Below are 56,599 nucleotides of genomic sequence, written 5' to 3'. Positions count from 1 at the left end.
TTTACCGGGCATGATCCATTTAGCGATGATACCAGCGATTAAACCAAAAATGATCCATGACAGAATTCCCATCTGTAACTCCTTCTTATTTACGGCTAATTAACATACCAACGATAATCCCCACTACGGCACCGGCACCGACGCCCGCCCATGGGTTACTTCTTACATACGTACACGCCTGATGCGTAACGTTGTTCATGCCGCGACACAGTTCACTGCCTGCTTCGCATGTCCGTTCCTGCGCATAGTCCAGGTTGTCGCGCGTTTCTTTTTTCGAAAACATTACCAGTCCTCCTGAAATCGGTTAGCGGCTGACCTGCTCATCACACTTCTGGCAACAAGTATAGGACATGATTCTAACTATGTGATTTAAGAGATAACTTTTTGCAGTTTTTTTATGCGAAAAGTTAACAACGCTATAAATTTCTGCGCGCAAGTGCCGATAAACAGCGGATAACAACGACAGTCATTTTTTTCAAACAGAGTGGAGCGGGAAGTGAAAGAGCCAGACAACGAGCAATATTACAAACGTGGCACGCTGGCAGTGTTAGGCGTACTGCGCGACATTGAGCGTGACGGCACGCCCATCATGATCTCGCATGCGCGCGGCCAGTTTATTAGCCGTATCCTCTCCGTTGATAAAGAATTGCTGGTGATCGATTACGGCAGTAATGATTACGATAATCAGGTCACGCTGACCATGCGCAGCCTGAAGATCAGCGCTGAAATGAAAGGCGCGAAAGTAGAATTCAACCTTGAGCAGCTGCACGAATCGCACTTTGGCGGCCTGCCCGCCTTCAGCGCGCCGCTGCCGGCAGAGCTGTTACAGATCCAGCGTCGCGAATACTTTCGTATCAGCGCCCCGCTGGATCCGATATTTTACTGCCACGCCAGCTGGCCCGACGGCGGCAAGGCGCGTCTTCGCTTGCAGGATCTTTCACTGGGCGGCATTGGCGTACTGGTGGAAGGCGAGATGCCGGAAAACCTCGCCAGCGGTGATACCTGGCGCGGTATGCGTCTGGATATGGGCGAATATGGCGAATTACACATTGATGCGCAGCTGCTGCATATTGGCGCACGCACCACCGTCAGCAGCAAAAACGAGACGGTTTCAACGCCGCGTCTCAGCTTCCGTTTTGCCTCGCTTAGTCCGGTAATGGAACGCCAGCTGCAACAGATTATTTTTTCGCTGGAGCGCCTTGCGCGTGAGAAGGCGATGCGCTTCCGTTAAGAGATGTTCGTCTCCCCGCCTGGCAAAGGGCATGCACCTGAGCCAGGCTTAGTGTTGATTTTAAGCCGCTTAATCAACCGTAAGGAGATCCTCCCCCCATGGAAAATCTGTTTTCCGACCGGAATCTGTCGCTGCTGTTTAACCAGACGTTCTGGTTCAATACGGTTATCATCGTTGCCGGCACCCTGATTATTTACTGGGTGCTGCGCTCGCTGATTAGCTTTATCGGCGCCCGTCTTGGACGTTTTGAGAACGATCACCGCTCCCCCTTGTATAGCATCGCCACTGAGATGCTGCGTACCACCAGTCGCCTGCTGCTGTTTATCTTCTCGCTGTTGATCGCCATTAAGTTTATCGACTTGCCCGTTAGCTGGCATCGCAACATCTCGCACGGCTGGTTTATTGCGCTGATGCTCCAGTTCGCGCTGTGGCTGGACTGCGGCGTACGCCTGTGGCTGAGAAATATGCTGCGCGATCCTACCCACGTACGTAATCCGGTCACGATGGTGATCCTGGGCATCATGCTGCGGGTCTTTATCTGGGCGATTATGCTGCTGGCGATTCTGTCGAACATGGGCGTGAACATTAATGCGCTGGTAGCCAGTTTGGGCGTGGGCGGTATTGCGGTGGCGCTGGCGATCCAAACCGTGCTGAGCGATGTGTTTGCCTCACTGGCGATCGGACTGGATAAGCCATTTGAGATCGGCGACTTTATCGTGTTTGGCGATGTGGCCGGTTCTATTGAGCATATCGGCCTGAAAACCACCCGCATTCGCAGCCTGAGCGGCGAGCAGATTGTCTGCGCAAACGCCGTGCTGTTGCAGCAGACCATCCACAACTACAAGCGCATGCAACAACGCCGCATCCAGTTTCGTTTCGGTATCAGCTACAACACGCCCGCAGAGAAGGCGCGTCAGATCGGCGGCATCGTGAAAGAGATTATTCAGGGTGTGGAACAAACGCGTTTTGACCGCGCGCACTTCCTCTCTTTTGATGTTTCCCAGCTGACGTATGAAGTGATCTACTTCGTGACCGATGCCGACTACAACAAATATATGGATATTCAGCAGGAGATTAACCTGCAGCTGATGGAGCGTCTGGAAGCGCTGGATGTGCATTTCGCCTTCCCGATTCGCCACGTGCAGTTTACCGGCGGTACCTTGCCGGAACTGAACATGGCGGAAAAGGCCTCTAACGAGGAAGAAGACGACCAGCAGGACGACCGTCGGCGTCAGATGGTGCGGTAAACGGTATTCACCTTCCATAAATAACGCGGCGCCTGTGCAGCCGGATGTCTGGTCTGCACATGGCGTCGGAACTCATCCGGCGACATATCATTAATCATAGCGATGGCACGCTCGCGGTCGCGCGAAAAGGTGCGCAACAGCGCGCCTGCGCCGTTGGCGTAAGAGACGATGGTGGCATAACGCAGCGTCTCTGGATCGCGAATACCGGCCAGCATCCGCTGCTGCAGCAAACGAATATAGGCGGTGCCGATATCAATATTTTTTGCCGGATCGCGCAGCTCGCGCGTTGATGGCTGCCCGTGCCGCCCCTGCGCGCGATACACTTCGCGCCCGGCGGTTGAGGCTTTGATTTGCATCAGGCCAACGGCATTTGACCGGCTGACCACGTCCGGATCGCCGCCTGACTCGACGCTGATAATGGCGTTAATTAAACGCTCATCCACCCCATAATGGCTGGCGGCGTTTTCAGTAAACATCGACCAGGCTTGCGAAACGTGCGAAGGCGCCGCTTTGGTTAAGGGCGTTTGCCGATCCTGATCGTTATGACGGGGGGTTTTACTGGCACAGCCCGCCAGTAATAGTGCTGACAGCACCAGCATCCTGATTTTCACGCTGTGGGTTCCTCGCAGCCTTATTGCTGCGCCTCATCTTACTTAGCGGTTCGCTTTAAAAAATTGCCGCTTGTCCGAATTACAGAATAAAGTGTCACAAATGATGACTTTAACCACGCTTTTCGTCATTATCACGCCAGCTGGACCGCAGGAAAAGAAAATAGGAGTCCCGATTAATGAATCCGCAACCGCCCCGCTCCCTTCACCTGATTGCCCCTTCTGGTTACTGCCATAATCAACCGGCGGCCGCGCTGGGTATCCAGCGGCTGCAACAGGCGGGACATCAGGTCACTAATCAAACGGTTATCGGTCGTCGCTTTCAGCGTTTCGCCGGTAGCGATGCCGAACGTTTACAGGATATCAATGCGCTGGCCCGCCTCAGTCCGCTGCCCGATATTATTCTGGCGGTGCGCGGTGGTTATGGCGTGACGCGCCTGATGGATCAGATTGACTATGCAGGACTGCGCCAGCAGCTACAGGGCAAGCCGGTAGCGCTGTGCGGTCACAGCGACTTCACCGCGCTACAGCTGGCGCTGCTGGCGCGCGCTGGCCTGATCACCTTTAGCGGGCCGATGCTGTGCAGTCATTTCGGCGCGCCGCAACTTTCTGCATTTAGCTGGAACCATTTCTGGCAGGCGCTCACCTCGCCCCGTTTTACCCTGAACTGGGCCAGCAGCACGCCAGCGCTACCGACGCTCACCGGTACGCTGTGGGGCGGCAATCTGGCGATGATCATGACGCTGGTCGGCACGCCGTGGATGCCGGAAATTAATGACGGTATTTTGGTGATCGAGGATGTGAATGAGCATCCGTTCCGCATCGAACGTATGCTGTTGCAGCTCCATCAGTGCGGGATTCTGGCGCGTCAGCGCGCGATTGTTGTCGGCAGCTTTACCGGCGTTAAACCTTCCGATTACGATAATGGTTTCGGTTTTGATACTGTCTGGCAACGTATCCGCGAGCTGACCGGCCTGCCGGTGATTGACGGGCTTGATTTCGGCCATGACCCGGCGACGGTAACGCTGCCGCTGGGCGCGCAAGGCGTTTTAAGCGTGACGCGCGGCCAGGCGAGCCTGCAAATCAGCGGTCATCCGGTGTTAACGGATATTGTCAGCGATTAAGAGTCAGCGTGACCGCGATCGTCGAAACGCTCCAGCGTGACCGCTTCGACTTCGCGTTTCACGCTGCGGCTACAGGCGTGCAGCTTTTCGCTATCGTGATAGGCAAACCAGACTTCGCCGTTGCTTTTATTCACGATCAAGCGGTCGCCGTTGCGAAAACGCGTAATGGCAACTTTCTCACCATTTTCCATGGTGTGCCGCGTCTGGCCGGAAGCGACCTGAAAATGGCGCTGCGGCCACATCAGCGTGGACAGGCCATACTGCGCGCGTGACAGGGTCATCACTGCCCGTCCCGGACAGGTGATCTGAAATTCGGTTTCGCTCCAGGCAGGCGTTGTAAATAGCGTGAGTAGCCCCGCTGATAACCATAACCTCTTCATAACGCCGTTTTCCTCTGCATAGGTGGGAAATCTCGCTCTCTTCTCCATCGCCTGGCGGGTAAAAAGAGGCTTCGCTAATGTTACCAGCAACATAACGGCCGCCTCAGGCGGCGTTCAGATCCGGTTAATATTACGCCAGCGTACGGCTATTCAGCGGCAATCTCTGCTGCCACCAGCATCAGCGCCAGGCCAGCATCTTCTTCATCATAGGCGCTCAGCGTCTCTTTTATCTTACTAATACAGCCTGTTACCCGCTCTTTCTGTGGCTGTGGCAGGTCATCAATCGCGTGACGAATCAGCATCAGGCTGGCTTCTTCTTCTTTCATTCCGGGTATCCCTTTCGTTACAGGGCGCACATTTTGCCAAATTTATCGCGTCAAACCAAGTTAAGTCACTTTTTTTAACTGGCTCTGTTGCGACAACCGCACCGAATGCGCTCATTTCTGTGAGCGGATGCTATGCTGTTCAAAGCGCAGCGCGCTGCTGCGTCGGTCCTGCTTTATGCAGCAGGAAAAGCGATACGATAAAAGGCAATGAATATGCTGCGAGTAATGATGTTCACGCTTCCCTTTTGGCTGGTCGCCTGCTCTTCCGGCCCGCAGGGCGTTGAGTGTCCGGGCAACGTCGCCTCGATTTATGGTCAGGAAAACAACGTTACCCGCGGCACCGTGTTTGATCTGGTCAATTCGTTTAGCGTGGCCACGGATGATATCAAAGTAGAAAGCGGGCCGCTCCACTCGACCGATCGCACCCGCTATATTCCAGCGGCGGTCACCAAAGAGGGCTATCTCGCCCAGCGCCTGTCCGATAGGCAGTTCCGCCTGATCGATCCCCAGCAGGATCGCATGATAACCTGGACCTGTGGGCAGTAATGCGCCGCAGCCCCCCAAACGAGATGCCAGCATGGAACAGGAAACCCAGCACGACCGCTTTATTATCTTTCCCTACCCGCCTGAAAATTATAGCGACGGCAGCGTGAATTACGGCGGGATCGACTTAACGCAGGAGACGCAGCGTATCGACGAGATTGCCGAAGCGCAGCGCTCGCCTAATCTGCGTCGTCTGCTGGAAGAGGTCAATTTGCAGGAGGGGCTGTTTATGACGCTGGGCTGTGATTATTGTCAGCAGGAAAGCGGGATCGGCGGCTATGTAGACTTTACTTTTCGCCCCGGTTTGCCCGCTTCGTTAACCGTTGATGCTGAAAATCTGGATGATTATTTTTGGGCTTATCTGGCGAAGCAGGAGATAACGCATCACATCAGCGATGGCGCGATGGTGGGCTATGCGCGTTCTGCGCTGCACTGGAGCTGGTCTGAACTGGAGATCGGCGGCGTACGCGGCAAAAAAGTCACCCTCGCCTTTTGCTGTCAGCGCAGCGAGGATGCCGAATGGTGCCTTGATCACCTGCGTCACTTTCTGGTGACGGAATTTCCCGCCTTGCCGCCGCGGCAGCGTTAAACCGGATGCGCGTTAAGGCTTAAGCAGCCGGATCGCATGCTCCAGCACTTTCTGCTCGTCGCGATCGCTATCCAGACGGCGCTGACGCGTCTGCCACAGCAGATTAGCAATGGTATCACGCTCAGTGCCCAGTCCGCTTTCCGCCAGCACAATCACCGCATCGCCAATGACCCGGCAAACTTCATCATAATAATCTTCACTAAGTGCATCACGTTTCATTAATTTTTCCTCCCTTGTAAACCTGGCGCAAAAGTAAAATTAAAGCAAAGGCCGATCGCGCCGATAACCCGCTAAGTATAATCATTCCCTTTACTTTTACTTTTCCGTTCCGACGCCAGGCGGACAACTATGCTTAGCCAAATAAAACCACTAAATAGCAAGAGGCGGGCAGCGCTGGAACTGCTGAAAAAAAATGACCGCTGCCGGGATGAGATTCTTAGTCAGTTCACGTTACTCACCAGCCAACTGTTAGGCATTCCCAGCTGCTTCGTCTCTATTCTTGATGACGAGCGCCAGTACATCAAAGCCGCCCAGGAGTTCCCGCTAACCGAGACCTCTCTGCAGCAGGCTTTTTGCCGCCATACCGTGCAGTGTGAACAGCTACTGGTCTGCCAGGACACCTGGCAAGACCCTCGATTTGAACAGCATCCGCTGACGCGCGGCGCGCCTTTTATCCGCTTTTATGCCGGCGCGCCGCTGATTTCCGGTGAAGATGATGTGATCGGCACGCTGTGCGTCACCGATACGCAGCCGCACATCTTTACCGAGGAGCAAAAGATCACGCTAACCACGTTAGCGCGCCTTACCGTCGCCTTTCTCGACGCCTGGTATGCCAACGGTTATATCGATACCGTCACTGGCCTGCCTAACCTGCAACGTTTAATGCGCGATCTGGAGTTAAGCGCCGACGTCCTGCCTGACCAGCGGTGGCGTTTGTTGATGATCGACTGTATCGATCCGCAGCATATTTTTGAGGTGTCGCGTTCGCTGGGCATCGCCGCCTCAGAAGGCCTGCTGCATGAGCTGACCAAAGTGCTGCATCAGCGGCTGAACCACAACGGCAAAGAGCCGATGCTATATGTGATTAACCACGGCCGTTTTGCGCTGTTAACCCATAGCGAAGAGGGGCTGGACAGCAAACTTTGCAGCGAAAAGCTGGGCGGAATTAATGCCTGCCTCGGCGATACCATTACCATTGATTTGCAGGTACGCGTGGGGGAAGTGCTGTTTTCGCCGCGTACGCTGCCGCCGCTGGAGGCGATGCGGCGCGCGCTCAGCGCATTACATGAAGCCATCGCCCAGCAACATCATTTCCAGCAGTTCGATAGCGATAACGATCAAAAACGTAACCAAGAGTTTCAACGCTTAAACGATCTGGCGCGCGCCGTGCGCGGGCGCTACGGTCTCTACCTGGTGTATCAACCCAAAATTTGCCTGCATACCGGGAAAACCGTGGGTCTGGAAGCGCTGCTGCGCTGGAAGCATCCCGTGGATGGCGAGATCCCGCCGGGGCGCTTTATTCCGCTGGCGATCGGCACCAGCCTGATGGCGGAGCTGACCGACTGGGTGCTTGATAACGCCATCAGGCAGCTCCAGCGCTGGGCGCAAAAAGGCATTCATCTGCCGGTATCGGTTAACGTCAGCGTCTCCGATATTTGCCGTCCTGGCTTTGCCGATCGTCAGGAAGAGCGGCTGCTGCGCTGCGGCCTGACGCCGGAATATTTGGGCATTGAGTGCCTGGAAACAGAAGAGATCCACGCCAGCCCCAGCGCGCTGCACGGCTTCGATATGCTGAAGCTGCGCGGCTTTAAGATTTCTCTCGATGATTTCGGTTCCGGCTACAGCAATATCAGCTATCTGCGACGTATTCCGATTGATGTGATTAAACTGGATCGCTCGCTGATTAGCCGTCTTCAGCACGATACCGCCAGCGGCATTATTGTGCGTAACGTGATCAGCATGCTGAAAGATCTCGATTATGTGGTGCTGGCGGAGGGCGTCGAGGATAAAGAAACCTATGACCATTTGCAGTCGCTGGGCTGCGATGAGGTGCAGGGATTCTACTGTTCGAAGCCGATGAAGGCCGCGGCGCTGGAGCGTTGGCTACATCAGTAAAGCATTATTTCGCTTAATCTTTCGCAGGTGATTTCTGTGGTTTATTTCTCCTTATTTGCGCTTCTGTGCTATAGCTTTTACAACGCTATGTTCAGACGGGCAGGGAAAAAAGGAGAATAAATTGAAAATATTTTACTTTATCGCGCTGATTGCCGCCGCACTCTATTTATTTATCAATTTGCCGAAAGAGAAACATAAACGCGAACCGGTCGCCTACTGGGGCTGCTGGGCCTACCTGGTGGCTTCGGTTATCTACTGGGCCTTCTTCAGCCTGCGTCATCACTTCCATCTGTTTTAATCCCTGCCCCACGCCGCCTTGCGGCGCGCGGGCATTTTATTGGGCGACATAAAGCCGCGACTCCCTGCCAGGCTGCATCACAACCACTGTTAACAACCGGAGGTTTTGTGAGTAAGAACGTTCACGCTACGGGCACCCATAACAGTCATGAAACCCAGCTGCGACGCTGGATAACCATCGGTAAACCGGCCGATCAGCTTTACGCGCTATGGCGCGATCCCGCCACGCTGCCGCGTATCATGGCCCACTTTGCCGAAATAACGGTGATCGACGACACCGACGCCGACTGGGTAATTAAAGGCCCGCTGAAGAAAAGTTACCGCTGGCGCAGCCGTATCGTCGAGCAGCAGCAGGGCGTGGTCATCGCCTGGGAGTCGCTGGAGGGTGCCGACGTGCCCAACGAAGGGCTGTTGCAGTTTCGCCCCGCGCCTGGCGAATGGGGCACAGAACTGACGCTGACGCTCCGCTTCAATCCGCCGGGCGGCGCGTTGGGTAAAAAAGTGACCGCGCTGCTCGATCTGTTTCCCAAAGAGCAGCTCAGCAAGGCGCTGCACCGCTTTAAGAGCCTGGCGGAAACCGGCGAGATTCCCAGCCTCGACGGGCAGCCAGCCGGTCGTCATGCAGAACGAAGAGATGAGGAGGCGTAATGCGAGCTTTATGCTGGAACGGCGTGAATGATTTACGCGTGGAAAGCGTGGCGGATCCCGCTTTGCTGAATCCACATGACGCCATTATCAAAGTGCGTTTAACCACCACCTGCGGTTCCGATCTGCACGTGATCGACGGCCTGATCCCGACCATGCGCGAAGGCGATATTCTGGGCCACGAGTTTATGGGCGACGTCGTCGAGATCGGCAGCGCAGTGAAAAACATCAAGCGCGGCGATCGGGTGGTGGTGCCCTCTTTTATCTCGTGCGGCTCCTGCTGGTATTGTCAGCATCAACTGCCCTCCTGCTGCGATAATACCAATCCGCATTGGGAACAGGGCGAGCCGGTGCTGGGACACGCGACCGCCGGTATCTACGCCTACAGCCACGCCTTTGGCGGCTACGCCGGTTCGCACGCGGAATATGTGCGCGTGCCCTTTGCCGATAACGACTGTTTTGTGGTGCCGGAAGCGGTTAGCGACGAACAGGCGCTGTTTTTATCGGATGCGGCGCCGACCGGCTATATGGGCGCAGACTTTTGTAATATCCACCCCGGCGACACCGTCGCGGTTTGGGGCTGCGGCGGCGTAGGGCTGATGGCGATGCAGAGCGCGTGGCTGATGGGCGCGCATCAGGTGATCGCCATCGATCGCTTCCCGGAGCGGCTGGCGATGGCGCGCGATCACGCAGGCGCCATTGCGCTGGATTACAGCAAGGCGGACATTCATGAAGCGCTGCTGGAACTGACCGGCGGACGCGGCCCGGATAGCTGTATTGATGCGGTCGGCATGGAGGCGCGCGGCGAAGGGTTAACCCAGGTTTACGATCGCACCAAGCAGCTGCTGCATCTGGAGACGGATGTCGGCGCGGCGCTGCGTCAGGCGCTTTATTCCTGTCGTAAAGGCGGCAATATTTCGATTCTTGGCGTGTATGGCGTGATGGATAAGTTCCCGCTGGGGCTGATGATTAATAAAAGCCTGACCATCCGTACCGCCCAGCAGCACGGTCAGCGTTATATGCATCGCCTGCTGGATCACGTCGCCAAGGGCGAACTTAATCCCGCGTTTATGGCGACACACCGCTTCTCGCTGGAAGAGGCGCCGCGCGGCTACGAGATGTTTAAACACAAGGAAGATGGCTGCCTGCGCGCCGTCTTTGCGCCCTGACGGGCGAGCGACAAGGTAGGATTAAGCAAAACAGATAGCCCGCCGGCCGGCGGGCTTATTTTTATTGCAGGATACGCAGCGGCTGATCCGAATAGTGCTTATCAGGCTGCTCAGCATCCATTTTACTGCGGGATACGCAGGGTTTGTCCCGGATAGATCTTATCGGGGCTGCTCAACATCGGCTTGTTGGCTTCGAAAATTTTGTTGTACTCGTTGGGATTGCCATACACCTCTTTTGAGATAGCGCTCAGCGTATCGCCTTTCTTCACGGTATAAAAACGGCTTTCCGTCGCAGGCTGTGAAACCGCGACCTTATCATCAACGCCGCTGATACCCGCGACGTTACCGATCGCGACCAGGATTTTTTCTTTCGCTTCCTGACTCAGGCCTTCGCCCGTTACCGTTGCCTGGCCATCTTTTACTTCGACCTGCACTTTATCGGCATCCGGCACGCCGGTTTTCTGTAGGTGCTCTTTGAGCTTTGCATCCTGTTCCTGTGAGTTATGTGTTACCGCATCCCACAGTTTTTCCCCGGCATCTTTCACAAAGTTTAACAGTCCCATGCATCCTCCATTTTCACGCTAAAAAATAGTTACCTCCCTGTAAGCGTAGCAGTAAATAATTCGGGTTGCTGGCAGGCCGCTCAGCCTGCTCTGTTTTTACACGATCACATCAAGGTGCATATTAGGACGCGCAGCAATATCAATAATCATATCCGGCTGGATATCTCCCGCCAGGTTGAGCTTTAAATGCGTCAGATGCGCAGTGACATCCCAGGTCATCTGCATTTCGCCCAGCCTGCCGCTAAACGTTGAGGTAAAGTGCAGCGGATGGGCGCGGCTATCCAGCGCGGAGAGGTCGATTTTGTCGATCCCGCTGGTGAAATCACCAAGCAAATCCCGCAGTCCCGGCAGAGAATCTTTCACGCTGGTGAATATAAACAGGTCGCTGCCCGCGCCGCCGTACAGCTTATCCGCCCCGCCGCCGCCGTATAAACGATCGTTTCCGGCGCCGCCGTCCAGCCGGTCGTTGCCATTTTCGCCGTACAGCCTGTCATTGCCGTTGCCGCCATACAGCGCGTCGTTGCCTTCGCCGCCAAACAGCCGATCGTGACCGTTTTCACCATACAGCGTATCGTTGCCGTTGTTGCCATACAGCGTGTCGTCGTTTTCGCCGCCAAACAGCCGGTCGTTGCCATTTTCGCCATACAGCGTATCAATGCCGTTGCCGCCATACAGCAGGTCATCGCCTTCGCCGCCATACAGCCGATCGTTGCCGTTTTCACCGTATAGCGTATCAATGCCGCTGCCGCCATACAGCAGGTCATCGTTTTCACCGCCGTACAGCCGGTCGTTACCGTTCTCGCCATATAAGGTATCGTTGCCGCTGCCGCCGTACAGCAGATCGTTGCCGTCACTGCCATACAGTCGATCGAGCCCGCTGTCGCCATACAGCGCATCGCTATCGAGGCCGCCGTAAAGCAGATCGTTACCGTTGCCGCCGTAAAGACGATCGCTCCCGCTGTCGCCATACAATGTATCGTTGCCGTCATTACCGTACAGCGTATCGTTACCGGCATTACCGCGCAGGCTGTTGGCGACCGCGTTGCCGATCAACGTATCGTGTCCGGCACCGGCAATGGCGTTTTCAATCACCACGCCGAGCGCGATAGAAACGTTGCCTGTCAGCCCGCCAATATTAGAAAAAGTTTGCGCGTTAAGGTTAACCAGCTGATTCTGACGATAGCCGGAGACGTTCAGCGTATCGTTGCCGCCCGCATCCCAGATGGAAAAAATCAGCACATCGCTGCTTTGCAGCGCAGTGTAATAGTCGCGTCCGCTATTTGAGCCAAACCCGTAAACGGTATTGCCGGTGCGCGTGGTCATATTCGCGCCATACAGACGCTGAATAGCGGCAATATCATGCATCAGCGGCGATACGGCATAATGACCGTAAAAATTAGCGCCGGTATTGGTTTCGCTCCAGTAACTCATCAACGAATATTGTCGGGAATCCTCAATATAAGAAGCGCTGGCCTTATAGGAGATAACCCCGGTGCCGCTGTTATAGTCGCCCGGATGGCTCAGCCCCAGCGCATGACCTAATTCATGGGTCAGCGTCTGACGGCCATATTCATAATGCTCCGGCTCACGCACATTTTTTATGTTGTAGTTAAACCACATGGTGCCCGCCGCCTTGCTGCTGCCGGGCAGATAAGCATAGGCCTGATCGTTCGCCTGCTGACCATTAGCAAACTGCGTATAGTTGGCAAAAGTGAGCCGTGCTCCGCTACTGACCTGGGTGAATTTAATATTCGCCACATCGGCCCATGACTGTAGCGATTGCAGCGTTGCGGTTTGCTGCTCCTGGTTAAAGGCAACAATACCTTTATCGCCGCGCGGCGAGGCCGTGACATTATCGGGAAAGGCAAAGCTCAGCGCGACCGGCTTGTTATACACCTGATAGCCGTTCCAGCTTAACCCGCTACGAGTCAGCTGCACCGCTGCCTGGCTGGCGCTGTAATGGGCGGCAGGCGCGTAGGTGTAATAGCTGCTGCTGGTGGCGCTGGCCGCAGCCTGCACATCCGTTTCAAACCAGGATGTTCGTACGTTCTTTTTAGACAAGGGACTCTCCGACAAAAACATGTCAGAAGCCGGCATTACCCGCTCATCCTGACAGGGAGTGGCGAATCACTTCGACGTTATTGCAGGTTCTGGACTAAAACGGTCTTATTGCCGTCCTCTGGAGTATCGGAAAAAATAAACGCAACATTAGCGACTTCTTTTAACGCTTCGGCGCTAAATCAAATTATGCGTCTTTAAAGCAAATTTATTTTCTCTGTGAATATAAATGAGATTAGCCAGGCTAATGCTATTTATATTTCTATTTATGTCAAAAAAACCATAGTTATTTCGCTGACCTGAATAATTATTATTTTCAGGTTAAATTTGTTAATGCCCTGCTTAATTACACCTTGCTGTGACTGTGCCAATTTATTTTATTCGCATCAGCCCTAAATATTCTGCTCGCATTACCGATAAAGCAACGTTTTTGCCACAGCATCTTCTTACGCCCGTGTATGACGCTAAAGCAAAACTTAATCACATATAAAAAGTGTGTGATTCTATTTTTATTATTACGCCAGGTTTAGCTGCATTAATGCAGCCGTTAAAAATATACCCATTATAAATAAGGTTATTTTGTTCTTATGTCACGCTTAAACTATTTACGCCGCCTTGTCGGCCGCAGCTCTGCTGTTGCCACCGGCCTGTATGACGCACGCCAGCTGCCCGCCACTCTCTCCAGCGTTGGGCTTAGCCAACGCGATGCAGGAATATTGATGGTATTTGTGCCGCCCTATGCTGATTTTCAGCAGGTCAATCAGGCGTGGCAGCGCTTTTCCAGCCCCGATCGCACCGTACTGGTTCTCTCGTCTAACGGTGCGCTTTGCAGCGGCGGCGCGCAAACCACCTATTGCGACGGCGCAGGCCAGCAAGGTAGCTGGATGTGGCTACCGAACAGCCTGATCGCGCAGCATGAGCTGCATACCGTTGATTTACATGTGCAGGATACGCAAAGCGCGCCGCAGCGCATCGCGGCGATCCAGCGGGAACTGGAGCGGCTTCAGCTGCGTATGCCGCTCTCTTCCGATCGCACTTTCGCCATGGTTTACTGTGATGGGCTGGCCGCCTCGGAAGGTTTTTTGATGCAGGCCTGGTATAACTCCGGCCGTTTCCCCTGTCTGGTAACCGGCGGCGCAGCGGGCGGCAAGCTCGATTTTGACGGCACCTGGATCGGCACCGGCGGTAAAACGCTACAGGGCAAAGCGGTGATTATTTTTTGCCATATGGCGCCCGGTAAATCTTTCGCGCCGTTTAAAAGCCAAAACTTTACGCCGCTGGATAAAAGCTGGCTGGTTGCCGAAGCGGATCCGCTGGCGCGCAGCGTGACTTCGGTGTTTAACGCTCAGGGCGGCCAGCAAAACTTTCAGCAGGCGCTGGCGGCACATCTGCAATGTACGCCACAGCAGCTTAGCGAGCGGCTGCAGGGGTTAACCTTCGCCGTGCGGGTAAACAACGAATACTTTATTCGATCCATTGCGAAAATCACTGACGATAAAATCCACTTTTTCTGCGACCTGGAGTTTGGCGATCGCCTTTATCTGCTACAGGAAACCGATTTTAAGGCCGCCACGCGCCAGGACTGGCAGAAATTTGTCGCCGCGCGCGGCAAGCCTGCCGCTATTTTAATGAATGACTGCGTGTTGCGCCGCGTTGGCAACGCCGGAAAGCTGGATGACGCCCACTTTTTTAAAGGGCTTCCGGCGGCAGGTTTCTCCAGCTTTGGCGAAATCCTTGGCGTGCCGATTAACCAGACGCTCTCGGCGCTGGTGTTTTTCAACCATGATACGCAGGCGATGAGCCAGTTCCCGGTGGAATACGCCGCCTACGCCAGCCATTATGCGCAGCGCGGCCTGCGGCGCTGGGAAGCGTTGAATGCGATGCAGTCGAAAGTATTAAACCAGGTGGTGGATTATCAGCAGGCGCTGTCGCCGTTGATGAAGGCGCTGCCGCTGCTGGAAAGCGCCACCAGCAGTCAAAATGAAACGCTGGGACTGGCAGAGAGCAGCATTCGCTCGATTAGCGATGTTGCCACGCAAAGCCAGCAGGCGCAGCTGCGCCTGGGTCAGGGGCTGGATGAGCTGGAGCAGATCTCTTCCGGCATCACTAAAATTACCAGCGGCATTGGTGATATCGCCTTTCAGACCAATTTGCTGTCGCTGAACGCGGCGGTGGAAGCGGCGCGCGCCGGTGAAGCGGGACGCGGCTTTGCCGTGGTGGCGGGCGAGGTACGGCGGCTGGCGCAATCATCGAAAGAACAGGCGGAGGCGACGGCGAAAAACATCGGCGAAGCGGTCGAAACCATTGCGCGGATTCGCTCGGTGGCGGCAGATACGGTGGAAAAAGCCACGCATATGGCGCAACGCAGCATTGATGCTGCCGATGCCATTGCCGCGATGGGCAATAAAAATGGTCAGCAGCGGGAAAGTATTGTTGAAAACCTGAGTCGGCTGCGTACGCTAACTGCCGGAATGGATGCCATGCAAGAGGCAGTGGCGCAGCTTACCGTGCTGCAACAGCTTTCCGCGAATCAGAAATAAACCTTACCGTGCAGCAACCGCATTCAGTTAATCGGAAGTAAACCTTAGCGTGCAGCAACCGCATTCAGTTAATCGGAAGTAATCATCAGGCCGGGCAATATGACCCGGCCTGCTTTGATTGTCCGCCGCAGCGAAAACCAGCGGTTAACCGTCAGGCGGATACTTTGCTGATGTCGATAATCTCATCAAGACGATTTTTCATCTCTTCCAGATTCTGGCGCAGGTTCTCATCCGCTTCAGTGGCATTTTTCCCTTTACCCAATAGCATAAAGCGATAGCCGGGCTGGTCGCAGCTGGCGCGGTATTCATAGTTGCCGTCGGCAGTCTGATGCTTCTCGATATTGACGTCCATTTGTTCCTCCTTTGTTTTTATTAAATATAGCAAACCGCAGGCGATACGAAGTCTACGCCGGAACAGCCAAAATTTCTGTTATCCAGCCTCAGTCAGGCAACCAGCAGTAACAGTTAGAAGAATAAAACAGGAGCAAAGGAGACAATGCCTCCTCTGGCGCCCTTCTTCATCATGCACAGCAACGATCGTTCCATGAATCACGGTAGATGATATTCCCCTCCGTATACTTCCAGGTAATTGCCTCATAACGCAATTCGAGTGTTTCCAGATGAGTGCTGCTCATACCGTTAGGGGCAAGGTAAGGGGAAACCGTGGTAATTTTGACGTTTTCCAGGAGGATATTGAAATACTCAGATTCCGTGCCTGATTCCCGTATTCGGTACATTTTAATCGTTGCTTTTTTCATTGTGCGGCCTTCGCATACGGCGCGATACAGGATAGGTGTCGTTTGGTCAAATTCTTTCACTATCGTAATCGGGCTATGAACGCGCGTTCCGGTAAGTTTTCCCCAATTGGGATCGACGGGAATGGTTACACCGTGGGAGAATGATTTTAACTCGATGGACCCCAAACGCAGTGGCATTAAACAACTGCCAACAATCGGAGAACCATTTTCATCTTCAAGCCATAAATGAGCGGGAGTAGACATATAATTTCCTTGTCAGTGATTATTTAAATAACGGTGATATTCACGCTATCACCATTTACAATAACGTGTAAAAATAATAATCATAACTATGGCGAATACGCCTGTAGGCCAAACAGGACTGTCAGGAAAAAAATACCCCTGAAGCAGGGCGAAAATAATGGTGAGAATCACAGGTCCATACAGTGATGATAAAAACCTGAGTTGCCACAATAGAAATTTTTTTAGTGATTGAATCATGGTTATCTGATCATCCGGGTGATAATGTTTGCTATACCGGAATCCGACGACCATGGCGCGTCAAGTGCGCCCGCGCGCTCGAATACCGGTTCAATCAGGAAATACATCATTTCCAGTTGTTGCATATAGAGTGCAGAGTAATAGGCTGGGTATTGGACGTGTAGACGATGGGCACTATCTGCCGCTTTCTGGACCAGGCCATATGTGGCCACAATCCCAGCAGCTATGCCCGCAGCACGTCCCCTAAGGGCACTGAGTTGCACACTTAGATTTAATCCAATGCGAACGCTGGTAGCGACCGCTAAAGCGTACCCAGCACTTGTAAGGGCGCTGGCAGCGATATGGATATTCACTGCCATAAGCGCTTTTTTAATATATTCTAATTGTTCATTAGTTTTGTATTTAAATATTTCCTCAAAGTAGACTCGAAGCATTTCATAAACAACGTCATTATGCTGGATAAGGTGAATAACAGCATTCCTGAAGCGCATATCTTCCGTCTTTTGCTGCTGGCAAACATCGTTATATTCATCGGTAAAACAGGAGGTGTAATACAGCAGGCGGGTAGCGCCCTTTCCTAAAGCGTCAACTTGATTTGTAACCTGCTGACCGACGGCAGAAACTGCATGGTCGAGCTTTAGTGCGAGAATTCTATTAGCCTGCAAATAACTAATAATTTCATTATTGTTATACATAACCGCTCCATACTCATTTTCAGTAAGTCCATTGTCGGTACGACCCGCGTATCTCCCTGGCGAACAGCCGCTAAAAATTGAATTCAGACCAGGCCGTTGGCAATTTAAATCGGTCAGCCCTTATTGGTTGCTGTCAAAGAGGTTAATATCGTACTCGTGATATAAGACAACGCCAGCAGTGATTTTCTCCGGCACAAAATTTATTTTCACTGTGGTTGAACGATCCTTTTACGGAGTCGATTAATCAGGCTCGGAATAATAACGTGTGATAAAGCGATAGCCGGGCTGGTCGCAGCTGGTGCGATATTCACAATTGCCGTCGGCAGTCTGATGCTTCTCGATATTAACGTCCAGTTGTTCCCCCTTTGTTTTTTATGACATATAGCCAACCGCTGCTAATACGGGCCCGTGCGCCCGCATGGCAGGAAAAACGCAGCAAAGCGTCAGGAAAGCGAAAATCAGCGGGTCGCCTGGTTTACGACGCGTGTTTTTAACTTAGAATCGCGCGCACTTGCTGGAGGTAATCATGAAAAAACTGTTTATGTTGTTAACGGCGGTCGTGTTGACTGCATCATTAAGCGGCTGCGTCTGGTGGGGGCCTGGCTGGGGCGGACCGGGCGGCGGGCATGGCGGTGGCGGTGGCGGTGGATTCCATCATGGCGGCCCAGGCCGTTAATCACTGTTCTTTACCCGCCGGACGTACAGCGCATCAACGTTCGCGTGCTGTTATCGAACCCGCCAGCGGCGGGTTATTTAAGCCTCATCCCCTGCCCGTTTTATTTCAAATTATTTGAAAAACAAAAACAATTATCTTTGCTTTCGCATCTTGCCATCTGCGGCCACACTTAAATTCCTTTTTAGTGACTGCAGGATTGCCGTTATGTTGAGTATGAAAAAAATCGCCACGCCGCTGGTATTAAGCCTGGGCCTTTGGGCACAGTTCGGCCACGCTGAAGCGCAGACCTATCAACTAAATCCAGAGCATACCTCCGTGGTGATGAGCTGGTCCCATTTTGGTTTTTCTCATCCGACTGCGGATATTTCCGGCACCAGCGGTACACTGGTTTTTGATAGCGCTAACCCGGAAAAATCAAAAGTTGATGTGAAGCTGCCGCTAACCAACATTGATACTCACGTTGACGCGCTAACCAGCGAGTTTAAAGGCGATCAGTACTTTGATACCGCCACCTACCCGACGGCGACCTTCCGCAGCACGCGCGTGATCAGCAAAGGCAACCAGCAGTATGATGTGCAGGGCGATCTAACGCTCAAAGGCGTCACCCGTCCGGTCACGCTGCACGCCACGCTGAATAAGCAGGGTGAACATCCAATGATGAAAAAGCAGGCGATTGGCTTTGATGCCACAGCAACGATAAAACGTTCTGATTTTAACCTGAAGCAGTATATCCCTGCCGTTAGCGATGAGGTTGCGCTGACTATCTCAACCGAAGCTTACGCCGACAAATAAGCCTTTCAGCCCTGCTTCGCCGGGGCTTTATTTTCCTTCTGCGCCTGACGCCTTTCACCAAAAAAACCGCACCGACGGTTAACGCTTGTCGTACCATTCAGGTAACGCTAACGCTATCAGAGAGGTGAACGTGAATTCAGCATCATTTATCCTGCGTCTTTCCGCTGCCGTCAGCGCAGATATGCTGGAGGATCTGCGTGCCGTGATCCCCGCAGAGACCGCGCACGTTTTTATTAACGCGCTGGATGAAGAGAGCCACACCACCTTTGAATGTCTGCAAAGCGATGAAACCTGCTCGCTGGCCGCTTCCGCTATCGCGGTATGGCGTCAGCTGGGCCATATTCATCATCTTACCTGGCGGCATGGCTGGGAAACGCAGGAAGTGACGGAGGTCAGCCAGCAGCAGCTGTTTCAGATGTTAAAAACGCCTGGCGCAATTCTACAAATTATCTGAACAGTCAGAGGATTATCGCTCTAACCGGCGGCGCCCTTTTGCCTCTTAAAACAGCGGCACCCCTGTTTAACCTTTTGATTAAACAAGCGAAACGGCAGAAATCTTTACGTTATCGCGTTACTGTTTCTGACCTGGATCAAGAAATGCCGCACGAAAAAGGATAAAAAATAACCTTAAGCTAAATTTTATTAACCATTGTCTGAAGCAGGCTTAAGGAGAAAATATGAGACGCCAATATTTAACTGCGCCGGAGGTTGCCCGCTATGCGGGTATCAATGAAAACGAGCTGATTCGCGCTATCTGCAATCGCGGCGCCATTGACGGCGTATCGCTGCCCGAGGCGCTGAGTCACGCTCCGCTTTCGGTTCGTCTCTGGTTGCGTGACGATGTGATGCTGTTTACGCACGCGTTAAATCGCGCCAGGGCGGCACTTAAGTTTGCTAAGCAGAACCGGAAGCGCAGCAATCAAAGCCGCTGAGCTATCAGGCTGTTAATGGGTAAGGTACCCGCTCAGGCCGTTGCTGGCTGAAAATAACCGAGGCCCGCCATGCGCGACGAGCCTCGGTTGATAGTGCGATCGCGCTAAACAGGCTTAGCCTGGATAGATACCGCGATCTTTACGCGCCATCAGAATACGTTCGCAGGCGACAATATAGGCGGCGGTGCGCAGCGTACAGCTTTTCTCCCGCGCTTTGTCCCAGACATGTACCATGGCTTCGGTCATGATCTTATCCATACGCGCGTTGATCTCTTCTTCGCTCCAGAAGAAGCTTGCCATATCCTGCACCCACTCGAAGTAGCTGACCGTTACCCCGCCCGCGTTACAGATAACGTCCGGCACCACGGTAATGCCGCGTGCTTTCAGCGTATCGTCCGCATCAGGATAGGTCGGGCCGTTCGCCCCTTCCAGCACCAGCTTACAGCTGAGCTTTTCAGCGCGCTCACGCGTGATCTGCCCTTCCAGCGCCGCCGGGATCAGGATATCCATGTCGGTGGTCCAGAAATCTTCGCTATCGATATTCTGCGCGCCTGGGAAACCGGCAATCTGTTTATGGCTGTTTTGCCACTCGCTAAGCGCATGCAGGTCGATGCCGTCGGCGTTAAACAGCGTGGCGGTATGATCCTGGATCACCACCACGCGGGCGCCCGCTTCAGCAAACAGCCGGGCGGCTTCGCTGCCAACGTTACCGAAGCCCTGAACGGCGATTTTAGCGCCTTCGATTTCAATACCGGCGCGCCCTGCCACTTCGCGGCCCGTGACAAATACGCCGCGTCCGGTGGCTTTTTCACGGCCCAGCGAGCCGCCAAGGTGGATCGGCTTGCCGGTGACAACGCCGGTAATGGTGGTGCCGTGGTTCATGGAATAGGTGTCCATCATCCACGCCATGACTTTGCCGTTGGTGCCGACATCCGGCGCCGGGATATCACGCTGCGGCCCGATAATCAGGCCAATTTCGCTGGTATAGCGACGGGTTAAGCGTTCCAGCTCGCCCTCGGAGAGCGAGAAAGGATCGACGCGAATGCCGCCTTTCGCCCCGCCGTACGGCAGGTTTACCGCGGCGCATTTGATGGTCATCCAGGCGGAGAGGGCCATGACTTCATTCAGATCCACGTTCGGATGGTAGCGAACACCACCCTTACCCGGACCTCGGGAAAGATTGTGCTGAACACGAAAGCCTTCAAAATGGCGGATGGTTCCGTCATCCATCTGTAGGGGAATATCAACGATCAGGGCACGTTTCGGATGGCGCAGCGTATCGATCCAGCGCGATAAATCACCCAGATAGGGCGCAACGCGATCGATTTGCTGAAGGTAGGTATTCCAGGCCGATGTACCGCTTTCTGACGCGTAAGATAGCTTTTCCATAACAAACCTTTTTGAACAAAGTTATTTATATTGTTAAACCGTGGAAATGACCTGCATATCACTATGCGCTGATGAATTTACCATTAATTATCGTCGAAGGTTTTTTCAACACGATGGAAAAATTTGTTTTTGCGTAAAGCTATCGCAACAGAGATGAATAATTAGTTACTTTTATTAGTCGCGGCCACAGGGAATGCGCCAATATGCAATTCTTATGCAACATTACTGCATAAAAAACTTTTCCCCTGAATTTTCAGAAAGTTGAGAGCGATCAAAAAGTTAAATTTTCGTTATTTTACAGTGTTGACAATGTAAAATTTAGCAGCCAGCATGCCATTCACTACGGTTTTTACCGCAGCTTATTTTTAACCGCCCGGAAATCATTACTTTTTTCAAACCGTTGAGGAAGGATTGAGTTGCTGCTTAGTGCGTATAAAAAAGGCGGCGAGATTAACCCGCCGCCTGATTTACTGCTGTGCGCTGTACGGCGATTAGAAATCCGCTTTCAGCACGACACGATAGTTGGCTTTACCGGCACGTACGTGATCCAGCGCGTCGTTGATTTTTGACATCGGGAAAAATTCAACTTTCGGCGCGATATCAGTACGCGATGCCAGCTTCAGCAGGCTGCGCAGCTGGCCCGGCGAACCGGTAGAAGAACCCGTTACCGCACGGTCGCCCAGAATCAGGCTGAATGCCGGCACGTCGAACGGCTTCATCACCGCGCCAACGGTATGGAATTTACCGCGCGGAGCCAGCGCCGCAAAGTACGGCTGCCAGTCAAGATCCACCGCTACGGTGCTGATAATCAGATCAAACTGACCGGCCAGTTTTTTCAGCTCTTCCGGATCGCGGCTGTTCACCACGTGATCGGCACCCATATCAAGAATTGACTGTTTTTTGTCCGGCGTTGAGCTGAACGCCGTCACTTCCGCACCCATCGCATGCAGGATTTTAATCGCGATATGACCCAGACCGCCGATACCGATAACCCCGACACGGCTGGTGGCGGTAATGTTATGCATCAGCAACGGTTTGAAAACGGTAATGCCGCCGCACAGCAGCGGACCCGCAGAAGCAGGATCCAGTTTCTCCGGCAGTGGGATCACCCATTGCCAGTTAGCGCGCAGCTTTTCAGCAAAGCCGCCTTTGTTAACAATCGTCGGCACGCTGCCGTTCAGGCAGTTTACCTGATCGCCAGTAATACAGGCGTCGCAATGCTCGCAGCTCTTCGCCGTCCAGCCAATGCCCACGCGCTGGCCAATGGAAAGCCCTTTGTTTTTCGCCGCCTCGCCCAGCGCAGCAACACGTCCAATAACTTCATGACCGCCGATCACCGGATATTGCGAGATGCCCCATTCGTTATCGATCATCGATAAATCTGAATGACATACGCCACAATATTCCACTTCGACTTCAACATCTTCGGCGCTCAGCGATTCCGCTTCATATTCATAAAGTTCCAAAGCCTTACCGGCTTCCATCGCTGCATAGCTCTTGATTTTCACTAATTCACCTCAGATTGCATTACGGATTCAGCCAAAAGTGTAGCAAAGCCAGTCGCTAATCACTTTCCACTTTATGCCACGGTTATATTTCAATCAGTTACCATTGAAACAGGTGCTGATGGTTATGCGCTGCGCCGCCGTTCGCTGACGCGCATAAAAAACGCGCGCCGTTAGCGGGACGCCGCAATAATCGCGCTAATGTCGCTGATGGTTTCCACTAAACGCTCACCGCGACGGTACGCTTCCAGCTCTGCCGCATCGCCATGTACTACCGAGGCAGGCCGCTCAATAAAGGTGCCTAACGGCGCAGAAGCCTCATCCAGCACCACAACCATCGGGATCTTCACTTTATCCACGCCCAACAGGGCGATAAAAGGTTCCGCTTCATCGCGGGTAATAATCGCCAGGTCAATATTGGACAGACGCTGACATAACAGCACCAGCGGCGGGATATTACGATGGCAGTCCGGGCACCACATCTCTGCGGCCACCAGCAACCGGAAGCGCCCTTCCACCTTTTGTGCAGGCATCAGCGCCTTCGCTACCGCCTCGCTCTGGCTTTCCAGCATCGCCTGCCAGCGTTGTAGATCGGCAATCTGTTCCGGCGTGCCGGTGGCGATAAACTCAGCGCTATTCTTTCCCTGCTTAAACAGCGTATCAAATGTGTTCATGGCACTTTCTCCAGTAAAATCTGATAGCGGCCCATCTTAAAAGAATCTGCCGCCGCGTACACCTGCGATTGTTGCGCTGCCCGCCTGTTTTTGCCCGTTGACGCTATTTTTTTATAGCGTGCGCTACATTTTCATTACCTTGCTCATAGCGGCAAAGCACTACGTTTATTTACCCGCCGCATTGCCAGCTTTACATTATTTTTCACTAAACGCTCTTTTATCACTTGTTATTTAATTAACCGCTAAAAATTGCGGCTGCTTTCTTGCCGAAAGCTACGTTTTAAATTGCGTTGCTTAAACGACTATCCGCGTAAATTCAGCGTCGGGCGGATTTTTCCCGCGTTACGCTATACTGATTTTCATCATTAAAATATAAGGAGAAGATGAAGTGAAAATAGCAGCGTTTGATATTGGCGGTACGTCATTAAAAATGGGTGTGGTTACCGATCAGGGTAAAATCGTTGCGCAGGATAAAAAAGATATTATGAACCACTCCGGCAAAGAGATTCTGGACGGGGTGCAAAGTTGGCTGGCGCAGCATACTGATTGTGAAGGCGTTGCCGTCAGTACGCCAGGCTATGTTGATCCCGAAAGCGGCCATATCACCATGGGCGGCGCCATCCGGGATTTTGACGATTTTCACCTTGCCGAATGGCTACGTGAGAAAACAGCGTTACCGGTAAGCGTAGAAAATGATGCGAACTGCGCGCTGCTGGCCGAACGCTGGCTGGGCAAGGCGCAGGAAATGTCTGACTTTTTAATGATGACCATCGGCACCGGCGTAGGCGGCGCTATTTTCTGCAACAATGCCCTGGTGCGAGGTAAGCAGGGCCGCGCTGGTGAGTTTGGCTCGCTGCTCAGCACGCGCCCGAATAGCGCGAATGTTCGTCATTACACCATGAATACCACCTGCACCATGCGTGTACTGACCGAGAATTACAGCATGCACACCGGACAGAAGCAGGAAGAGATTACCGGCGAAGAGATATTTTCCCGCTACGATAATAACGATCCGATTTGCAGCCGATTAGTCACCAATTTTTACAAGGATCTGTGCGGCGGCATATATAACCTCGCGCACGTATTTAATCCGGAATGTATTTTCCTTGGCGGGGGAATTACCGAGCGGGAAACATTCCTCGACGAACTGCATTATCATCTGGCCTGGTTTGATCTGGACGTGCGAGTGGATACCGCCACCTACGGTAACGATTCCGGCATGCTGGGCGCGGTAAAACATTTTTTGCGCCAGCAGGAAAAAGCCTAAGCCGATCGGCGCCGGTTTTAGCGGTGCCTGACCGATATCGCGCCGGTTTCCGGTAAGCGACAGGCTGTTCGCCTGTCGCCGACGTTTACATGGTGCGGCAGGCCGGTTAAGCGCCAACCCGACTTATTGCAGTGCAGCCGCCAGCTTATGGATGTAATGATCGCTGATGCCATGGTGGCGTAATGCGTCATGTAAACGCATCACATACTCTTTGTTGCTACCCAAACTGCCGGACGCAGCAGCGATAAGCGGAGCGGCTGTGGTCACAGAGGCATCCTGCTCATAGAGAATATTGTTTATATTGGCGGTAAAGATAATCGCCCGAACCCGCTGCCCGTTCGCCAGCGTCACCGTTGTCCAGTGAGGTCGGTAAACGCCGCCAACCATTTCCCGCGTCCAAATCAGACCTAACTCTTCATCCAGCTGATCTTCTCTGAACCGCAGAGCGATACCTTCGCAGCATCCCCCTTTCTCCAGCGCTAACATGCGTCCGGGACGCTCCGGTGTGCCGCGCGCCAGCACCAGACGAATACAAAAACTACGATGCCAGCCATCCAGGCTGGCGAGAGTGCTCTCTTCAACCTGAAAAAGCGGGTTAAAAATCAGCGAGCCATAGGCGAATAGCCAGACCGGCTCGCCCCTGATGCGCTGCTGCAGGGTTTCACGCATTGATTGCGCAATATGCTCTTCCGACCACCATTCAATATCTGGCGTTTCACGAAACGATTGCAGAAATGCCCCGCTTTTCAGCGAGTCTCGATCAAGAACCACATCATTCTCCATTCATTGCCACAGCATGGGGTCTGGCTTATTCAGGGCGGTACGCAACATCGTTCTGACGTCACGGTTACATAAGGGAAACGAGCTGTTTCAGGTTATGGCCGATATCCCCTTCTATGCCGAGTGATTTATGCGCAATCGCATCGGGAATAAACAGTTCACGCCCCCTATTGAAGGTGATATAGCGGGCATTCGCTTGCTGATAAACCTGTTGCATAAAGGGCGCTTTAATCAGTTGGTTACGTGCCCCTACGCCCAGTTCCATAAAGAGAATTTTGCCATCCTGCGCCTGGGTGACAAAATCGCGATACGCCGTCTGACGCGCCTGCCACTGCGCGCCTTTTAAAAAGCGCGGGCCGGTTTCAATATGTACCTGCATCTTGCCGCCGCACGCTGGGCAAACCGGAATCAACGCCGCAGGCACTTTGCCGTTAGCCTGTTCGCGCGCCATAGTGGCCAGAAGCTCGTCTCCCGGATAGAGCTGGTCATGGCAGGCATTGGCGCATTGCAGGTTTCGGCAGTTGCCTTCAATTTCAAACACGCGCTCAGGATCAAATCCGGCGGCAGCAAAATGCGCATCAATATTGGAGGTCACGACAAAATGGTGCTTGTTCTTTACCAGCGTAAGCAAATCGGCCATCACCGGATCGGGCATTCTGTCATGCAGGAAGTAAGCAAACATTCGGCTATAAAAGGCCCATTTTTCCGCCTCTGCCGGGAAAGCGTGGAAACATCCATGAATAATGCAGCGAAAACCCTGCTGTAGAGCAAGATCGCCAAAGTTGTCTGAAAAAGCGTTATCGTCAGCAAAAAGGTGAATTCCGGCAGCAATGGAAAGCCCGTTGCTGGCGCCGATAACAACCGCATCCGCCTCTTCAATATGTTGCAAGGCATCCTTTAATAACTGATTCATACCGCGGCCCCGGTTTCTGTTGCTGTGGGACGCGCCTGAGTTTCGCCATATGCCACTAACGCCTGCAATACCTGGGCAATATCCGCATCCAGCGTAATTGATTTACTTTTCAGCAGTGGATGTGCCGCTGGCTCGCCTTTGTTGATGCGCACCAGGAAAGCGTTCGGCCAGTGATAGGTTGCGGCTGAAAAAGGATGCTTGATGATATTCGGCGTCATCTGCCCCACGCCGAGTTCAAGCAGCACAATATTTTGCTGCGCGTGCGCTTCAATAAAGTCCTGATATTTGCGCATATAGTTCTGCCAGTGGGTGCCCTCGAGGAATACCGGGGAGCGGAACCAGGGTTCCATCTCCGCACCACAGCGCGGACAGCGCGGGATCATCTCTCCAGGCACACGCGTATCGGTAATCTGTGCGGCGATCTCTCTGACCACCTCTTCCGACGGATAAACCGCGTCATGGCACGGTGCGCCGCACTGCAACCAATGTGAGGTTCCCTGCGGATAACAAAGCTTTTCATCAGGAAACAGCTTCGAGAACTGTAAGTCCTGATTGGTGGTAATGATGAAGTAATTTTTATCGCTGATAAGCTTATGCAGATCGACATAGGTTTGCCCGGCTGGCTGATCAAACATCAACCGGCCATGTTTGGCGAGATAAGCCCAACGCTCTTCGCTGCGGGGATAGCGGTAATAGAGCGCATCGCAGAGGTTGCGGATACCGTAGTTGCGCTGGAATTCACTAAAATTATCGCGGAAGTATTTACTGTAGCCGTAAAAATCGTGCTGATTAGCCGCTGACATTCCTGCGGCCCCGCCGACCAGGATCGCATCCGCCTGCTGGATTTTCTGATAAATGGTCGCAATATAATCGTGGAACTGCTGTTGCTGGTCAGACATAGCCTGTCTCTTTTTATGCGGTTATGACAATGCCTGTGCTATCACGGGAAACCACAGGCAGGTCGCGTCTGTTTTCCGCTAACAGCGGGAAACAGACGGATTTTTTAGGGTCGGATTACGCGTGGGAAGCGCTGCCAATATCGTCGGGCATGCCATACGCATCGGCGATCAGTTCGGTGGAGCGATAAATTGCCTGTTGTGAGTAGCCCAGGTTCAGGATCATCATCTCATCCGCGTTGATGCGCTGGTGCCAGCGCGCCAGTTGCCCGACAACCTGTTCACCCGTGCCGCTCATGATCTTGGCGTTCCACATCTCCATTAGCCGCAATTCACCCGTTGAGTAAGCATAATCACGGGCTTCATCTGGCCCTGGAATGACAAAAGAACGACCGGTACTCATGCGCATCATGGCATGGGAATAGGCCCAGGCCTGTCGCCGCGCTTCGTCGGCATCATCAGCAGCCATTACGCCGAAACTGGCAATCACATATGGGCGGTCCAGCAGCGCTGATGGTCGGAAACGCTCACGGTAGATCTTAATGGCCATATCGACATTCTGATCGGCGAGATGAGCGGCAAAGGCAAACGGGAATCCCATCTGGGCGGCAACGCGTGCCGAGTAGTCGGATGAACCCAACAGCCAGACCGGCGGGCGCGCAAACGAGCGCGGAATACCGTTCTCCTGGTCCTGCAACGGGCCGGGAACGGCGTAAACCCCCTCTTTCCTGTAGCGATGTCCCTCTGGGAAAGAGCCATCAAGGAAATGAAGCAGCTCATCCAGCTGCTTCGGAAACGCTTCGCTGCCGATATCACCCCGGCGTAAAGCCGCGGCCGTCGCCATATCGGTTCCCGGCGCCCGGCCGATGCCTAAATCGATGCGCCCCGGCGCAAGCGATGCCAGCAAGCCAAACTGTTCAGCAACCACCAGCGGCGGGAAATTAGGCAGCATCATGCCGCCTGCGCCCAGACGAATATGTTGGGTTTCCCCCGTTAGTCGGGCCAGCAGCAGCGGTGGCGATGAGGTGGTTACGCCGGGCATCGCGTGATGCTCAGCGATCCAGTAGCGGGTGAAGCCACGCCGGTCGGCAAGACGCGCCAGCTTGATGCTGTCCGCCAGCGCGTCCCTGGCGGCCACGCCCTTCCCGGCCATCGCAAAGTCCAGTAATGAAAGGGGAACGGGGGCAGAACCACGCCTTGTGCCAAAAATTGAATTGCTCACGGTTTATCCTCAAAAAATTTCGGCCACCCCTGCATCGGTAAACGCATGGGCCGCATCTGAGGCTAATTTTGAGCCTATTGTTCAGCCGCCACAATTGGCTTAAATGACAATATGCGTTAAAAACAGGCCATTCGTGATCGTTGGGAAAACTTCTGGCTTTCAGCATGAGGTTGAGGCGCCTCGCAACGGCAGGCGCTTTTGCTGGACGAAATCGGGTTAATCGACCTCTGAATGACGCAGGCGACAAAAGGTGCGTCGATACTCTGAGGGCGAAGTGCGCAAATAAGCGGAAAACTGCAGGCGTAGCGACAGCGGCGTGCCAAACCCGACTTCGGTGGCAATGCATTCCACCGGCAATTCGGTGGTTTCCAGCAGCTGCTGCGCCCGAAAGACGCGTTCGCCGTTAAGCCACTTGGTGACCGTCGTCCCGGTTGTATCACGAAAGCGGCGCGTGAAGGTGCGGCGGCTCATTTTTGCCACGCTGGCCAGCGTATCGACATTAATGGGTTCAGATAAATTCTCACGCGCCCAGGTCAGCACCTCAGCCATACGACCCACGCAGGGCGTCTGCGGAACCGGCCGTTCAATATATTGTGCCTGTCCGCCAGGGCGGTGCGGGGGCGTGACCAGCTGCCTTGCCATTTGATTGGCCATATCAGAACCGTGCTGTAAACGGATCATCTCCAGACAGCAATCAAAAGCCGCGACCGTACCGGCGGAAGTAATGATATTCCCATCCGCGACGTACAGCACATCAGGACAAAATTTTACCGAGGGGAACCGCTGGGCGAATGCCTCACGTGCCACCCAGTGAGTGGTGGCTTCCCGACCATCCAGTAACCCCGCCGCGCCAAGCACAAATGCCCCCAGACAAAAGCTGATAATCAGCGCTCCACGCTGGTTCGCGGTTTGCAACGCGGCAATAATATCCGCAGGCACGTCGGTTTCGGCATCGTTCCAGGCGGGAACAATAATGATATCTGAGGTTGCCATTACCTCTAATCCATCAGGCACTTCAAAAACAATGCCCTGATCGCTGGTTATGCGCCCCGGCGTACGGGCGCAAACCCGCACATCGTACAGGGGAAAATCCGCAGGTTTATTCACCACGCCAAACGCAACGGCAGGCACAGAAAGCTGAAACAGGCTCACCCCGTCAAAAGCAAGTACGGCAACACCAATAGCGGCCACGTGATCCTCCAACCTGTATGAACTGAAAAACGCCGGAACGGCCCGCTTCAGCAGACCTTTAACGGCGCTAGCATAATCAATTTCTTTGCCTGCGTGGATCTTTATTAACCTGCGCTAATACATCTTTCTCAGGCCTTGCCTCGGCGGCGCTCCAGATAGTCAAACAGGCCCATCCCCACCAGCATCGCCATAAAGAAAAGCGCGCCCTTTTTGCTTCCGCTGCTTAATAGAATCAGCGCTGGCCCCGGACAGATGCCGGATAATCCCCAACCGATACCAAATAATACCGCCCCGCCCACCAGACGTTTATTCACGTGGCGAGCAGCAGGCAAGAAAAGTTTATCGGCCAGCCAATAAAGACACCAGGTTATACATTATCTCTCCTGCATTCTGTTTGGCGCGATTAAAAGCGGCCGGACAGCCATACGGTAAACATCGCGCTTACCATAAAAATCGCCGTTGCAATCAGGGAGCGCCACGACAAGCGTGAAAGACCGCAGACGCCATGCCCGCTGGTACAACCTGAGCCGTAACGGGTGCCAAACCCAACCAGTAAACCAGCAATAATCAGGGTGCCTGAAGAGGCGTCAATGGCGCTGTGAGGTTTAGCGCTGAACAGGCTGTAAAGCAGCGTTGAAAGCAGCATGCCGATGATAAATGCCGCTCTCCAGCTTTTATCGCGCGCGCGCGGCGTAAGCAGGCCGCCCAAAATGCCGCTAATGCCTGCTATACGGCCACAAAAAAAGAACAAGATTCCAGCAGAAGCCCCGATTAGCACGCCTCCGGCTAAGCTACTCAGCGGTGTAAACGCGCCCCAGTCAATACTCATATTGCATGCGCCTCTAAAACCATCAAAAGCTGTTAAGCGGTATTTTAAGGTAACGTTTGCCGTTATTTTCCGGTTCCGGCAAATTCCCGCCGCTAATATTGATCTGCAATGCCATCAGCATCAGATCGGGCAGCGGAAGCGTGGCATCCCGCGCGGTTCTTTTCGCAATAAAGGCGGCTTTATCGTTGCCAGCCAGCCAGACATTTTCGCTACGCTGCCGGGCAACGGAGCTTTCATACTGCACCTCACGCCCGTCAGGACGATAATCATGACCGGTAAACAGGCGCGTATCGTCCGGCAGGCTCAGGATGCGTTGTAGTGTTTCCCACAGCGCTTCCGCACTGCCGCCGGGAAAGTCAGTGCGCGCCGTTCCGCTGTCCGGCATAAAAAGCGTATCGTGAATAAAAGCGCAATTGCCGATATGGTAGGTGACGGAGGCCAGCGTATGCCCCGGTGAGAAAATGACTTCGCCGCGCAGGTTGCCGATATAAAAAATATCGCCATCTTTAAACCGCGCATCCCAGATGGTTTCCGGCGCAGGCAGCGCGGGCAGATGGTAAATCGCCTTCCAGAGATCCTGTACCTGAGAAATTTTCTCTCCGATAGCGGACGGTGCGCCCGTCTGCCGGGCCAGCCAGGCCGCAGCGGAAAAATGATCGGCATGAGGATGCGTATCCAGGATCCAGCTCAGCCGCCAGTTTTGCCGGTGAATAAAGTCCAGCATCATTTGCGCCTGGCGGTGCGAGACGGCGCCTGAGTTGCGATCGAAATCCAGCACCGGATCGATAATCGCACAGCGTCTGGTTTCGGGATCGGCAATGACATACTGCAAGCTGCCGCTTTTCGGCTCATAAAAAGAGTGAACCTCTGCCACCGGCGCGATCTGCTGCTGCCTGGCATACCACGCCAGCGCCGGAGCGGCATCAACATCATATTGCCGACACGTCGCCTGGAACGCCTTTTCGTCCATCAGGCCTTCACACAGCGCATGGAGGAAAAACAGCGACACAGAACGCGCGCCGCTGCGGCAGTGCGCAATAAGTTTCTTGCCGCTTTTTACCTGACGATGAAAGGTATAAACGTCTTCGCGCGTCAGGGTGTCATAGGTAAAGGGTAAATAGAGATATTTGATGCCTTGCCGATCGGCTAACTGCTGCTCTTGCTGATGCGTCAGAAAACCGCCCTCCTCCTCATCAGGCCGATTATTAATCACCATGTGATAGCCGAGCTGGTGCAGATGGGCAAATTCATCGGCGTTCAGGGCATCAACGAAAGAGATCTGCTGATTATAATGACGAAGGTTCATGACTCGCTCCTGTTTAATTCAGAGGTTTTTGTACAGCATATAAAACGCCATCATGGCCAACATGGCGGAAAACAGGCCGTTAATCACTTTTTGGTTATTGCTCAGCCGGTTTGCTAGTTGGCTTCCCAGCCATCCTCCGATAATCCCGCCCGCAATGAGCCAGGCGGTGATAATCACAGAGAACTTTCCTGCCGTGGCATAGCTGGCGCTGGTGGATACGCCCATAGCAAACACCACCATCAGTGAGGTGGCCACGGCTTCGACCATGGAAAATCTGAAGCACCAAACCAGCAAAGGCACCACCAGAAAACCACCGCCAATGCCGAGAAAACCGGCAATGACGCCAACGGTAAAAACGGCTATCCACGCTATTACCGGGTGAAAACAGCAATGGCCTGCGCTGAACGTATCGGCATGGCGACGGCTTTTCCCTGCCATCAGCACCGCGATAATCAGCATTAACAGCGAAAAAGGCAGAAGCAGATATTTTGCGCTGACCATTTTCCCCAATTCAGCACCCAGCAAAGCGCCGGTTATGGCAACGGCCGATATTTCCAGCCCGATCTTCCATCTGACATTGCCATTAATGGCATGGGAGAAAAGCGCGAATAATGCACTTACCGCCACCGCCATTGCACTGGTGCCGATAACCAGATGCGTGTCTTCTATTTTCACCATATAAAGCAGAAGCGGCACGCATACCACCGAACCGCCTCCGCCGGTCAGCGCCAGAAGAAATCCAATAATAATCCCGGTGGCTAGCAACAGGATTATCGTCGGCGCAGACAGATGCGATAAATCCTGTATTATCATTTTCAGCTCCGATTTTTTAATTAGTACAACTGCTATAAAATATATTGTCAATTGCTTATTACTTTTAGCTATTTCTTATAACAAATTTGAATAAGCGATTTTTTTTATACTTTAATCGTCTAAGCGAATGCTTTCGGAACACCGTTTTTTCCTCTACCGTTAAATTAACGGGAGGTTGTCATGCAAAATAGTGAGACGTGTTCTTCACCGCATCTGGTGGTTATCGGCGGCGGTTCGGCTGGAATTGGCGTTATCGCGAGCATTAAAAAAAGAGTGAAAAACATTGCCATTACGCTAATTGAACCGGGCGATCAGCATTATTATCAACCAGCCTGGACGCTGGTGGGCGCGGGCCTCTATGATATTAATAAAACCAGACGTCCCATGGCAGATGTTATTCCGCCCGATGTGGCGTGGGTGAAAAGTGCAGTAATCAACATCTGTCCTGAAGATAATTTCATTGTGACGGCTGGCGGCGAAAAAATATATTACGACAGCCTGATTGTTGCCAGCGGCCTGGTATTACGCTGGGATAAAATCGCAGGGCTGGAAGAAACGCTGGGGAAAAATGGCGTTACGTCAAATTATCGTTTTGACCTCGCGCCCTATACTTACGAGCTGGTAAAAAATTTAACACACGGCAACGCTATTTTTTGCCAGCCGGGGATGCCTATCAAGTGTGCCGGCGCGCCGCAAAAAGCCCTATACCTCTCCTGTGACCACTGGCAGAAACAGGGATGCCTGAAAAATATTTCAGTGGGATTTTTCCTTGCGGGTCAAGCGGTATTTGGCGTGCCGGAATTTGTTCCGCCGCTCAGAAACTACTTACAGAAATATCAGGCCAACGTAAATTTCAGGCATAACCTTACACGAGTGAACGGTGAGAAAAAACTGGCTACTTTTACCGTAACCGCAGAATCCGGGGACGCCCACGAGGTAACCTTACCTTTCGATATGCTGCATGTGGTTCCGCCGCAAACCGCGCCCGCCTTTATTGCGCAAAGCGGCCTGGGAGACGCAAACGGCTGGTGCGAAGTGGACAAACACACCTTACAGCATGTGCGCTGGCCAAACATCTTCTCGCTGGGGGACTGCTGCTCGACGCCGAACGCAAAAACCGCGGCGGCGGCGCGCAAGCAAATTGTGGTGGTGGCCGAAAACCTGCAAAAAGTGCTCCGCAACGTCATTCCTGACTCACGTTATGATGGTTACGGATCGTGCCCGCTGACGGTGGAAAAAGGCAAAGTGGTGCTGGCTGAATTTGGTTACGACAACCAGCTGTTGCCCACTGTTCCGCTTAATCCTGCCCGCCCCAGTCGAATCGCCTGGTGGTTAAAAGCGTGGTTTTTACCGCGTTTTTACTGGGCTGGCATGCTACGCGGCGTGGAATGGTTTGCGAAGAGCAAATCCCGGTAAACGCGCAACACCATGCCACCCGATGAGTGGCATGGTTTGCTTACCCGGTCACTTGCAGGCGACCAGGTTTTTCAACATCTCTTCGTCCGGCATGCCCACGATTTGCTGTAAGCGGCGATCTTTACTGAGGTAATAGATCGCTGGCGTGCCGTTCGCCCCCAGCGTGTCCATAAGATGCTGATTGTACATAATTTGCCTGCTCGCCGCTTCCGGTGTGCGTTGCGGTAAAGTCGGGCTGATTTTGCCGTTAGACATTTCAAAATCGTGCCAGGCTTTAGCGGGATCGCTGGCAGAAAGCATAGCGGAAGCATAGCGGCCGCTTTCCGGTTTCAGGACGGCTACCAGCAGCGTTTTCAGCTCGATTTTATCCGCCTGAACGGCAGGTTGTACCGCTTTCCAGAACTGTTTGCAGTAGGGGCAAAAAGGATCGGCAAACACCACCACTTTACAGCTGGCTTTATCGCTTCCTTCAGTAATTCCCTCTGCCGCGGCGAGTTTTTCCCACATGGCTCGACCGGCAGGGATGTAAATCTCATCGTTAATGATTTTCTCACTGAGATTATTCCCTTTCTCATCATACATATAGCCGGAAATTGCATGTTTTTTATCGGGCGTCAGGTAGATGGTGACGCCCGCATCCTGATATTTCCCCAGCCAGCCGTCAACACCGGCAGGCGTTTTGAAAGGTTTGATAATTTCAATCCCCTGCTTTTCAAGCTGCTTCACCGGCTCCGGGATGGTCCCGGTATCAGCATTAACACCAAAAGCGAACACGCCTGAAGCGATAATCACTAATCGGGTATACAGGTTCACTGCTTTTTTCATTTTCTTATCCTTCAGGTTCATGGCGCAACGCAGCGCGGCGTGAGGCAATTGATTAGCGAAACGGTTACCCGGCATGGTTTACTCCAGCTGATGAGCGTTTGAGGGCATCCAGCAAGGTCTGTTTGTTCAGCAGCGGTGACAGCTTTTCACCCTGCGGTTCAGCGGCGCTGAAAATGGCGTTAAAAGGAATGCCGCCGCCTCCATGACGATATAAAAACTGTTCAATCTCTGGCGACGGGCGGCTCCAGTTACCCTGTAATGCCACCACGTCCTGTTGGTTAAGTGCCGAAACAACCTCAGGCCGATGCAGCACCATTACCTCGTTTACTTTACAGTTCAAACACCAGTCGGCGGTGATATCGACAAAAACAGATTTCCCGTCATCCAGCGCCTGCTGTAATGCCGCTTCCGACAAAGGTTGCCAGTGGATCGGCGAGGCCGTTTTGCCCGCGGGCGCAGGCGCGAGGAAGGCATACACCACCGCTGCAAACAGCACGCCGAATGCCGCGGTACGCAGGTTCTCAGCAGCAGCGAGGTATTGCCTGGCCAGCAGATAGAGCAGCAACGCAATCAGCGAGCCGCCCGCCAGCAGAACGTAGCGGAAGCCGAAAAAGGGGATCAGCAGGCTCATCAACCACACGCAGGATCCCACCATCAACATCAAGAGGATCGCCCGCATCACCTGCATCCAGCGTCCCGGTTTAGGGAATAATCGCGCCACGGCGGGGAAAAGGCTGACGGCCAGCCAGGGCAGACTCATTCCGATACCGAGGGCGATAAATATCGCCCATAGCTGAGGCAGCGGCGCTGCCAGCGCAAACCCCACGGCGGTGCCGAGAAAAGGCGCGGTACAGGGCGTAGCCAAAAGCGTGGCGAACATACCTTCGAAAAAGCTCCCTGCCATGCCGCGCCCGCCCACGGTAGCCAGTCGGGTAGAGAAAGCAGACGGCAGGCGCAGTTCAAACACTCCCGCCATATTCATACTGAACAGATACGTCACCAGCACCATAAACCCGATAAACCACGGACTCTGGAACTGGATGCCCCAGCCATACCAGGCGCCGGTTAGCCGCAGGCTGGTCATCATCATGGCTAAAAGAATAAAAGAAACCACGATGCCGCCGGTGGTGGCCAGAAAACGCGCCCGGATGTCACGCCGGTCATACTGCCTGCCGGAAACAATTGCGGAGAGTTTCAGCCCCAGCACGGGAAGCACGCAGGGCATAAGGTTAAGTATCAGCCCGCCCAGTAGCGCCGTCAGAATGATCTGCCAGAAAGCGAGGCCCGATCCCGCCTCAGAGCTTAATTCGACATTCAGCTGCTGCTTAATATCGTTATCGCTTACCACCAGCGATAGCGCGCTAAATGGCATTTTGCTAAGCGCTCCGCCCCACTCGTCGCTGACGTGAAACGTTGCCTGAAGCTGCTCGCCGCGGGTAACGATTTTCGGCTCAGAAAGCAGCGTGCCGGAAGGATTATCAGCAAAAATCGCGGGATTGCGCCATCCGGTGGGTGATTGAGCCGTAACGGTAATGGTATCCCGGTCGCGCTGCGTTGCGGTAACGGTAACCGGCCCTTGCTCGCTCGGGACGTTTCTCATTGCCCGGGCGTACTCATTTTCAAAATCATCCGCTGGGGCGTCTGAAAGCAGCAGATGAAAAGCGTAGTCCGTCAGCACACAGAGGTTGCTGCATGTGGATAGCGACAGGGTTCCCTGCAACTCACCTTGCGCAGGCGCCCCGATCACCACAGGGAAGGTCACGCTGTGCTCGTAGCCCTGCGTGGTCAAGCCTGCCACGTCGAAGCGCTGTGGAACAGGCCAGTACCAGTGCGAGGAAACCGCCGGCTGCCAGTTCAGGCGTGGCGGCGCGCCGCCATCGCCGGGCGAGCGCCAGTAGGTTTTCCAGCCGGGATCGAGGCGGACATCCAGTAGCATACGCACCTGACCGTCCTGTGGCGCGGCGCTGCGTATACGTATTTCAGTGTGCGGGTTAGATGGCTGACGTAGCCAGCCCGTATCCGCTGCCTGCGCGGCAGATACGCACCCTAGCAGAAGCAGTAAGCTCCTGAATAGAATTAGCATTTTTTTCTCCGTAAGTGATGGTCAGAACAGGGTGAGCTGTTCTGTCACAGACGGAAAACGCAATTTTTCAGGTGTATTCGCCGGGTTAAGGCGGAAGGTGGTCTGGCTCGTGGCCTGCGGCAGAGCGATACGCTGCCCGTTAGCACGATGATGGACAGAATAATATCCAGCGCAGGCAACGCGCCGTCAAACAACACCGGCTGAGCCATGAAAACCGAATGCGCTTCAAGCTGGCAAGGCGTCAGACCGATATGCAGGTCGGCGTTATCAGAATGAACGGAGGTGGTGAGACTCAGCGCGTTGCCCACCGGCGCATGCAGAACAGCAATGCGCTGGGTCAGGCAGACCAACATAATCAGGCACGCCAGCGCCAGCAAAGCCAGAGCTTTACTTCGCTGTTTGCAACCTGAGTCGTGGTGGCTGAAAGTCATCATGTCCGAAATCATAAAGGCAAAGCGGCATATAGCAAGTGATACTTGCTGCTCAAATGTTATTGAGCCTGCACCGCGCGCCCCGAAACGGAAACCTGCGCGCCGCCCGCTTTCAGCAGATTGCCGATCATGCAGGCTGCATCCGCAGCGCTAATCAGCGCCTGTGCGCTTTGCACCTGTTCCGGCGTCGCGTCTGCGGCAAGCGAGAGTTCAACCACGTGCGAAATATGCAGGTTAGTGGGTTTATCACCGCTGATTTCAGAGGTCACGCCGATCTCTTTCGCCGGGATTTTGCGCGACTGCAGCATAATCGCAAGGGTCATCACGTAGCAGGAAACCGCTGATGCCTTCAGTAAATCTTTTGGGTTTGCTCCGTTACCCTTTCCTCCGAACGCTTCCGGGATAGCAATAGCCAGGTTAAGCGAGGCGTCCTCAATGGTGCCCTGTCCCTGCGTTAAGCCTTTCCATCGGGTTGTTGTGGTGCTCATGGTGTTTATCTCCATTAGGTTATTTCAGCGTTTTTAGTGTGCCAGTTACCCATAGCCGTCAGAAGTGGCGGTAAAGACATAAAACGGGTCAATACCGACACATGGCTGATTTTAATCAGGTGGTCACGGCTAAAATGCGCTGGGCGGAACGGGAAGCCTTAACACGGCTTCCCGCTATCCGTTTTAGCGGGCCAGGCCATACCCGCGCGGGAACAGCGGCGAATCGAGATCGTCAGATTCATCAGACTTCTGCTTAAGTACCGACGCCATCGAGGCGGGCAAAGCAAAAGGCAGGCGCGCGCTATAAGGCGCATCGGAAGTGAGTCGGTTAAAAAGCACCTCATCGCTCAGGCCAAAATTAGCAATAAACGCGTGGGTTTTATCCGTGACGTTAGCTAAAACCGCAGGCCGCTCCATATACATGGTCAGAATAACCGGCACCTGCTGGCTCACTTTTTTCAGCATCTGGAAGTCTTTATTTTCAGCGTTGAATTCGAGCGATCCTTCATGATGACGGCGGCCAAAGAAGTAGTTGTAATGCGGCTGCTCGAAAGGCGCGCTGGTACGCATTAAGGCCACGTCAGCCTCTTCCGGCGTCGCAACCACGGTCAGACCCGCGCGTTCAGCTGCCGCCTTGTCAGCGCCATACAGCCAGACTTTGGTGCCGGTTTTAAGCGGAAGCACGTTTTTGTTCTGCAACAGCACAAGAGAGCGGAACTGCGCCGCATCGGCCGCTTTTTTGGTTTCCGGCGCGCCGACAATGTTGCTGGCCTGCGCGGCATCCACATAAGGCTGTTCGAACAATCCCAGTTCAAATTTTTGCTGCAGAATGCGCTTAACGGAAGCATTCAGCCGGGCCTCGGTAATCAGCCCTTTTTTCACCGCGTCAACCAATACCGCAGAGTCGGTTACGCCACCAAACTGATCGATACCGGCGTTTACCGCCTTCACAAAACGCTGCTCTTTGGTCAGCGACTCGACGCCCCACGGCATACCGCCCGCCACCGGCTTTTTACCCGGCGCGCTGCCGTTGACGCACTCATCGTCACAGTCGTTAGTAATCAGCCAGTCACTGATCACCACGCCATCAAATTTATACTGATCCCTTAACAGGTCGGTTAGCAGGTAACGATTGAAGCCCGCAGCAACCGGCTCCAGTTCTTTGCCTTGCCACTGGATGCCCTTCATCACTGAATAGGTTGGCATCACCGCCGCCGCATGCGCTTCAAACGCGCCCTGGAAAGGAATAATGTGCTTTTTCAGGCTCTCGGCCGTCAGTACGATATTTTTGCCATAAGCGTTATGACCATCCCAGCCATCCTGCGCCGCGCCATAGCCTACCCAATGTTTTACCACTGCCGCCACGCTCTGACTGTTAAGTCCGTTACCGCCCTTTTGCATGCCTGCGATGTAACCGCGCACCAGTTTTCTGGCAAGCTCGGGATCTTCGCCGAAGGTGCCGCTGATCCTTGCCCAGCGCGGCTCAGTGACGATATCCGCCTGCGGGGACAGGGCTTCGGTAATGCCAACGGCACGATATTCACGACGGATACTGTCAGCATACTCCTGCGCCAGTTTCTCGCTTCCGATGGCCCCCACGCCAATGGCTTCAGGCCACTGGGTGAATTTACCGGCAGGGTTACTGATACCTACCAGCGCCTGATAGGAATTGCGCGGGTCGGTGCTGATCGTGACCGGGATCCCCAGGCGCGTATTTTCCGCCGTCTGCTGAATGTGGTTGTTTTGCTCGGCTAACCGGGTGGGATCTTCGCCGTTAAGGCGGGTAATCAGGCTGTTAACGTCATCGTTGACCACCATTTTGCGGGTCGCGTCCATATCATAAACGCTGCCGTTGCCAAAGGTGCTGCCCTCTGCGGGCGCGGTGCCGTGCATCATCACGCCCGCTTTTTCAGCCAGGGTCATACGCTTGACGAGGTCAGCGGCCCTGACTTTTGCAGGCCGTCGCCAGTCTTCATAGGGGTTTACTTTGCCGTCACGGTTAAGATCTTTAAAGGTCAGGCCGGACAGCTTAAGAAGCGGCACCGTATGATGCCCCAGCTCCGGCTGCGCTGCGCTTTGCGCCCCCACAGAGAGTGACAGCGGTAAACATAACAATACGGCCAGATTTATCTTACTGCGCTTAACATTTTTCAGCATAATTTTCTCTTAAAGTCCGCGGTCAGTCGCCAGGCTGACTAAACGTTTTTATTACAGGTCCCAGACAACCATTTTTTATTTATTTCACAGCCTGAAACAAATGCCGTTTTAATAAAGTGTGATCTTATTCTCACTTCCGCGTTTCACACAAAAATATTGACCTGAATTCATCCGTATCTGGCCTGATACCATCGCTAACAATATCAACCGTGGATTAAAAAACGCGATATATCACCCGTAAAAGGTTACCGAAAAACAATAAATCTGTTTCGCGGCGCGAAGGGTTTGCCGCTTTATTACGCTGTATAAAAAAAACGGATCGCCCCCTTTGACGCGATCCGTTTCTTTTTACCTGACGGCATTTACCCGTGCGAAAATTATTATGACGGCAAGTCAGTTATTTTCCGGCTGTAATTTCCGTGCGCGCCGGGTATGAAAAGCCAGACCGGCAAGCGGCACGGTTAAAAATAATACCCACGGCAACAGTAACAGGTTCATTTTTTCCCAACCGAACGTATGCAGCAATGTTCCGGCAGCCAGCGAACAGATCAGCGTAAAGACAAAGACACTCATATCATTAATTGCCTGGGCAAAGCTCTTTTCGGCCGGCGTAAAAGAGCTGGCAAGCAGGCTGGTTCCGCCGATGTAGAGAAAATTCCATCCTACCCCGACCAGAAACAGCGCGCCCGCAAATTGGCTAAACTGCGTACCCGATAACGCCAGCAAAATATACAACAGCAGCGAGCCTGCACCGGCCAACATAATTTTAATTACCCCAAAACGCTCAATCAGCCGTCCGGTAAAAAAAGAGGGCAGAAACATGCCCAGCACATGTATCTGAATAACCGTCGCGCTTTCCGTTAGTGAATAGGCATGATGCTTCATGGCCAGCGGCGTCGCTGTCATCGCCAGCACCATAATACCGAACGCGGAGGCAGCGGAAAAAAGCGCCACATAATAGGCTGGCTGAGAAACCACCTGTAGCCAGTGACGCGCCACCGCCACCGCATCGCCGGTGGTTTCCGGCTCAGGCATTTGTAAGCGGCTCAGCAGCCCTAATCCCAACAGCGCCATCACACCCAGCAGCAGAAACGATCCCAGATAGGGCACCGCAAAGAGGTGACTTCCTGCGTTAGCCAACAGCGGGCCAAGCAGAGCCGCCACGATCCCACCAGCCATTACCAGGGAAATCGCACGCGTACGGTACGATTTTTTCGCCGCCTCACCCGCAGCAAAGCGGTAAAACTGCGCAAAGGCCTGATAAACGCCAATCAGAAAAGTCGCCACGCAAAGCAGAGCAAATGAATGGATGGTGAGAGCAATCACCGCCAGAACGCTGGCGACCACACCGGCGGCCGCGCCGCTACAGAATCCTGTTTTACGGCCGACCCGGCTCATCCAGATCGAGGCGGGAAACGTCGCCAGCACCGTTCCCAGACTGATGGTGGCAATCGGTAGCGTAACCAGCGCGGCAGAGGGCGCCAGTATTTCACCTGCGAGCCCGCCGATGGTCATGACCAGGATCGATACGGTCTGAAAAATTGCCTGTGAACCCGCCAGGATCCAGACCTGACGAAACATCTGCTTCATAATTCGATTCCGTTTAAACGTGCCTGTTGATGTTGACAGGCAGGATAGATAACCAGGCTCAGCGGAGGCTGAACAATATCAGGCGACAAAGCCGGTAAAACCGCGCGGCAATCGCGGCCTACAGCTGTGAATCAGGCCCACGGAAGGCGCGACGCCACTCGCTGGGGCTGACGCCAAAACGGTTTTTAAAACTTTGCCGGTAAGAAATGGGCGACTGAAACCCGGACATCGATGAGATGACTTCAATGCTGTGATCGGTAGATTCCAGTAACTCCTGGCTGCGCTGAAGACGTTCAATACTCAGCCAGTCGCCTACGCTCAGGCCGGTTGCGGCAAAGAAGTGACGGGTAAGCGTACGGCGGCTCATGTTGCAAAATGTCGCCAGCGCATCGAGATTATGCGGCCTTTTAAGGTTGCGGCGCAGATAGGTAATCAGTTCATTAACCGTGTTATCACGGGTGGTTTCCGGTACCGGGCGTTCAATGTACTGCGCCTGCCCGCCTTCCCGGTAAGGCGGCATCACCATACGTCTGGCGACCCGATTAGCAAACGCGCTGCCATAGTGCTCCCGAACAATATTCAGACAGCAATCGATTCCGGCTGCGGTTCCGGCTGAGGTGATAAGCCGTTCATCGTTGATATAAAGCGCATTGGTATCAAGCAGCACGTCGGGAAAACGCTCGGTGAAATCGCGTTCATATTCCCAGTGCGTGGCGGCGCGCCGTTTACTCAACATCCCGGCGTAAGCCAGCACGTACGTTCCCAGACACAATCCCACCACCTCCGCGCCGCGCGCCCATGCCGCTTTCAACGCGGTCAACAACGCGGCGGAAGGCCTCTCTTCCGGATGGCTCCAGAAAGGCACAATAATGATATCGGCGCTTTCCAGCAGCTCCAGCCCATGCTCAATATTAATCAGCAGGCCAATATCAGACTGAACGGCGCCGGGTGCTTCAGCGCAAATTTGCAAACGGAAGCGATCGGGTTCAGGTAATGCATGACCAAAAACAATACAGGGCACGGAAAAGTGAAATGAACTGACTCCGGCGGTAGCAATGACGGCAACGACAGGAACGGTCAAGGTATATCTCCAGTTAGGTCAGGGACAGCACTATTCAGTGGCAGCCAGGATACAAAAAACATCTGTGCCGCAGGCGAGCCAGCACAGATGCCTCTTTTTCAGCGCGCTACGTCAGATGCGCCTTAATCCGTGATGGCCTAAAAGGCCAGCGTTTCGCCATCTTCAGGAACGCGTACGCTCTGCTGAATAGCTTTCTGGCGCACAAACGCGCGGATCTCTTCACGCGTAAGGATGCAGTGGTTAATCGCTTCCAGATGTGATGCCACCACGATCGCCTCCGGCAGCACCTGATGGGTACGCAAAATATCTTCCGTGCCCATAATAATGGCTCCGTAGCCGTCAACCTGAGCGAAGCCAGCATTCACAACCACCACATCCGGTTTATGGGTTTGCAGGCTCTCCAGATAAGGTTTTACCCAGATAGTATCGCCCGCGATATAGAGCGTTTTCTCATCAACGTGACGGAACACCAGCCCGCAGGCATCTCCCAGGAAAGCGGCCATTTCAGGGTTAGCGTAGGCTTCATCGCTGCCGTGCTGACCATCCGTTTTAATGATGGTGATCCCCTGGTAGCTGTTTTCCGTGCCCATAACATGCACGTTGGTGAAGCCCTGCGCACGGATCAGCTCGGCATCCGCTTCGTGCTGAGAAAAAATGCGCTTATCTTTGGGGATCAGCTGCTGCGCCGCTTCATCCCAGTGATCAAGATGGGTATGCGTTACGATCACCGCATCGACATCCAGCAGCTCGGCAACGGAAACCGGCAGCGCGACCCGCGGGTTACGCAGATGTGAACGTGCCGTGCCGGGAAAGCCCGGCCAGGCTTCTTTATCCGCCATAATCGGGTCGATAAGAAAGCGGGTTCCGGCATATTCCAGGATCAGCGTGGCGTTACGAATTTGCGTTAGTTTCATGAGTCATTCCAGTTGTATTGAATTTGCAGCGGGCCGACGTGCCCTGCCCTAATCAGCTAAAACAGCGCCTCAAAGGTTGTTACAGGCAAGTATAGGGAGGGTGAACAGGAAGACGTGAGTAGGCAGGCGGTCAATTAACAATGGAATCGGGCCAATAAAAGCGCGTCGCTTCCGACGCGCCAGCCGCCATTAGTCTGGATGGAAGCGTCGGCGGTATTCGCCCGGCGTCAGGCCAACAATGCGCGTAAAGACTTTCCTGAATGCGCTGGTATCGCTGTAGCCGACATCCCAGGCGATGCGATCCAGCGGCACGCGCGAGGTTTGCAGCATTTCGCGCGCGCGTCCGACCCGCAGACGCTGGCAATATTCCGTGGTGGTCATACCGGTGGCTTTTTGAAAGCGGCGCAGAAAGGTTCGCTCTTCCATGCCCGCCTGCTTTGCCAGTATCGCGAGTGAGATCTCTTTCGCACCGGTTTCCTGTAGCCAGTGCTGCACGTTCAGCACGGCGGCATCGCCGTGCGCCAGACGCGGAGAAAACGCGCTGTAAAAGCGTTGCTGGCGGCCTGGCGGATCGACCAGTAGCATCTGAGCGGTTTCAATCATTACCGCCGCGCCGTAATAGCGATCCACCAGCCTTAACCCCAAATCAACCCAGGCCATCGCGCCACCGGCCGTCAGGATATCGTCATCATCAATAATTAACTGATCCACATCCAGCCTGACGCCCGTGAAGCGACGGTTGAAAGCTTCAGCATACTGCCAGTGCGTGGTGATGGTGCGCCCGGCCAGCAGGCCGGTTTCACCCAGTAAAAAAGCGCCAGCGCAAACCGATGCCAGCGTGACTTTCCGCTGATGCTGCGCGCACAGCCACGGCACATAAGGCTGCGCATGCTGAGAGGATATCGGCTCCTCAAGGCTGGGCGGCAGCACAATAACGTCCGGCGTCGAGGCTGGCGGCAACGCATCATCATCCAACCTTACGGGCGTCCCGGCATCATCAAGCAGCTGCCAACGGGTAACGCTGACCGGGCGCTCGGTAGGCTTGGCATGACGCTGCCTGACCTTTTCCGCAAACGCAAAAAGGTCGATAAAGCCTAACACCGCAGCCTGTTGCGCATGGGGATAGAGCAGAATGGCGATTTCAGTACGGCCTGCGTTTTCCATGTGTCGTTATTGCCCTTTAAAATGTCGTTTTTGCCACTTCGCACTCTATCCTGTTTATTACAAACTGTCTGCTCTGTAATGTTAATCCACCAACAGGTAACTAATATGACCCGTAAAGCCATTATCGTAATCGACCTGCAAAATGAATATCTTCCTACTGGTAAACTGCCGCTGACGGGCATCGAAGCAGCCGCAGCCAACGCGGTTAAAGTGATTGCCAATGCGCGCGCCAATGGCGTGCCGGTTTTCCATATTCAGCACATTTTTGCCAACAACGAAATGCCGGTTTTTGTTCCGGATTCCGACGGCATCAAAATCCAGTCGACGGTTTTACCGGCTGGCAATGAACCGGTTATCGTAAAAAACTATGTGAATTCATTCCTGAAAACTAACCTGCGACAGCTGCTTGAAGAACAGGGAATTGAGGATTTAGTGGTGGTTGGCGCGATGAGCCATATGTGCGTTGACGCCGCCGTACGCGCAGCGTCAGATTTCGGTTACGGTGTAACGGTGCTGCATGATGCCTGCGCCACGCTTGATCTGGAATTTAACGGCGTTAAGGTACCGGCTGAGCAGGTGCACGCCACCATGATGGCCGCGCTGGCGTTTGCCTACGCGAAGGTGCAGTCCACCAGCGACTATCTGGCCGCTTAACGCCCGGCACCGCTTGCGTTGTTTGCCGGTCAGCGAACGGAACTGACCGGCTGGCATAGATATGTGCGTCCTGCTTAATGCTCAGTAAATACAGGCAGTACACGTTTTCCTACCGCTTTTTCAATCGCCTTTGCCGCCAGCAAAACGCTCCGATCATGGCCGGGCGCGGAGTAAAGCGTGATGCCGAAAGGTAAACCATCAGCATCCTCGCCAGCGGGTATCGCAGCAACAGGAGCCCCCGCCTTACCAGTACATTTCGCGGCAGCAGCCATAGGCGACAGAAGAATATCGACACCACCAATCCGCAGCGCGGACAAGATCCCCGAATCAAGGCTAAGAACACTATCCCGCCGACGATCGCTGAGGTAGTGAGGTGAAAAGAGATCTGGCGAGGCATCCGCCGCCTCAAGAAGAGACTGCCCATAGGGGATCGCCTCCGGATGCGCTTTATTCCACGCAATAATATCACCCATCGACTTCATGCCGCACGGCTCCAGGGTTTCCAGTAGATTGTTCAGGCTTTTCCTGAATTCAGAGCGGAACACACACGAACGCACCTCACTGAGCTGTTCCGCAGCTGGCAGATCACAGGGATCAACAATAACGGCACCGGCCTGAGTCAGCGATGCCACCAGGTCGTTAAACACTTTTTTGCGACTATCGGTCAGGACACTGTCAGCAATATGACGACGAGGAATGCCGATCCGCAGCCCCTGCAACGTGCAAGCGCTGAAATTTTCCGCCGGGAGAACAGCAAGCGTTGCCGTGTCTTTCATATCTGGTCCCGCAATTGCCTCATAGACCAGCTGTGCATCATCAACGGTGCGGGTCAGTGGACCCGGTGAATCCTGGCTTGGAACAAGTGGTATCAGGCCGTGGCGGCTGACCCGGCCTACACTTGGCTTAAAACCGGTAACAGAACTGTGAACGGCCGGTGACTGAAGAGAATTTTGCGTTTCAGACCCTATCGCAAAGGCACAAAATCCTGCAGCCACCGCCGCAGCGGAGCCTACACTTGAACCCTGCCCGCGGCCATACTGCAAACCCAGCGGATGGCGCACAACGCCGCCGGCCCCGCTAAATTCAGACGGCATCGTATCCGCCACAAAGTCGGCAAATTCAGTAAGATTGGTTTTACCCAGTAGTACTGCGCCGGCATCACGCAAACGCGTCACTAATGTTGCCTCATACGGAGGAAGAAATTCCGCCAGCGCGCGGGATCCTGCGGAGGCGAAGCTGCCATCGACAGTAAAAACATTATCTTTTACCAGATAAGGAACGCCATGTAGCGGCCCTCTTGAGCGACCCGCGGCAAGTTCGGCATCTGCGCGTTTTGCTTCTTCACGCGCGAGACGCGAAACGCTTCTGACGCAATTGAGGCCCGTGTCGCCTGCATTAAATTGTGCAATGCGGTTCAGATACCATTCTGTCGCTTCAAGGGCCGTTAATTCGCCGGCCGCAATAGCCGCGCCGATCGCTCGCGCAGAGCCTGAGGTAAGGAGAGGTAAGAGATCTTTCATTGAATGCGTTCCAGAGTTGGGAAGCAGAAATGTTTAACATACAGAAAGCCCACTGCCCAGCTTAGACAGTAACGGCTGGGCGTGGGCTCGCCAGGAATAACGCTTTGGCTGTTGGGAAGCCGCTTATCAAACGCCCATGCAGGTCAGTCATTCCGTATGCACATGACTACCAACATGGCGATTATGAAAACTGGCATACGCACAGCTGCGCTCAGCTTATTCATACGTTGAGCGGCGTTATTCGCATTGAAACCAGAGATGGATTGTGGATACAGCCTTCAACACGTTCAGCACCAGCCAGTAGCGCAAGCTCAGCGCACGCAATACCTATTCCCCGATCGTTATGCGGGTGAACACTGATGCAAACCTGCTGACGGCGTGAAAAATGACGGCAAAAGTGCTCTATCTGATCGGCGTAAACATTCGGCATGCTGACCTCAACCGTTGCTGGAAGGTTGATAATCATGGGACGAGACTTGGTCGGATCCCAGCATTTCATTTTTCGGGCGCTGTCCATAGGTTCAGCGAGAGCCTGATTACCGTCACGTAAATCGGTGGAAAGCCAGCGCGGGTGCCGGGTCAATACATTATCCGGCCATTGTCTGTCCGTAAGGCTGACGGAGGGATGGACTTTATACTTCATTGAAGGGTTATTTAGCATACCGGACTCCTCTTTAACAAGGAGGCCTCAGTGTCATACTAAATGGGCCGGAACTCTGCCAGCCAAAAAACCAGCACAGCTCATGTGAAGTAAAATATTGCACTGCATTGAGAAGTTTCCGTGTTAAAACAGAGAATTAAATTACATGGAGAAGTGGTTGTTTATGGTTTTTTTTTCCGGGATTACCGGGCGGCTGTTCCTGATAAACGTAATGACCGCCATTTCATATGCCTTCATTTTGCCTGTAATGAGCCTGTTTTTGATCAACGGTTTACATGCAAGCCCGATTTTTATCACTTTTTACAGCCTGGGATTTGCCCTGTCGGGATTATTTTTTAGCCAGCTGATGGGGGCGCTTGCAGATAAGGGCTATCCGATCAGGCAACTTTTTATGATTTCTGTTATGGCGCTTTTTCTGGCGGGTTTGGCCTTCAGTTTCTGCCAACACCCCATTGAGGCTCTGCTCACTGGCATGTTCCTGATGGGGCCAGGCAATGCGACTATCCCGCTACTCCTTTCGATGATCCGCAAGCATTCACTGACGGCAGGGCTTAACGCTACGCGGCTCAATACGCAAATGCGTTCGGGCGTGTCAATCGTATGGATTGCCGGACCTGCTCTGGCATTTGTCTTTGCCGACAGATTTGGATTCACCTTTAATTTCCTGGCCTCAGCGCTGCTTTCAGCCCTGACCTTACTTGCCAGCCAGTTGCTGCTGCCAAAGGATAAAAAAACCGTCGATGCAGGAAAAACAAAAGTGATTCAAGCCGGTAAAGTCCCTGTCACGGGTATGATTTGGGCATTGGGCGCAGTAATGATGCTGGCAAATTTATCAAATAATATCTACCTGACCATTATGCCGCTGTACCTGGTACAGGAGCTTAAGTTACCTGCCTCGTTTCCGGGCTTCCTGCTGGGCGCAACCGCGATAATGGAAATTCCCGTTATGCTTGTCGCTGCACACCTGGCAGAAAAAACAGGGAAAGAACGGCTAATTATGATCGGATTTTGCTTTGCTGCCGTCTATTACTGCCTGCTTCAATTGGCCACTAACATGACCGAACTGGTTGTGTTGCAACTTTTTAACGGATTATTTTTTGGTATTTTTGTCGGTCTGGGTATCTCTGTTATTCAGGACGCGTTGCCAGAACGCAGCGGTTTTGCATCAGCATTTCACTCCAATGCCATGCGCACAGGCATGATGGCGGGTAACGGGATGGCTGGTCTGCTGGCGCAACTGGCCGGCTTTAAAATCACACTGTTTGTTCCATTGTTATCAGTGTGTTGTGCTGCTTTACTGATGCTTTGCATAAACAGAAAGCACGCTATAAAAAAGCGTTCAGTAACGGGCTGACTAAACGCATAAATCTGTGATTACATCATGATGAATCGGTTATCGTAAAAATAACGTGAACGCATTCCTGAAAATCAACCTGACACCGCTGTCTGAAGAACAGCGATTATACGTTCAGCACCGCCTGCGTTGTTTGCCGGTCAGCGAACGGACCTGACCGGCAAGGCTGATTATTTTTCCTCAGGCGCATATTGCTCGTCGCTGACCTTTTCCAGCCAGTCAACCACCTTGCCCTCCTGCGCCTCGGCAATCGCGATATGCGACATGCTGTTTTTCGGCGTTGCGCCGTGCCAGTGCTTAACGCCAGCCGGTATCCAGACAATATCTCCGGGTCGGATTTCACGCGCGGGCCCGCCCCACTCCTGCACCAGTCCCAGGCCTGCGGTGACAATCAATGTCTGACCAAGCGGATGCGTATGCCAGGCGGTTCGGGCTGCGGGCTCAAATGTCACGGTAGCGCCGCCCACGCGTGCAGGTTCACTTCCCTGAAACGGGGAATCAATACGCACCGTGCCGGTAAAATAGTCTGATGAGCCGGTGACGGACGGTTTTGCACCACTTTGCATTACGGTAATCATGGAATCGTTCTCCTTTGCGTTAACAACTGATACGGCAAGCGTCAGGGACAGAGCAGCAACGGTCATTGTCTTCATACAGGCTCCGTTTATCAGAGTAAGAAAATGCCCCCAGGTCAACAGCCCCTGGAAAATTGATAGCGGGTTTAGTTTAAGCGCCAGCAGATTAGTTGATAAGATAGACAAATCAGAATGGGTATGTGCAACAGGTGCAACAATGACGCATGAAAATTTGAATGACCTACGCGCTTTTCAGCTTGTGGCGCAGGAGAAAAATTTTACCCGCGCGGCTGCTCAGCTCGGCATGTCCCGTTCAGGATTGAGCCACGCTATCACCGCACTGGAAGCCCGGCTTGGCGTCAGGTTGTTGACGCGCACAACGCGTAGCGTTTCTCTTACAGAGGCGGGCAGGCGTCTGTATCACACCCTACAGCCGATGTTAAATGAACTGGACAGTGAACTGGCCTCCCTGCGCGCGCTGAGCGATAAACCCGCAGGCACCGTGCGTATTACCGCACACGATCATGCCATCGTCTCTGTGCTCTGGCCGCGGCTACAGGCGCTGCTAAAACAGTACCCGGAAATCCAGATCGAGCTGAGCGTTGACTATGGGCTGACAGACATCGTGGCGCAGCAGTTTGATGCCGGTGTGCGCACAGGAAATATTGTTGATAAAGACATGATTGCCGTCAGGATCGGCCCTGACTTTCACATGGCCGTGGTCGGCTCGCCGGACTATCTGCGTGAAAAAGCGCTGCCCGAAATACCTGGCGATTTAACGACGCACCAATGCATCAATCTGCGGCTGCCGACGCACGGCGGGCTTTACGCCTGGGAGTTTGAGAAAGCCGGGAAAACCTTGTCGGTACGCGTGCAGGGGCAGACCATTCTCAATAATACTTATCTGATGCTGCAGGCGGCGCTGGATGGTTTGGGGTTCGCCTATATTCCGCTCGAGCTGGCGCGCGACCACCTGGCATCGGGAGCGCTGATCCCGGTTCTGGAAGAGTGGTGGCCGCGTTTCCCGGGCTATCACCTTTACTACGCCAGCCGCCGCCAGATGGCTCCGGCTCTGGCTGAGGTTATCAATGCGCTGCGGTTTCGTGAGGATCTGCATTCTCAAGCTTAAGTTTGACTGTTTGCAATGTCCTCTTCCTAATCCAGCCACTGCCCACTCTGATCGCCAGCCAGTAGGCAGCCATCTTTATTTCTGTTGCTCTGTCAGAGCAACATATGAAGGTTTCTGTACAGAGCAGATGTTTATCAGGCGCGAGAGGCTGTACCTGATAGCGCAACAACAGCTTCGCTCTACCCGGCAGGAGCGCTGCACAGTATGAATCGAGATCCGGCACCGCCTCAAGGCCAAAGTCAGCACGCCAGAATGCGCCTCTTAGGCCGTAACAAAGTTCAGTGGCTGATTTTTTCAATAAGGTAAAACTGTGCAACCCAAACGTATTAATAATGCTTTTCGATCCAGCACGACCTAATTTTTGCGGCAGTTGCCGCACTGCCATCAGCGTTTTAATAACGCTATCCTGTTGGATATCATAATCCGCTATTATCGGTAATATTTTTTCAGGAGAAGTCGTTTTTATAACAGCGCTATGTCGCTCATAGAACTGGAAATTTTGCAGGTAACAAGGCCTGTTTTCCCAGCGAATAAGGGCTTTCTTTGTCACAAATCCAAACACCATTATGTTAATTCCCTTAAGACCGACCATTCTGCGTTACAGGCCTTAACCTATTAACAGGGCGCTGGCTGATAGCAATAGTGAAGCACGAATAAAGCTTTACCACCTTTTCCGCTCAAGCGCCAAAGGTTTATAACCATTGCCAGCCCCTTCTTTGAAGGGAGATTATTGCTCTTTGACTAACAATAACGCACAAGAAACTTGCTTTGCCCCGCCCCACAGCAAATACTGTATATAAAAACAGGCAAAAGGGACTGCTATCATGTTTCCAGGCAAGCCACATCAATGACCATGTTTGCTTTGGCTGACGTCAACAGCTTCTATACATCGTGCGAAACGGTTTTCCGGCCAGATCTACAGGGTAAAGCCGTAGTGGTGGTTTCTAACAATGACGGCTGTGTGATTTCCCGATCCGCAGAGGCCAGGGCGCTCGGCATTGCCATGGGGGAGCCGTTCTTTAAATTAAACCAGAGGACTTTCCCCGCTGAGTTACATGTATTCAGCTCGAACTATCCCCTTTATGCGGATATGAGCGCCCGCGTCATGCAAACGCTGACGGATATGGCCCCTGCCATTGAGATTTACTCAATTGATGAAGCCTTTATCGATCTGTCCGGCATCGGTCGCAGCATCTCGCTGGCTGCGTTTGGCCATGAGATGCGCAATCAGGTATGGAAAAATACCAGGCTCACCATTGGCATTGGCATTGCGCCAACCAAAACGTTAGCTAAATTAGCCAACTACGCGGCTAAAAGATGGCCGGCAACCGGCGGCGTGGTGGATTTATCTGACGTTGTTCGTCAGCGAAAACTGTTAGCGCTGGTTCCCGTAAGCGAAGTCTGGGGCATCGGCAAACGCATCAGCAAAAAGCTGAACGCAATGGGCATTAACAGCGCGCTGGAGCTGGCTGATAGCGCACCGTGGGTAATTAAAAAACATTTCAGCGTAGTCATGGAAAGGACGCTGCGCGAACTGCGCGGCGAGTCATGCCTGGGTTTTGAAGAATTTGCTCCGGTGAAACAGCAGATCGTGTGCAGCCGTTCGTTTGGACATCGTATTACCGACTATGCCGATATGCATGAAGCCGTTTGCGCTTACGCTGAGCGCGCGGCGGAAAAGCTGCGTAGTGAGCGCCAGTTTTGCGCTTTTGTCAGCGTCTTTGTGCGTACCACCCCTTATGCGAACAATGCCGTGTATTACGCCAACCAGGCCTCGATGAAACTGATGATCCCTTCCTGCGACACGCGTGACATTATTCGTGCAGCCACCGAATTACTGGATCGCATCTGGGTACCCGGCCACCGCTACATTAAAGCCGGTGTGATGCTGGCTGATTTCTTCAGCAGCAGCACAGCGCAGCTGAACCTGTTTGGTGATAATGCGCCACAGGCCAACAGCGCTGCGCTGATGGCGGCGATCGATGGCATCAACGCATCCGGGAAAGGAAAAATCTGGTTTGCCGGTCAGGGGATTCAGAAAACCTGGGCGATGAAGCGTGAAATGCTGTCACCGGCCTACACCACGCGCTACGCGGATCTGCCCGTGGTTAAATAAGTACCCGTTCACCTGCGGTAAAGATTACTGGAAAGCAAAACCTCTATCAGGCAGGTACCGCTTACGCCTGATGAGATGAGAAAGCCGTTTTAGAACAGAATGCGAAAAAAAGTTGAACAGGTGCTGAAAAAGCTGAGCATAAAGCCTGAGGAGTGATTCAAGCTGCATTGAGCCATGACCACTCATTAGAGTTTGCCAACCAATGGGGAGCAGGTCAATGCCTTGGTATAAGGCTGCGATCGATGGTCAGAATTGAATCTTTGAGGAGACCAATGTCAAGATAATCGCTGGCGATGCGTAGTAGATAGGTAGAATGAGATGAAAGGTTAACAAGTTCGCCAAAGCTCAGACGCTGCTCTGTGTAGCCTGCTGCCGGGAATTGAAATACCATGATTTATATCCTGATATGTAAGTTGCTGAGCATAAATATTTTGGCACAACTGTTTGATTTTATGTAATTCAAAATCCATTAGCAGCTATGTTCGGGATGTATTTCTCTGCATTGCCCTAGAGAATTCTGCGCGACTGACGAGCAATACGCGGCTAGTCATTTGTATGCAGCTTGCAACGTGAGGCTCCCACGGTTGTTAGATAATATTTTTCACTAATTGCATCTCTGGCACCGCCGAATTAGCTAAGCCAACCTGAATATGAGAGAATACATGGGTTTTTATTTACTGCCCTTTAGTTAATCGTCAAAGCAGAATACATGGAGCCACACAAGATATTTAATTAACTAATGATAGCTCCGCAAGTTATGAAATAGCCTGATTGAATAAGCAAAAACGCCTCTTGCAATAAAGATTGAAACTTTAGCGTTCTCATAAAAATAATTTAATATCAATAAATAAAGGTAGATAAAAAAGAACAATTAATATATCATCATAACATGAAAGGGTTTTAAAAACTTAAAGGTTAAAAGTGAACTACGAACTTTCCCGTGAAAATAATTATGAATTCTTTAAAAGCTGTGTTCACGAAGAACTGATTGGGTTGCATACAACCTTCTCCTGGAATCGTGTAATCCGTCGGCTAATTACCGTTCCGCGAAAACGCTATTTGTTTGGATGGAGATTGGCGTCATATTTTTTTACTTCCGGAGGGAAAAGGGAAATAAAATTTGCACATTGGTATAACCGCCGCATTTCAAGAAAATATAACGTTGAAATACAGTTAGGCGCAATAATCGGACCCGGAATGAAAATTTCACATCAAAATGGGATTGTAATCAGTCGCTTGTGTCGGATTGGTCGAAATTTTCACATCCATCAAAATACTACAATAGGAGCTAAAATTGATAAAACTGGCTTCATTGATATTGGTGATAACGTAACTATTGGTGCCCATTGTTGCCTGATAGGATTAAACATGACAATAGGTAATAACGTTACTATTGGCGCTGGAACCTTTTTAAATAAAGATCTTCCAGATAATAGCACATGTTACATACGTCGTGAGTATATAATAATAACTGAGCAATAATAAATGCTGTTAATTAAACTGCTTACTAGTATTAAAATATAAGGGAGCGTGCTATTGCAGTTCATTAAGCCGCTTATAGACATAACTCTGTATCGATGCGCTGCATATCTCCCAAGTTTAGCTGTTTCTCCTCATACTTCTGCGCCGGACTCTGAAATGCCATTTTTTTCCTTGTATCAGCTTATTGTTTTCAATTCTAGCCTTCCATGGCTTATGCCGCCTGCTCTTATCCCAGAATTACCGCGATTACTGCGGCCTGAATATGCAGCAGGATCGGCAGTAGCAGACCGCCACTGTACCAACGTGCGCTGCAAAAGATCATACCGACAATAAACATCTCAACCAGCGTACTAATCTGCTGGTACTGACTGTGCATCAGCATAAACAGGGTTGAAGATACAAGCGCACCCATCCAGAAAACCCTGCGACCTCTCTGCGTAAAAACGTTCAGGATCAGGCCGCGAAACATGATTTCTTCATTGATCGGCGCAATCAGAAAGATAATCAGACAGGTTGAGAAAATCCCCAGGGCCGGCTTAGCAAAAATCGTTATCATGAACGTTTCCTGTGGGACATTAGTTACTTTCTCAAATAACCATTCTGCTATGTACAAAGCCGCAATAGCCAGGGCGTGCCAGCGTGCGCCACACTGTTTAATCTTGCCCAGCGGCAATGGTCCCACAAATCGCAGATAAACAGGCATGACGATCGCCAGCAGAAACAAAATCGCACTATGTTGCAAAAACAGGCTGTGATTCCAGTATCCATTCGATATTACAAAAGATGCCATATAATGCAGCAGGTTATACGCTCCAGCTGCAATCACAATCGCTGCGACCAGCTGCTTTATCAGCGGTGGTGTTACAGGTTCGTTCACGTCCTTCTCCTTCAGAGATCATTTCGATGCAGAATGCAGAACAGCTTTAAAACTGCCTGTTTATTTAATCATTTTTCCTTTAAAGCAATGGATCCCGCGCCGGTTGACGGTTGCTCCAGCCTCGTCCGCTATGCATCTTATTGGGTTCTGGTCTGTTAGCAAAAAACCGTAACCGAATATCCAGCGCGTGTTGCCGGACGTCATAATGGATATTGCTTTTGCCACGTGCACCGCAGTGGCGAATGAGATGAACGAGCCGGGGGAGAAAGCCGTGCGGATGTGCGCACGGTATTTATTTGAATTTATGACGGCGGTTCGTGATGCCAGCGTAGTGATTTACTTTCATGCCCGTGTCTATGAACGTCCCCAGGGCGATATTCGGCGTATCCACGTAATATCAACTGCTTTGTGCAAGCTTCAGGTGTCCGGTATGCGATGCAGAGGGTTTAATTACAATCTCAATATCGCACCCTAAACGATTCAGGCATTCCATCAGCTTACGCTCAGATAAGTTCGTAAAATCCCCACGAAACAAGTTAGAAACTTTCGCCTGGCTGATACCCATGCGTTCCCCTGCAGCGGTCTGAGACAGCTCCAGCCGACGAATATTTTTGATAATCTCAATTGCCAGGCCTGATTTTACTTTTTGCTTTTCAGCGTCATGAAAGCCAAGATCTGTGTAAACGTTGCCAGATCCCATTTCGACAGTGACGCCATCAAGGATTTTGTTTACCATTCTTTATCTCCTGGGCTACAACCGCAGCCACTTTAAGCCGGTTTCTGATGATTTCCATGTCTTCTTTTGGCGTAGCAATTCCCTGCTTACTTTTTTTCTGGAAGGCATGAAGCACAAACACAGCCTCTTCAAACTTAACGGTATATACAGCACGATAGGTTCCGCCAATATCGTTCTCTACGACTTCCAGAACGCCAGCACCGCCAAAGCCTTTCAGAGCCTTAACATCGTCATGCTTTTCACCGCGCTGGGCAAAGTCCAGCGCAAAACCAAAGAAACGCTGCACTTCTTTGGGTAAAGCCGATAAATCTTTCTTACTGCTGCCAAGCCAGATTAGTGGCTTCTCACCCTGCGCGCTCATTGCTTATACCTTTTCTGGTATGGGTGCAATAACTATACTTGAAAAGGTATAAAATGCACTTCCCTGGCGTGTAAATCTAAAATCCAGCACAGCTTTTTTTAAAGAGATCGCATTTAGGTACCCGGACACCTGCGGTAAAGGTTACAGGCGCAGCCCTTGTGCCATCAGAACAAACACCTCGATCGCTTTTGGCAGCTGTTGCTCCGGCTGCTGCGCGGCGGCAACCCACAACGCAGCATTCAGCGCCGCGCCGTTAAGCAGCCGGGCCGCCGCATCGACATCAACCGGCTTTAACACGCCATGTTCAATCAGCTCCGCCACCGCGCTGCGGGTCGCCTCAAAGCAAGCATTCTGACTCGGCCAGCCTGAGGGCTCACCGAGAAAAGCGGGGCCATCCAGCAGTACGATACGCTGCACCTCAGCATCAAGCGC

General features: G+C 52.9%; 61 protein-coding genes and 1 pseudogene (2 of these 62 running past the window's edge). 21 read left to right on the top strand and 41 right to left on the bottom strand.

Annotated elements, in window-relative coordinates:
* Positions 1–72 carry the 5' end (the start) of a GlsB/YeaQ/YmgE family stress response membrane protein gene (locus J2X14_RS02445; protein WP_103057839.1) on the bottom strand. The gene continues 177 nt to the left of window position 1, outside the view, so only the first 72 of its 249 coding nucleotides appear in the window; the start codon lies at positions 70–72; its stop codon lies beyond the left edge, outside the window.
* Between the two features lie 13 nt (positions 73–85).
* Positions 86–283, bottom strand: coding sequence for a glycine zipper domain-containing protein (locus tag J2X14_RS02440; RefSeq protein ID WP_352409617.1), 198 nt, complete (start codon positions 281–283; stop codon positions 86–88).
* Between the two features lie 213 nt (positions 284–496).
* Here J2X14_RS02440 and J2X14_RS02435 point away from each other — a divergent pair, with 213 nt between their 5' ends.
* Both J2X14_RS02435 and J2X14_RS02430 read left to right on the top strand, forming a co-directional pair.
* Positions 497–1,231, top strand: coding sequence for a flagellar brake protein (locus tag J2X14_RS02435; protein WP_352409616.1), 735 nt, complete (start codon positions 497–499; stop codon positions 1,229–1,231).
* Between the two features lie 98 nt (positions 1,232–1,329).
* Positions 1,330–2,478 carry a mechanosensitive ion channel family protein gene (locus J2X14_RS02430; protein ID WP_352409615.1) on the top strand — a complete coding sequence of 383 codons (1,149 nt, stop codon included), beginning with the start codon at positions 1,330–1,332 and terminating at the stop codon, positions 2,476–2,478.
* On the opposite strand, the gene emtA is transcribed toward J2X14_RS02430, so the two are convergent.
* Positions 2,463–3,077, bottom strand: coding sequence for a membrane-bound lytic murein transglycosylase EmtA (emtA, locus tag J2X14_RS02425; protein ID WP_352410126.1), 615 nt, complete (start codon positions 3,075–3,077; stop codon positions 2,463–2,465). The genes J2X14_RS02430 and emtA overlap by 16 nt on opposite strands.
* A gap of 188 nt (positions 3,078–3,265) precedes the next feature.
* On the opposite strand from emtA, the gene ldcA reads away from it, so the two are divergent.
* Complete coding sequence (gene ldcA / locus J2X14_RS02420; protein WP_352409614.1) at positions 3,266–4,210, top strand: muramoyltetrapeptide carboxypeptidase; 945 nt, start codon at positions 3,266–3,268, stop codon at positions 4,208–4,210.
* On the opposite strand, the gene J2X14_RS02415 is transcribed toward ldcA, so the two are convergent.
* Both J2X14_RS02415 and J2X14_RS02410 read right to left on the bottom strand, forming a co-directional pair.
* Positions 4,207–4,590 (bottom strand): hypothetical protein, encoded by a 384-nt coding sequence (locus J2X14_RS02415; protein ID WP_352409613.1) that lies wholly within the window; start codon positions 4,588–4,590, stop codon positions 4,207–4,209. The two genes, ldcA and J2X14_RS02415, sit on opposite strands and share 4 nt — an antisense overlap.
* A gap of 146 nt (positions 4,591–4,736) precedes the next feature.
* Positions 4,737–4,916: a hypothetical protein gene (locus J2X14_RS02410; RefSeq protein ID WP_352409612.1), complete on the bottom strand. Its 180-nt coding sequence runs from the start codon at positions 4,914–4,916 to the stop codon at positions 4,737–4,739.
* A gap of 213 nt (positions 4,917–5,129) precedes the next feature.
* On the opposite strand from J2X14_RS02410, the gene J2X14_RS02405 reads away from it, so the two are divergent.
* Entirely contained in the window at positions 5,130–5,462 is a 333-nt protein-coding gene (locus J2X14_RS02405) for a hypothetical protein (protein WP_352409611.1), read from the top strand.
* Positions 5,463–5,493: 31 nt separating this feature from the next.
* Positions 5,494–6,048, top strand: a complete 555-nt coding sequence (locus tag J2X14_RS02400) for a hypothetical protein (protein ID WP_352409610.1) — start codon at positions 5,494–5,496, stop codon at positions 6,046–6,048.
* Between the two features lie 12 nt (positions 6,049–6,060).
* Here the strand turns inward: J2X14_RS02400 and J2X14_RS02395 are convergent, their stop codons facing one another.
* Positions 6,061–6,267 carry a DUF2767 family protein gene (locus tag J2X14_RS02395; protein ID WP_352409609.1) on the bottom strand — a complete coding sequence of 69 codons (207 nt, stop codon included), beginning with the start codon at positions 6,265–6,267 and terminating at the stop codon, positions 6,061–6,063.
* Between the two features lie 129 nt (positions 6,268–6,396).
* Between J2X14_RS02395 and J2X14_RS02390 the strand changes: the two genes are divergently transcribed.
* From J2X14_RS02390 to J2X14_RS02375, 4 genes are all read left to right on the top strand, one after another.
* Positions 6,397–8,163 carry a sensor domain-containing phosphodiesterase gene (locus tag J2X14_RS02390; RefSeq protein WP_352409608.1) on the top strand — a complete coding sequence of 589 codons (1,767 nt, stop codon included), beginning with the start codon at positions 6,397–6,399 and terminating at the stop codon, positions 8,161–8,163.
* 121 nt (positions 8,164–8,284) lie between these two features.
* A complete protein-coding gene (locus tag J2X14_RS02385; protein WP_352409607.1) occupies positions 8,285–8,461 on the top strand; it encodes a hypothetical protein in 177 nt (58 codons plus the stop codon).
* 107 nt (positions 8,462–8,568) lie between these two features.
* A complete protein-coding gene (locus J2X14_RS02380; protein ID WP_352409606.1) occupies positions 8,569–9,108 on the top strand; it encodes an SRPBCC family protein in 540 nt (179 codons plus the stop codon).
* Positions 9,108–10,274 (top strand): zinc-dependent alcohol dehydrogenase, encoded by a 1,167-nt coding sequence (locus J2X14_RS02375; protein WP_352409605.1) that lies wholly within the window; start codon positions 9,108–9,110, stop codon positions 10,272–10,274. Before J2X14_RS02380 ends, J2X14_RS02375 begins: the two co-directional genes overlap by 1 nt.
* Positions 10,275–10,396: 122 nt before the next feature.
* Here J2X14_RS02375 and lysM read toward each other — a convergent pair whose 3' ends face one another.
* Together lysM and J2X14_RS02365 are read right to left on the bottom strand one after the other, a co-directional pair.
* Complete coding sequence (gene lysM, locus J2X14_RS02370) at positions 10,397–10,837, bottom strand: peptidoglycan-binding protein LysM (protein ID WP_352409604.1); 441 nt, start codon at positions 10,835–10,837, stop codon at positions 10,397–10,399.
* Between the two features lie 96 nt (positions 10,838–10,933).
* Positions 10,934–12,898 carry a M10 family metallopeptidase C-terminal domain-containing protein gene (locus tag J2X14_RS02365; protein WP_352409603.1) on the bottom strand — a complete coding sequence of 655 codons (1,965 nt, stop codon included), beginning with the start codon at positions 12,896–12,898 and terminating at the stop codon, positions 10,934–10,936.
* Positions 12,899–13,482: 584 nt separating this feature from the next.
* Between J2X14_RS02365 and J2X14_RS02360 the strand changes: the two genes are divergently transcribed.
* Positions 13,483–15,435 carry a methyl-accepting chemotaxis protein gene (locus J2X14_RS02360; protein WP_352409602.1) on the top strand — a complete coding sequence of 651 codons (1,953 nt, stop codon included), beginning with the start codon at positions 13,483–13,485 and terminating at the stop codon, positions 15,433–15,435.
* A gap of 151 nt (positions 15,436–15,586) precedes the next feature.
* Here J2X14_RS02360 and J2X14_RS02355 read toward each other — a convergent pair whose 3' ends face one another.
* The 3 genes from J2X14_RS02355 to J2X14_RS02345 form a co-directional block, all read right to left on the bottom strand.
* The gene (locus J2X14_RS02355) at positions 15,587–15,787 is read right to left on the bottom strand and encodes a hypothetical protein (protein ID WP_352409601.1); all 201 of its coding nucleotides are present in this window, start codon (positions 15,785–15,787) and stop codon (positions 15,587–15,589) included.
* Positions 15,788–15,956: 169 nt separating this feature from the next.
* A complete protein-coding gene (locus J2X14_RS02350) occupies positions 15,957–16,436 on the bottom strand; it encodes an Hcp family type VI secretion system effector (RefSeq protein WP_352409600.1) in 480 nt (159 codons plus the stop codon).
* A gap of 239 nt (positions 16,437–16,675) precedes the next feature.
* Positions 16,676–17,368 carry a hypothetical protein gene (locus J2X14_RS02345; protein WP_352409599.1) on the bottom strand — a complete coding sequence of 231 codons (693 nt, stop codon included), beginning with the start codon at positions 17,366–17,368 and terminating at the stop codon, positions 16,676–16,678.
* Positions 17,369–17,894: 526 nt separating this feature from the next.
* On the opposite strand from J2X14_RS02345, the gene J2X14_RS02340 reads away from it, so the two are divergent.
* The 4 genes from J2X14_RS02340 (at position 17,895) to J2X14_RS02325 (ending at position 19,768) form a co-directional block, all read left to right on the top strand.
* Positions 17,895–18,044 (top strand): hypothetical protein, encoded by a 150-nt coding sequence (locus J2X14_RS02340; protein ID WP_352409598.1) that lies wholly within the window; start codon positions 17,895–17,897, stop codon positions 18,042–18,044.
* Between the two features lie 204 nt (positions 18,045–18,248).
* Entirely contained in the window at positions 18,249–18,836 is a 588-nt protein-coding gene (locus J2X14_RS02335) for a YceI family protein (RefSeq protein WP_352409597.1), read from the top strand.
* 130 nt (positions 18,837–18,966) lie between these two features.
* Complete coding sequence (locus J2X14_RS02330) at positions 18,967–19,290, top strand: hypothetical protein (protein WP_502889933.1); 324 nt, start codon at positions 18,967–18,969, stop codon at positions 19,288–19,290.
* Between the two features lie 223 nt (positions 19,291–19,513).
* A complete protein-coding gene (locus tag J2X14_RS02325) occupies positions 19,514–19,768 on the top strand; it encodes a hypothetical protein (RefSeq protein WP_352409596.1) in 255 nt (84 codons plus the stop codon).
* Between the two features lie 114 nt (positions 19,769–19,882).
* Here J2X14_RS02325 and J2X14_RS02320 read toward each other — a convergent pair whose 3' ends face one another.
* The 3 genes from J2X14_RS02320 to J2X14_RS02310 all read right to left on the bottom strand — a co-directional run bounded on the left by J2X14_RS02320 (position 19,883) and on the right by J2X14_RS02310 (position 23,336).
* Positions 19,883–21,157, bottom strand: coding sequence for a Glu/Leu/Phe/Val family dehydrogenase (locus tag J2X14_RS02320; RefSeq protein WP_352409595.1), 1,275 nt, complete (start codon positions 21,155–21,157; stop codon positions 19,883–19,885).
* 491 nt (positions 21,158–21,648) lie between these two features.
* Positions 21,649–22,665, bottom strand: a complete 1,017-nt coding sequence (ahr, locus tag J2X14_RS02315) for an NADPH-dependent aldehyde reductase Ahr (RefSeq protein WP_502889932.1) — start codon at positions 22,663–22,665, stop codon at positions 21,649–21,651.
* Positions 22,666–22,835: 170 nt separating this feature from the next.
* Positions 22,836–23,336, bottom strand: coding sequence for a thioredoxin family protein (locus J2X14_RS02310; protein ID WP_352409594.1), 501 nt, complete (start codon positions 23,334–23,336; stop codon positions 22,836–22,838).
* A gap of 388 nt (positions 23,337–23,724) precedes the next feature.
* Between J2X14_RS02310 and J2X14_RS02305 the strand changes: the two genes are divergently transcribed.
* On the top strand, positions 23,725–24,603 hold the full coding sequence (locus J2X14_RS02305; RefSeq protein ID WP_352409593.1) for an ROK family protein: 879 nt from the start codon (positions 23,725–23,727) through the stop codon (positions 24,601–24,603).
* A 123-nt stretch (positions 24,604–24,726) separates the two neighbouring features.
* Here the strand turns inward: J2X14_RS02305 and J2X14_RS02300 are convergent, their stop codons facing one another.
* From J2X14_RS02300 to J2X14_RS02260, 9 genes are all read right to left on the bottom strand, one after another.
* The gene (locus J2X14_RS02300) at positions 24,727–25,374 is read right to left on the bottom strand and encodes a gamma-glutamylcyclotransferase (RefSeq protein ID WP_352409592.1); all 648 of its coding nucleotides are present in this window, start codon (positions 25,372–25,374) and stop codon (positions 24,727–24,729) included.
* Positions 25,375–25,450: 76 nt separating this feature from the next.
* Complete coding sequence (locus J2X14_RS02295; RefSeq protein ID WP_352409591.1) at positions 25,451–26,296, bottom strand: Sir2 family NAD-dependent protein deacetylase; 846 nt, start codon at positions 26,294–26,296, stop codon at positions 25,451–25,453.
* A complete protein-coding gene (locus J2X14_RS02290) occupies positions 26,293–27,195 on the bottom strand; it encodes an SIR2 family NAD-dependent protein deacylase (RefSeq protein ID WP_352409590.1) in 903 nt (300 codons plus the stop codon). Before J2X14_RS02290 ends, J2X14_RS02295 begins: the two co-directional genes overlap by 4 nt.
* A gap of 115 nt (positions 27,196–27,310) precedes the next feature.
* Complete coding sequence (locus J2X14_RS02285; RefSeq protein WP_352409589.1) at positions 27,311–28,414, bottom strand: LLM class flavin-dependent oxidoreductase; 1,104 nt, start codon at positions 28,412–28,414, stop codon at positions 27,311–27,313.
* 216 nt (positions 28,415–28,630) lie between these two features.
* Positions 28,631–29,605 carry a GlxA family transcriptional regulator gene (locus J2X14_RS02280; protein WP_352409588.1) on the bottom strand — a complete coding sequence of 325 codons (975 nt, stop codon included), beginning with the start codon at positions 29,603–29,605 and terminating at the stop codon, positions 28,631–28,633.
* A gap of 128 nt (positions 29,606–29,733) precedes the next feature.
* A complete protein-coding gene (locus J2X14_RS02275) occupies positions 29,734–29,955 on the bottom strand; it encodes a DUF6691 family protein (protein WP_352410123.1) in 222 nt (73 codons plus the stop codon).
* Between the two features lie 53 nt (positions 29,956–30,008).
* On the bottom strand, positions 30,009–30,434 hold the full coding sequence (locus tag J2X14_RS02270; protein WP_352409587.1) for a YeeE/YedE family protein: 426 nt from the start codon (positions 30,432–30,434) through the stop codon (positions 30,009–30,011).
* A 22-nt stretch (positions 30,435–30,456) separates the two neighbouring features.
* Entirely contained in the window at positions 30,457–31,740 is a 1,284-nt protein-coding gene (blh, locus tag J2X14_RS02265) for a bifunctional sulfur transferase/dioxygenase Blh (protein ID WP_352409586.1), read from the bottom strand.
* Positions 31,741–31,758: 18 nt separating this feature from the next.
* Positions 31,759–32,553 carry a sulfite exporter TauE/SafE family protein gene (locus tag J2X14_RS02260; RefSeq protein WP_352409585.1) on the bottom strand — a complete coding sequence of 265 codons (795 nt, stop codon included), beginning with the start codon at positions 32,551–32,553 and terminating at the stop codon, positions 31,759–31,761.
* A gap of 180 nt (positions 32,554–32,733) precedes the next feature.
* On the opposite strand from J2X14_RS02260, the gene J2X14_RS02255 reads away from it, so the two are divergent.
* Positions 32,734–33,969, top strand: a complete 1,236-nt coding sequence (locus J2X14_RS02255; RefSeq protein WP_352409584.1) for an NAD(P)/FAD-dependent oxidoreductase — start codon at positions 32,734–32,736, stop codon at positions 33,967–33,969.
* Positions 33,970–34,017: 48 nt separating this feature from the next.
* On the opposite strand, the gene dsbG is transcribed toward J2X14_RS02255, so the two are convergent.
* The 9 genes from dsbG to J2X14_RS02210 form a co-directional block, all read right to left on the bottom strand.
* Positions 34,018–34,794 carry a thiol:disulfide interchange protein DsbG gene (dsbG, locus tag J2X14_RS02250; protein WP_352409583.1) on the bottom strand — a complete coding sequence of 259 codons (777 nt, stop codon included), beginning with the start codon at positions 34,792–34,794 and terminating at the stop codon, positions 34,018–34,020.
* A 64-nt stretch (positions 34,795–34,858) separates the two neighbouring features.
* Positions 34,859–36,877: a protein-disulfide reductase DsbD family protein gene (locus J2X14_RS02245; protein WP_352409582.1), complete on the bottom strand. Its 2,019-nt coding sequence runs from the start codon at positions 36,875–36,877 to the stop codon at positions 34,859–34,861.
* Positions 36,878–36,921: 44 nt separating this feature from the next.
* Positions 36,922–37,311, bottom strand: coding sequence for a copper resistance protein (locus tag J2X14_RS02240; RefSeq protein ID WP_352409581.1), 390 nt, complete (start codon positions 37,309–37,311; stop codon positions 36,922–36,924).
* A 56-nt stretch (positions 37,312–37,367) separates the two neighbouring features.
* Complete coding sequence (locus tag J2X14_RS02235) at positions 37,368–37,796, bottom strand: OsmC family protein (protein WP_352409580.1); 429 nt, start codon at positions 37,794–37,796, stop codon at positions 37,368–37,370.
* A gap of 183 nt (positions 37,797–37,979) precedes the next feature.
* The gene (locus J2X14_RS02230) at positions 37,980–39,953 is read right to left on the bottom strand and encodes a glycoside hydrolase family 3 protein (protein ID WP_352409579.1); all 1,974 of its coding nucleotides are present in this window, start codon (positions 39,951–39,953) and stop codon (positions 37,980–37,982) included.
* Between the two features lie 393 nt (positions 39,954–40,346).
* Complete coding sequence (locus J2X14_RS02225; protein WP_352409578.1) at positions 40,347–41,543, bottom strand: MFS transporter; 1,197 nt, start codon at positions 41,541–41,543, stop codon at positions 40,347–40,349.
* A gap of 118 nt (positions 41,544–41,661) precedes the next feature.
* A complete protein-coding gene (locus J2X14_RS02220; protein WP_352409577.1) occupies positions 41,662–42,624 on the bottom strand; it encodes a GlxA family transcriptional regulator in 963 nt (320 codons plus the stop codon).
* 137 nt (positions 42,625–42,761) lie between these two features.
* Positions 42,762–43,538 (bottom strand): MBL fold metallo-hydrolase, encoded by a 777-nt coding sequence (locus J2X14_RS02215; RefSeq protein ID WP_352409576.1) that lies wholly within the window; start codon positions 43,536–43,538, stop codon positions 42,762–42,764.
* Between the two features lie 189 nt (positions 43,539–43,727).
* Positions 43,728–44,702 carry a GlxA family transcriptional regulator gene (locus tag J2X14_RS02210; protein ID WP_352409575.1) on the bottom strand — a complete coding sequence of 325 codons (975 nt, stop codon included), beginning with the start codon at positions 44,700–44,702 and terminating at the stop codon, positions 43,728–43,730.
* Between the two features lie 105 nt (positions 44,703–44,807).
* On the opposite strand from J2X14_RS02210, the gene J2X14_RS02205 reads away from it, so the two are divergent.
* Positions 44,808–45,356, top strand: coding sequence for a cysteine hydrolase family protein (locus tag J2X14_RS02205; protein WP_352409574.1), 549 nt, complete (start codon positions 44,808–44,810; stop codon positions 45,354–45,356).
* 74 nt (positions 45,357–45,430) lie between these two features.
* On the opposite strand, the gene J2X14_RS02200 is transcribed toward J2X14_RS02205, so the two are convergent.
* Positions 45,431–46,876, bottom strand: a complete 1,446-nt coding sequence (locus tag J2X14_RS02200; protein ID WP_352409573.1) for an amidase family protein — start codon at positions 46,874–46,876, stop codon at positions 45,431–45,433.
* 268 nt (positions 46,877–47,144) lie between these two features.
* A pseudogene (locus J2X14_RS02190) lies at positions 47,145–47,537 on the bottom strand (hydroxymethylglutaryl-CoA lyase-like TIM-barrel protein); the annotation flags it as partial.
* Between the two features lie 145 nt (positions 47,538–47,682).
* On the opposite strand from J2X14_RS02190, the gene J2X14_RS02185 reads away from it, so the two are divergent.
* Positions 47,683–48,891 carry a sugar efflux transporter gene (locus J2X14_RS02185; protein ID WP_352409572.1) on the top strand — a complete coding sequence of 403 codons (1,209 nt, stop codon included), beginning with the start codon at positions 47,683–47,685 and terminating at the stop codon, positions 48,889–48,891.
* Positions 48,892–49,061: 170 nt separating this feature from the next.
* Here the strand turns inward: J2X14_RS02185 and J2X14_RS02180 are convergent, their stop codons facing one another.
* Positions 49,062–49,544 (bottom strand): (R)-mandelonitrile lyase, encoded by a 483-nt coding sequence (locus tag J2X14_RS02180; protein WP_352409571.1) that lies wholly within the window; start codon positions 49,542–49,544, stop codon positions 49,062–49,064.
* Between the two features lie 139 nt (positions 49,545–49,683).
* Here J2X14_RS02180 and J2X14_RS02175 point away from each other — a divergent pair, with 139 nt between their 5' ends.
* The gene (locus J2X14_RS02175; RefSeq protein WP_352409570.1) at positions 49,684–50,595 is read left to right on the top strand and encodes a LysR family transcriptional regulator; all 912 of its coding nucleotides are present in this window, start codon (positions 49,684–49,686) and stop codon (positions 50,593–50,595) included.
* Here J2X14_RS02175 and J2X14_RS02170 read toward each other — a convergent pair.
* On the bottom strand, positions 50,552–51,160 hold the full coding sequence (locus J2X14_RS02170; RefSeq protein ID WP_352409569.1) for a hypothetical protein: 609 nt from the start codon (positions 51,158–51,160) through the stop codon (positions 50,552–50,554). The two genes, J2X14_RS02175 and J2X14_RS02170, sit on opposite strands and share 44 nt — an antisense overlap.
* 288 nt (positions 51,161–51,448) lie before the next feature.
* Here J2X14_RS02170 and umuC point away from each other — a divergent pair, with 288 nt between their 5' ends.
* Entirely contained in the window at positions 51,449–52,711 is a 1,263-nt protein-coding gene (gene umuC, locus J2X14_RS02165; RefSeq protein WP_352410122.1) for a translesion error-prone DNA polymerase V subunit UmuC, read from the top strand.
* Between the two features lie 214 nt (positions 52,712–52,925).
* Here the strand turns inward: umuC and J2X14_RS02160 are convergent, their stop codons facing one another.
* Complete coding sequence (locus J2X14_RS02160) at positions 52,926–53,102, bottom strand: S24/S26 family peptidase (RefSeq protein ID WP_352409568.1); 177 nt, start codon at positions 53,100–53,102, stop codon at positions 52,926–52,928.
* A 530-nt stretch (positions 53,103–53,632) separates the two neighbouring features.
* Between J2X14_RS02160 and J2X14_RS02155 the strand changes: the two genes are divergently transcribed.
* Positions 53,633–54,193: a serine acetyltransferase gene (locus J2X14_RS02155; protein ID WP_352409567.1), complete on the top strand. Its 561-nt coding sequence runs from the start codon at positions 53,633–53,635 to the stop codon at positions 54,191–54,193.
* Between the two features lie 226 nt (positions 54,194–54,419).
* On the opposite strand, the gene J2X14_RS02150 is transcribed toward J2X14_RS02155, so the two are convergent.
* The 4 genes from J2X14_RS02150 to J2X14_RS02135 all read right to left on the bottom strand — a co-directional run.
* A complete protein-coding gene (locus J2X14_RS02150) occupies positions 54,420–55,070 on the bottom strand; it encodes a CPBP family intramembrane glutamic endopeptidase (protein ID WP_352409566.1) in 651 nt (216 codons plus the stop codon).
* A 397-nt stretch (positions 55,071–55,467) separates the two neighbouring features.
* Positions 55,468–55,806, bottom strand: coding sequence for a helix-turn-helix domain-containing protein (locus J2X14_RS02145; protein WP_352409565.1), 339 nt, complete (start codon positions 55,804–55,806; stop codon positions 55,468–55,470).
* Positions 55,787–56,167 (bottom strand): type II toxin-antitoxin system RelE/ParE family toxin, encoded by a 381-nt coding sequence (locus J2X14_RS02140; RefSeq protein WP_352409564.1) that lies wholly within the window; start codon positions 56,165–56,167, stop codon positions 55,787–55,789. The genes J2X14_RS02145 and J2X14_RS02140 overlap by 20 nt, the downstream gene beginning before the upstream one ends.
* A gap of 141 nt (positions 56,168–56,308) precedes the next feature.
* Positions 56,309–56,599 carry the 3' portion of a TetR/AcrR family transcriptional regulator gene (locus J2X14_RS02135; protein WP_352410121.1) on the bottom strand. Its footprint extends 273 nt past the window's final position, so the window shows 291 of its 564 coding nt (coding positions 274–564); its start codon lies off the right edge, out of view; its stop codon occupies positions 56,309–56,311.

This window comes from Mixta sp. BE291, assembly GCF_031457955.1.
Lineage (GTDB): Bacteria > Pseudomonadota > Gammaproteobacteria > Enterobacterales > Enterobacteriaceae > Mixta.
The sequence above is the reverse complement of the archived record's forward strand: the minus strand, read 5'-3'. Positions and strand labels throughout refer to the sequence as shown.

Coding starts and splice junctions, on each gene's coding strand:
- J2X14_RS02400 (WP_352409610.1), top strand. CDS start 5,494: ATGGAACAGGAAACCCAGCACGACCGCTTTATTATCTTTCCCTACCCG.
- J2X14_RS02175 (WP_352409570.1), top strand. CDS start 49,684: ATGACGCATGAAAATTTGAATGACCTACGCGCTTTTCAGCTTGTGGCG.
- J2X14_RS02255 (WP_352409584.1), top strand. CDS start 32,734: ATGCAAAATAGTGAGACGTGTTCTTCACCGCATCTGGTGGTTATCGGC.
- J2X14_RS02170 (WP_352409569.1), bottom strand. CDS start 51,160: ATGGTGTTTGGATTTGTGACAAAGAAAGCCCTTATTCGCTGGGAAAAC.
- J2X14_RS02205 (WP_352409574.1), top strand. CDS start 44,808: ATGACCCGTAAAGCCATTATCGTAATCGACCTGCAAAATGAATATCTT.
- J2X14_RS02340 (WP_352409598.1), top strand. CDS start 17,895: ATGAAAAAACTGTTTATGTTGTTAACGGCGGTCGTGTTGACTGCATCA.
- J2X14_RS02410 (WP_352409612.1), bottom strand. CDS start 4,916: ATGAAAGAAGAAGAAGCCAGCCTGATGCTGATTCGTCACGCGATTGAT.
- J2X14_RS02350 (WP_352409600.1), bottom strand. CDS start 16,436: ATGTCTACTCCCGCTCATTTATGGCTTGAAGATGAAAATGGTTCTCCG.
- J2X14_RS02335 (WP_352409597.1), top strand. CDS start 18,249: ATGTTGAGTATGAAAAAAATCGCCACGCCGCTGGTATTAAGCCTGGGC.
- J2X14_RS02225 (WP_352409578.1), bottom strand. CDS start 41,543: ATGAAGCAGATGTTTCGTCAGGTCTGGATCCTGGCGGGTTCACAGGCA.
- J2X14_RS02185 (WP_352409572.1), top strand. CDS start 47,683: ATGGAGAAGTGGTTGTTTATGGTTTTTTTTTCCGGGATTACCGGGCGG.
- J2X14_RS02240 (WP_352409581.1), bottom strand. CDS start 37,311: ATGATGACTTTCAGCCACCACGACTCAGGTTGCAAACAGCGAAGTAAA.
- J2X14_RS02395 (WP_352409609.1), bottom strand. CDS start 6,267: ATGAAACGTGATGCACTTAGTGAAGATTATTATGATGAAGTTTGCCGG.
- ldcA (WP_352409614.1), top strand. CDS start 3,266: ATGAATCCGCAACCGCCCCGCTCCCTTCACCTGATTGCCCCTTCTGGT.
- J2X14_RS02320 (WP_352409595.1), bottom strand. CDS start 21,157: ATGGAAAAGCTATCTTACGCGTCAGAAAGCGGTACATCGGCCTGGAAT.
- J2X14_RS02160 (WP_352409568.1), bottom strand. CDS start 53,102: ATGGTATTTCAATTCCCGGCAGCAGGCTACACAGAGCAGCGTCTGAGC.
- J2X14_RS02270 (WP_352409587.1), bottom strand. CDS start 30,434: ATGAGTATTGACTGGGGCGCGTTTACACCGCTGAGTAGCTTAGCCGGA.
- J2X14_RS02180 (WP_352409571.1), bottom strand. CDS start 49,544: ATGAAGACAATGACCGTTGCTGCTCTGTCCCTGACGCTTGCCGTATCA.
- J2X14_RS02140 (WP_352409564.1), bottom strand. CDS start 56,167: ATGAGCGCGCAGGGTGAGAAGCCACTAATCTGGCTTGGCAGCAGTAAG.
- J2X14_RS02415 (WP_352409613.1), bottom strand. CDS start 4,590: ATGAAGAGGTTATGGTTATCAGCGGGGCTACTCACGCTATTTACAACG.
- J2X14_RS02355 (WP_352409601.1), bottom strand. CDS start 15,787: ATGGACGTCAATATCGAGAAGCATCAGACTGCCGACGGCAACTATGAA.
- umuC (WP_352410122.1), top strand. CDS start 51,449: ATGTTTGCTTTGGCTGACGTCAACAGCTTCTATACATCGTGCGAAACG.
- J2X14_RS02405 (WP_352409611.1), top strand. CDS start 5,130: ATGCTGCGAGTAATGATGTTCACGCTTCCCTTTTGGCTGGTCGCCTGC.
- J2X14_RS02235 (WP_352409580.1), bottom strand. CDS start 37,796: ATGAGCACCACAACAACCCGATGGAAAGGCTTAACGCAGGGACAGGGC.
- J2X14_RS02325 (WP_352409596.1), top strand. CDS start 19,514: ATGAGACGCCAATATTTAACTGCGCCGGAGGTTGCCCGCTATGCGGGT.
- dsbG (WP_352409583.1), bottom strand. CDS start 34,794: ATGAAAAAAGCAGTGAACCTGTATACCCGATTAGTGATTATCGCTTCA.
- blh (WP_352409586.1), bottom strand. CDS start 31,740: ATGAACCTTCGTCATTATAATCAGCAGATCTCTTTCGTTGATGCCCTG.
- J2X14_RS02215 (WP_352409576.1), bottom strand. CDS start 43,538: ATGAAACTAACGCAAATTCGTAACGCCACGCTGATCCTGGAATATGCC.
- J2X14_RS02440 (WP_352409617.1), bottom strand. CDS start 283: ATGTTTTCGAAAAAAGAAACGCGCGACAACCTGGACTATGCGCAGGAA.
- J2X14_RS02430 (WP_352409615.1), top strand. CDS start 1,330: ATGGAAAATCTGTTTTCCGACCGGAATCTGTCGCTGCTGTTTAACCAG.
- J2X14_RS02210 (WP_352409575.1), bottom strand. CDS start 44,702: ATGGAAAACGCAGGCCGTACTGAAATCGCCATTCTGCTCTATCCCCAT.
- J2X14_RS02375 (WP_352409605.1), top strand. CDS start 9,108: ATGCGAGCTTTATGCTGGAACGGCGTGAATGATTTACGCGTGGAAAGC.
- J2X14_RS02310 (WP_352409594.1), bottom strand. CDS start 23,336: ATGAACACATTTGATACGCTGTTTAAGCAGGGAAAGAATAGCGCTGAG.
- J2X14_RS02345 (WP_352409599.1), bottom strand. CDS start 17,368: ATGTATAACAATAATGAAATTATTAGTTATTTGCAGGCTAATAGAATT.
- J2X14_RS02295 (WP_352409591.1), bottom strand. CDS start 26,296: ATGAATCAGTTATTAAAGGATGCCTTGCAACATATTGAAGAGGCGGAT.
- J2X14_RS02390 (WP_352409608.1), top strand. CDS start 6,397: ATGCTTAGCCAAATAAAACCACTAAATAGCAAGAGGCGGGCAGCGCTG.
- lysM (WP_352409604.1), bottom strand. CDS start 10,837: ATGGGACTGTTAAACTTTGTGAAAGATGCCGGGGAAAAACTGTGGGAT.
- J2X14_RS02200 (WP_352409573.1), bottom strand. CDS start 46,876: ATGAAAGATCTCTTACCTCTCCTTACCTCAGGCTCTGCGCGAGCGATC.
- J2X14_RS02360 (WP_352409602.1), top strand. CDS start 13,483: ATGTCACGCTTAAACTATTTACGCCGCCTTGTCGGCCGCAGCTCTGCT.
- J2X14_RS02245 (WP_352409582.1), bottom strand. CDS start 36,877: ATGCTAATTCTATTCAGGAGCTTACTGCTTCTGCTAGGGTGCGTATCT.
- J2X14_RS02145 (WP_352409565.1), bottom strand. CDS start 55,806: ATGGTAAACAAAATCCTTGATGGCGTCACTGTCGAAATGGGATCTGGC.
- J2X14_RS02290 (WP_352409590.1), bottom strand. CDS start 27,195: ATGTCTGACCAGCAACAGCAGTTCCACGATTATATTGCGACCATTTAT.
- J2X14_RS02230 (WP_352409579.1), bottom strand. CDS start 39,953: ATGCTGAAAAATGTTAAGCGCAGTAAGATAAATCTGGCCGTATTGTTA.
- J2X14_RS02260 (WP_352409585.1), bottom strand. CDS start 32,553: ATGATAATACAGGATTTATCGCATCTGTCTGCGCCGACGATAATCCTG.
- emtA (WP_352410126.1), bottom strand. CDS start 3,077: ATGCTGGTGCTGTCAGCACTATTACTGGCGGGCTGTGCCAGTAAAACC.